At 42.6% G+C, this 57,671-nt stretch carries 51 protein-coding genes and 1 pseudogene (2 of these 52 only partly in view); 11 read left to right on the top strand and 41 right to left on the bottom strand.

The genetic code is table 11. The features are described from left to right. The 4 genes from MKY66_RS16170 to MKY66_RS16155 all read right to left on the bottom strand — a co-directional run. Positions 1–20, bottom strand: partial view of a cation transporter gene (locus MKY66_RS16170; RefSeq protein ID WP_047843207.1) — the 5' portion only. 181 nt of this gene lie to the left of the window's left edge; 20 of the gene's 201 nt are visible here — the first part of the coding sequence; it begins with the start codon at positions 18–20; the stop codon falls past the left edge of the window. Between the two features lie 523 nt (positions 21–543). Beyond that, on the bottom strand, positions 544–2,475 hold the full coding sequence (locus MKY66_RS16165) for a fructose-1,6-bisphosphatase (RefSeq protein ID WP_076210404.1): 1,932 nt from the start codon (positions 2,473–2,475) through the stop codon (positions 544–546). A gap of 274 nt (positions 2,476–2,749) precedes the next feature. Beyond that, a complete protein-coding gene (locus MKY66_RS16160; protein WP_076210406.1) occupies positions 2,750–3,466 on the bottom strand; it encodes a class I SAM-dependent methyltransferase in 717 nt (238 codons plus the stop codon). 64 nt (positions 3,467–3,530) lie between these two features. Beyond that, positions 3,531–4,439, bottom strand: a complete 909-nt coding sequence (locus MKY66_RS16155) for a LysR family transcriptional regulator (RefSeq protein WP_076210408.1) — start codon at positions 4,437–4,439, stop codon at positions 3,531–3,533. 145 nt (positions 4,440–4,584) lie between these two features. Here MKY66_RS16155 and MKY66_RS16150 point away from each other — a divergent pair, with 145 nt between their 5' ends. Next, the gene (locus tag MKY66_RS16150; RefSeq protein ID WP_076210410.1) at positions 4,585–5,604 is read left to right on the top strand and encodes an alpha/beta fold hydrolase; all 1,020 of its coding nucleotides are present in this window, start codon (positions 4,585–4,587) and stop codon (positions 5,602–5,604) included. Positions 5,605–5,896: 292 nt separating this feature from the next. On the opposite strand, the gene MKY66_RS16145 is transcribed toward MKY66_RS16150, so the two are convergent. The 4 genes from MKY66_RS16145 to MKY66_RS16130 all read right to left on the bottom strand — a co-directional run bounded on the left by MKY66_RS16145 (position 5,897) and on the right by MKY66_RS16130 (position 9,093). Then, complete coding sequence (locus MKY66_RS16145) at positions 5,897–6,937, bottom strand: NADH:flavin oxidoreductase (protein ID WP_179088509.1); 1,041 nt, start codon at positions 6,935–6,937, stop codon at positions 5,897–5,899. Between the two features lie 209 nt (positions 6,938–7,146). Continuing rightward, positions 7,147–7,722 carry a TetR/AcrR family transcriptional regulator gene (locus MKY66_RS16140; RefSeq protein WP_076210866.1) on the bottom strand — a complete coding sequence of 192 codons (576 nt, stop codon included), beginning with the start codon at positions 7,720–7,722 and terminating at the stop codon, positions 7,147–7,149. Positions 7,723–7,905: 183 nt separating this feature from the next. After that, positions 7,906–8,469, bottom strand: a complete 564-nt coding sequence (locus tag MKY66_RS16135) for a GNAT family N-acetyltransferase (protein ID WP_076210412.1) — start codon at positions 8,467–8,469, stop codon at positions 7,906–7,908. Positions 8,470–8,847: 378 nt separating this feature from the next. Continuing rightward, positions 8,848–9,093, bottom strand: a complete 246-nt coding sequence (locus MKY66_RS16130) for a hypothetical protein (protein ID WP_076210414.1) — start codon at positions 9,091–9,093, stop codon at positions 8,848–8,850. 489 nt (positions 9,094–9,582) lie between these two features. Here MKY66_RS16130 and MKY66_RS16125 point away from each other — a divergent pair, with 489 nt between their 5' ends. Then, positions 9,583–10,668 (top strand): DUF5808 domain-containing protein, encoded by a 1,086-nt coding sequence (locus tag MKY66_RS16125; protein WP_076210416.1) that lies wholly within the window; start codon positions 9,583–9,585, stop codon positions 10,666–10,668. 275 nt (positions 10,669–10,943) lie between these two features. Here the strand turns inward: MKY66_RS16125 and MKY66_RS16120 are convergent, their stop codons facing one another. Together MKY66_RS16120 and MKY66_RS16115 are read right to left on the bottom strand one after the other, a co-directional pair. Further along, entirely contained in the window at positions 10,944–12,107 is a 1,164-nt protein-coding gene (locus tag MKY66_RS16120) for an MFS transporter (protein ID WP_076210868.1), read from the bottom strand. A gap of 457 nt (positions 12,108–12,564) precedes the next feature. Further along, positions 12,565–14,427 (bottom strand): beta-glucoside-specific PTS transporter subunit IIABC, encoded by a 1,863-nt coding sequence (locus MKY66_RS16115; RefSeq protein ID WP_076210418.1) that lies wholly within the window; start codon positions 14,425–14,427, stop codon positions 12,565–12,567. A 418-nt stretch (positions 14,428–14,845) separates the two neighbouring features. On the opposite strand from MKY66_RS16115, the gene MKY66_RS16110 reads away from it, so the two are divergent. Then, complete coding sequence (locus MKY66_RS16110; RefSeq protein ID WP_076210419.1) at positions 14,846–15,589, top strand: MurR/RpiR family transcriptional regulator; 744 nt, start codon at positions 14,846–14,848, stop codon at positions 15,587–15,589. Positions 15,590–15,690: 101 nt separating this feature from the next. On the opposite strand, the gene MKY66_RS16105 is transcribed toward MKY66_RS16110, so the two are convergent. From MKY66_RS16105 to MKY66_RS16090, 4 genes are all read right to left on the bottom strand, one after another. Beyond that, entirely contained in the window at positions 15,691–16,863 is a 1,173-nt protein-coding gene (locus MKY66_RS16105; protein WP_076210421.1) for an MFS transporter, read from the bottom strand. Positions 16,864–16,999: 136 nt separating this feature from the next. Then, positions 17,000–18,424 carry a 6-phospho-beta-glucosidase gene (gene ascB, locus MKY66_RS16100; RefSeq protein ID WP_076210423.1) on the bottom strand — a complete coding sequence of 475 codons (1,425 nt, stop codon included), beginning with the start codon at positions 18,422–18,424 and terminating at the stop codon, positions 17,000–17,002. 693 nt (positions 18,425–19,117) lie between these two features. Further along, positions 19,118–19,687, bottom strand: a complete 570-nt coding sequence (locus MKY66_RS16095; protein WP_218639186.1) for a flavin reductase family protein — start codon at positions 19,685–19,687, stop codon at positions 19,118–19,120. Positions 19,688–20,359: 672 nt separating this feature from the next. After that, entirely contained in the window at positions 20,360–20,623 is a 264-nt protein-coding gene (locus MKY66_RS16090) for a PTS glucose transporter subunit IIA (protein ID WP_076210427.1), read from the bottom strand. A gap of 206 nt (positions 20,624–20,829) precedes the next feature. On the opposite strand from MKY66_RS16090, the gene MKY66_RS16085 reads away from it, so the two are divergent. Then, positions 20,830–21,582: a MurR/RpiR family transcriptional regulator gene (locus tag MKY66_RS16085; RefSeq protein ID WP_076210429.1), complete on the top strand. Its 753-nt coding sequence runs from the start codon at positions 20,830–20,832 to the stop codon at positions 21,580–21,582. 278 nt (positions 21,583–21,860) lie between these two features. Here MKY66_RS16085 and MKY66_RS16080 read toward each other — a convergent pair whose 3' ends face one another. Next, entirely contained in the window at positions 21,861–22,403 is a 543-nt protein-coding gene (locus tag MKY66_RS16080; protein WP_076210431.1) for an MBL fold metallo-hydrolase, read from the bottom strand. Between the two features lie 303 nt (positions 22,404–22,706). After that, a complete protein-coding gene (locus MKY66_RS16075; protein WP_076210433.1) occupies positions 22,707–23,051 on the bottom strand; it encodes a helix-turn-helix domain-containing protein in 345 nt (114 codons plus the stop codon). Positions 23,052–23,156: 105 nt separating this feature from the next. On the opposite strand from MKY66_RS16075, the gene MKY66_RS16070 reads away from it, so the two are divergent. Together MKY66_RS16070 and MKY66_RS16065 are read left to right on the top strand one after the other, a co-directional pair. Next, on the top strand, positions 23,157–23,738 hold the full coding sequence (locus tag MKY66_RS16070; RefSeq protein WP_076210435.1) for a flavin reductase family protein: 582 nt from the start codon (positions 23,157–23,159) through the stop codon (positions 23,736–23,738). A gap of 63 nt (positions 23,739–23,801) precedes the next feature. Further along, on the top strand, positions 23,802–24,374 hold the full coding sequence (locus MKY66_RS16065; RefSeq protein ID WP_076210437.1) for a flavin reductase family protein: 573 nt from the start codon (positions 23,802–23,804) through the stop codon (positions 24,372–24,374). A gap of 198 nt (positions 24,375–24,572) precedes the next feature. On the opposite strand, the gene MKY66_RS16060 is transcribed toward MKY66_RS16065, so the two are convergent. From MKY66_RS16060 to MKY66_RS16050, 3 genes and pseudogenes are all read right to left on the bottom strand, one after another. Next, the gene (locus MKY66_RS16060) at positions 24,573–24,707 is read right to left on the bottom strand and encodes a hypothetical protein (RefSeq protein WP_305956054.1); all 135 of its coding nucleotides are present in this window, start codon (positions 24,705–24,707) and stop codon (positions 24,573–24,575) included. Between the two features lie 6 nt (positions 24,708–24,713). Continuing rightward, a pseudogene (locus MKY66_RS16055) lies at positions 24,714–24,928 on the bottom strand (PTS glucose transporter subunit IIA); the annotation flags it as partial. 250 nt (positions 24,929–25,178) lie between these two features. Beyond that, entirely contained in the window at positions 25,179–26,684 is a 1,506-nt protein-coding gene (locus MKY66_RS16050; RefSeq protein WP_076210870.1) for an FAD-dependent monooxygenase, read from the bottom strand. A gap of 165 nt (positions 26,685–26,849) precedes the next feature. Between MKY66_RS16050 and MKY66_RS16045 the strand changes: the two genes are divergently transcribed. Beyond that, on the top strand, positions 26,850–27,419 hold the full coding sequence (locus MKY66_RS16045; protein WP_076210441.1) for a TetR/AcrR family transcriptional regulator: 570 nt from the start codon (positions 26,850–26,852) through the stop codon (positions 27,417–27,419). Positions 27,420–27,525: 106 nt separating this feature from the next. Here MKY66_RS16045 and MKY66_RS16040 read toward each other — a convergent pair whose 3' ends face one another. The 4 genes from MKY66_RS16040 to MKY66_RS16025 form a co-directional block, all read right to left on the bottom strand. Next, positions 27,526–28,230, bottom strand: a complete 705-nt coding sequence (locus tag MKY66_RS16040; RefSeq protein WP_256704204.1) for a hypothetical protein — start codon at positions 28,228–28,230, stop codon at positions 27,526–27,528. Positions 28,231–28,355: 125 nt separating this feature from the next. After that, positions 28,356–29,708, bottom strand: coding sequence for a HAMP domain-containing sensor histidine kinase (locus tag MKY66_RS16035; RefSeq protein WP_256704205.1), 1,353 nt, complete (start codon positions 29,706–29,708; stop codon positions 28,356–28,358). 71 nt (positions 29,709–29,779) lie between these two features. Then, complete coding sequence (locus MKY66_RS16030) at positions 29,780–30,487, bottom strand: response regulator transcription factor (protein ID WP_076210447.1); 708 nt, start codon at positions 30,485–30,487, stop codon at positions 29,780–29,782. A 199-nt stretch (positions 30,488–30,686) separates the two neighbouring features. Beyond that, a complete protein-coding gene (locus MKY66_RS16025; protein WP_076210449.1) occupies positions 30,687–31,322 on the bottom strand; it encodes a TetR/AcrR family transcriptional regulator in 636 nt (211 codons plus the stop codon). A 130-nt stretch (positions 31,323–31,452) separates the two neighbouring features. Here MKY66_RS16025 and MKY66_RS16020 point away from each other — a divergent pair, with 130 nt between their 5' ends. Beyond that, positions 31,453–33,045: an FAD-dependent monooxygenase gene (locus tag MKY66_RS16020; protein WP_076210451.1), complete on the top strand. Its 1,593-nt coding sequence runs from the start codon at positions 31,453–31,455 to the stop codon at positions 33,043–33,045. A 129-nt stretch (positions 33,046–33,174) separates the two neighbouring features. Here MKY66_RS16020 and MKY66_RS16015 read toward each other — a convergent pair whose 3' ends face one another. Continuing rightward, positions 33,175–33,798 carry a histidine phosphatase family protein gene (locus MKY66_RS16015; protein WP_218639187.1) on the bottom strand — a complete coding sequence of 208 codons (624 nt, stop codon included), beginning with the start codon at positions 33,796–33,798 and terminating at the stop codon, positions 33,175–33,177. Positions 33,799–33,955: 157 nt separating this feature from the next. After that, positions 33,956–34,303: a hypothetical protein gene (locus MKY66_RS16010; protein ID WP_256704206.1), complete on the bottom strand. Its 348-nt coding sequence runs from the start codon at positions 34,301–34,303 to the stop codon at positions 33,956–33,958. 399 nt (positions 34,304–34,702) lie between these two features. Here MKY66_RS16010 and MKY66_RS16005 point away from each other — a divergent pair, with 399 nt between their 5' ends. Further along, a complete protein-coding gene (locus tag MKY66_RS16005) occupies positions 34,703–36,259 on the top strand; it encodes a BCCT family transporter (RefSeq protein ID WP_076210453.1) in 1,557 nt (518 codons plus the stop codon). Between the two features lie 289 nt (positions 36,260–36,548). On the opposite strand, the gene MKY66_RS16000 is transcribed toward MKY66_RS16005, so the two are convergent. Together MKY66_RS16000 and MKY66_RS15995 are read right to left on the bottom strand one after the other, a co-directional pair. Continuing rightward, positions 36,549–37,781 carry an MFS transporter gene (locus tag MKY66_RS16000; RefSeq protein ID WP_076210455.1) on the bottom strand — a complete coding sequence of 411 codons (1,233 nt, stop codon included), beginning with the start codon at positions 37,779–37,781 and terminating at the stop codon, positions 36,549–36,551. A 216-nt stretch (positions 37,782–37,997) separates the two neighbouring features. Continuing rightward, the gene (locus tag MKY66_RS15995) at positions 37,998–38,558 is read right to left on the bottom strand and encodes an XRE family transcriptional regulator (RefSeq protein WP_076210457.1); all 561 of its coding nucleotides are present in this window, start codon (positions 38,556–38,558) and stop codon (positions 37,998–38,000) included. A gap of 319 nt (positions 38,559–38,877) precedes the next feature. On the opposite strand from MKY66_RS15995, the gene MKY66_RS15990 reads away from it, so the two are divergent. After that, positions 38,878–39,513 (top strand): NAD(P)-dependent oxidoreductase, encoded by a 636-nt coding sequence (locus MKY66_RS15990; protein WP_339805212.1) that lies wholly within the window; start codon positions 38,878–38,880, stop codon positions 39,511–39,513. 31 nt (positions 39,514–39,544) lie between these two features. Here MKY66_RS15990 and MKY66_RS15985 read toward each other — a convergent pair whose 3' ends face one another. The 9 genes from MKY66_RS15985 to MKY66_RS15945 all read right to left on the bottom strand — a co-directional run bounded on the left by MKY66_RS15985 (position 39,545) and on the right by MKY66_RS15945 (position 48,586). Further along, the gene (locus MKY66_RS15985; protein WP_076210459.1) at positions 39,545–40,030 is read right to left on the bottom strand and encodes a nitroreductase family protein; all 486 of its coding nucleotides are present in this window, start codon (positions 40,028–40,030) and stop codon (positions 39,545–39,547) included. 16 nt (positions 40,031–40,046) lie between these two features. Next, positions 40,047–40,631, bottom strand: coding sequence for a nitroreductase (locus tag MKY66_RS15980; protein WP_076210461.1), 585 nt, complete (start codon positions 40,629–40,631; stop codon positions 40,047–40,049). A gap of 11 nt (positions 40,632–40,642) precedes the next feature. Beyond that, entirely contained in the window at positions 40,643–41,125 is a 483-nt protein-coding gene (locus MKY66_RS15975; protein WP_076210463.1) for a MarR family transcriptional regulator, read from the bottom strand. A gap of 263 nt (positions 41,126–41,388) precedes the next feature. Continuing rightward, entirely contained in the window at positions 41,389–42,351 is a 963-nt protein-coding gene (locus MKY66_RS15970; protein WP_076210465.1) for an amidohydrolase family protein, read from the bottom strand. Between the two features lie 16 nt (positions 42,352–42,367). Next, complete coding sequence (locus MKY66_RS15965) at positions 42,368–43,861, bottom strand: ABC transporter substrate-binding protein (RefSeq protein WP_179088510.1); 1,494 nt, start codon at positions 43,859–43,861, stop codon at positions 42,368–42,370. Positions 43,862–43,917: 56 nt separating this feature from the next. After that, a complete protein-coding gene (locus MKY66_RS15960; RefSeq protein WP_076210469.1) occupies positions 43,918–44,799 on the bottom strand; it encodes a carbohydrate ABC transporter permease in 882 nt (293 codons plus the stop codon). A gap of 17 nt (positions 44,800–44,816) precedes the next feature. After that, positions 44,817–45,749: an ABC transporter permease subunit gene (locus MKY66_RS15955; protein ID WP_076210471.1), complete on the bottom strand. Its 933-nt coding sequence runs from the start codon at positions 45,747–45,749 to the stop codon at positions 44,817–44,819. Between the two features lie 333 nt (positions 45,750–46,082). Continuing rightward, positions 46,083–47,303 carry an amidohydrolase family protein gene (locus tag MKY66_RS15950; protein WP_076210473.1) on the bottom strand — a complete coding sequence of 407 codons (1,221 nt, stop codon included), beginning with the start codon at positions 47,301–47,303 and terminating at the stop codon, positions 46,083–46,085. Between the two features lie 23 nt (positions 47,304–47,326). Continuing rightward, on the bottom strand, positions 47,327–48,586 hold the full coding sequence (locus MKY66_RS15945) for an amidohydrolase family protein (protein WP_083657017.1): 1,260 nt from the start codon (positions 48,584–48,586) through the stop codon (positions 47,327–47,329). A gap of 112 nt (positions 48,587–48,698) precedes the next feature. Here MKY66_RS15945 and MKY66_RS15940 point away from each other — a divergent pair, with 112 nt between their 5' ends. After that, complete coding sequence (locus MKY66_RS15940; RefSeq protein WP_083657018.1) at positions 48,699–50,447, top strand: PucR family transcriptional regulator ligand-binding domain-containing protein; 1,749 nt, start codon at positions 48,699–48,701, stop codon at positions 50,445–50,447. A 228-nt stretch (positions 50,448–50,675) separates the two neighbouring features. On the opposite strand, the gene MKY66_RS15935 is transcribed toward MKY66_RS15940, so the two are convergent. From MKY66_RS15935 to MKY66_RS15915, 5 genes are all read right to left on the bottom strand, one after another. Further along, positions 50,676–51,641 (bottom strand): glycosyl hydrolase, encoded by a 966-nt coding sequence (locus MKY66_RS15935; protein ID WP_076210476.1) that lies wholly within the window; start codon positions 51,639–51,641, stop codon positions 50,676–50,678. Positions 51,642–51,674: 33 nt separating this feature from the next. Further along, complete coding sequence (locus MKY66_RS15930; protein WP_076210478.1) at positions 51,675–53,354, bottom strand: ABC transporter substrate-binding protein; 1,680 nt, start codon at positions 53,352–53,354, stop codon at positions 51,675–51,677. Between the two features lie 65 nt (positions 53,355–53,419). Next, positions 53,420–54,358, bottom strand: a complete 939-nt coding sequence (locus tag MKY66_RS15925; protein ID WP_076210480.1) for a carbohydrate ABC transporter permease — start codon at positions 54,356–54,358, stop codon at positions 53,420–53,422. A gap of 15 nt (positions 54,359–54,373) precedes the next feature. Then, on the bottom strand, positions 54,374–55,333 hold the full coding sequence (locus MKY66_RS15920) for a sugar ABC transporter permease (RefSeq protein ID WP_076210482.1): 960 nt from the start codon (positions 55,331–55,333) through the stop codon (positions 54,374–54,376). Positions 55,334–55,517: 184 nt separating this feature from the next. Next, on the bottom strand, positions 55,518–57,671 hold the 3' portion of the coding sequence (locus MKY66_RS15915) for an alpha-galactosidase (RefSeq protein ID WP_076210484.1). The gene runs 9 nt beyond the window's last position; only the last 2,154 of its 2,163 coding nucleotides appear in the window; its start codon lies beyond the right edge, outside the window; its stop codon occupies positions 55,518–55,520.

The following is a 57,671-nucleotide window of genomic DNA, read 5'->3' as shown; positions in this document are numbered from 1 at the left end:
TTCAATACAATGTTTTTCATCTTATTTCGTCCCTTCTTGTGGGTATTTTTTTGGTTTAGTTTGACCTAAACGATGGGCTGTACTCTCGAGGGCAGTTCCTCAGGTCTCGTCGACCTCCTGTTAAATACTATACCCCCCTACCCTATATTAGTCAATATCTTTTTATACCCCTCCGCCCTATATGAACTATCATCTCGTTAGCTCAATGAATTTATGGAGAGAAGAACCGATTATCTGTATGCTGATCGGTAATCGGACCATGTTCTTGTCCAGAACTTGGGAAAAACTTGTACCGATAAAATAAAAAAGCCGCTAAAATAGCGACTTCAATGGGATCATGATCTCCTTCCGTGAAATGTAGTCCATATCTTCCTCCTCTTCACAAATTGAAGGCAAATTTACATTTCCTCTACGTTGTTAGATCGCACTGCTACAAAAGAAAGGCTCGTACAGGCAGGGTATTATTACTTCCCTGCCCAATACGAGCGTCTACGTCCAATTGCACTCAAACGGTTGCTCCGAATGTGTACTTTAGCAATCGTTTCATTTCATGTGGCGATAGTCTAATAGATCCTTCAAATTTGAGATTTTCTGCAACAGCTGTTCCCCGACATTGGTTTCCCTCACCAGTTTCCGTTCCAGTTCTTTGTCCACCAATCTTTTTAGAGATAACACGTCCGTTCCGTTACATAAGACATCTTCTTTTGAGTTAAATTTCTTATGGGCGACAAGTTGCATGCCAAAGGAATTGTACAACAAGGTATATCCGGCAATTCCCGTTGTGGATTGATAGGCTTTGGAAAAACCGCCGTCAATCACGATCATTTTTCCGTTTGCTTTAACAGGGCTCTCTCCACTAATTTCTTTGACTGGCGTGTGCCCGTTAATGACATGTCCATGATCTGGATTCAACTCAAACTCCTGCAAGATTTTTCGACAGATCTCTTCATTTTCACGTAAATGGTAGTACGGATTCTTTCTCTCCTTATGTGCTTCTTTATCTTGGATGAAATACCGTTCAAAAGTGGTCATTTCTCTCTTTCCAAAGAGCGAGGAGCATTCCCCTGTCCAGATGTACCATACCATATCCGTCGCCAGATCTTCTGTCTCTTCCGGATGCGCAAAGGCGTAACGTAAATAATCTTCAAAAACATCAAGCAATTGACGGCCCGCATATGTCTTGTCTTCAATCTGCAGTTCTTCCATATTTCCTTCTTCATTCAAAGGAATACAGCCGTGGATTAACAAATTCCCGTTGTATTTTAAATAAAGGCTACCCTTTTTCATGAGAAAATTCATATGTCTGGCCATCTTTTCGGAATGCTGAACGGAAAACAACAGCTTTTCCATCACTTGGCGTTCTTCCTCCAGCAATTGTTCAGGTTTCTGCGGATTTACGGTTGCGAAACAGGTGTTTTCCAAGTGGTATGTTTTACCGCAGATGTTGATTTCATTGTTGTCGTAATCAATCTGCTCCAGCAAAAGTCTTTCAGACATATTAAAGTATGGGCGTCTCTTGATAATCGGGATTTCAAGTTTAAACTGAATCATGGCAATGGCTTGGTGAATTTTGGTGATCTGCAGAATCTCCTGCTCCGATACATTATGGCCAGCCTGTAACTTAGGTCTGAAGGATGGATTGTCTTCGTAATATTTCTCCGCCAGGTTTAGCAGTGGGCGCAGGTTGATCCCGTATACATCTTCAATGATGTCCAGATTATCGTATCTGGCGCAGATCCGAATAATATTCGCAAGGCAGACCAGAGAGCCTGCGTAGGCTCCGATCCAGAGGACATCATGGTTCCCCCACTGTATGTCTACAGAATGGTAGTTGATCAGCGTATCCATAATTTTATCGGGGTATGGCCCCCGGTCATAGATATCTCCAACCACATGAAGATGGTCAACGACCAGGCGCTGTGTCGTATAAGCAAGTCCGATAATGAGATTGTCCGCCTGGCCCAAGGATATAATTTGCCGATATATTTCCTCGTAATAAGGATTCTTATTGTTGGTCGAATCCGTCTTGTATAAAAGCTCTTCTACAATATATACATATTGCTCCGGCAGAGCTTTACGCAATTTTGAGCGTGTATACTTGGAAGAGGCATAAGAAATAAGCTTAAGCATGTGTTCAATTGTTAGTCTGTACCACTGGTTCAAAGCCTGTTTATTGCTCAGTTCCCCTATAACCAGCTGTATTTTTTCTTCCGGGTAATAAACTAACGCCGCAAAATCATTGATTTCTTGTTCCGTCCAAACCTCCCGGAATAATTCTTTGATTTTCTCTTTGACGGTACCCGAACCGTTTCTTAGTACATGCTGAAAAGCGTGGAACTCCCCATGCAAATCACTGACAAAATGCTCGGTTCCCTTTGGGAGATTGGAGATCGCTTCAAGGTTGATGATCTCTGTTATGATTTTTTCTTCCGTATCATATTTCTCGGCCAATAAATCTAGAAACTGCTCATCCAAAACAGATGTCCCCCTTCAAGGAAGTATGGTGTTGTATAGCCGGGTCCAAAAGCTTTAGACCTATATAAAATTACACTCTATACTTGGCATTGATTATATGGTGATTATCAGCATTGCCTTCCCCCATCATACTCCAGTTCATCATATATGAACAAATTTCATTGAATGGATTTGAATGAACAATGTCTGTAGTTATTTTAGGAATAAAAAAGCCGCTAATATAGCGACTTTCAATGGGACCAGGTCTCTGTTCATCGACATTTTTTCCTAACTGCTATTTTACACAATGAAAAATAAACGATCTATTTTCCGAATTTGCTTGTTTAAATTCCCAATCACCATATGTTTTTATTTTTGAAAAACCAATTTGTTTCAGCGACTCATCAAGTTCTTCTTGATTTCGAAACCTCAGCTGCATTTTTTCATGAACTAACACTTTTTCTGTTTTGGTATTTTTTACTATTTCATAGAAAGTGTAGATATCTCCCTCAAACCCTTCATATTCTGTATAAATTTCTAAAGGATCTCCGCTTAGTCTATCTTTAGCGAAGTCAGGAGTTTTGTCCTTCTCCCATTCTTCCCATACTTTTACCAAAGGGTTTCTTGTATCAAAAATAAAGTGACCCCCGATTTTTAGGGATCGGAATACGTCTGAGATTACTCGCTTCCAACTGTCATCTGTAAGAAATACCTGTGCAACATTGGCTGTCATAATTACCGCGTCATAGGTATTGGTTTGCAAATCCGCACTATCACCTATAATCCAATTCACATTTCCAGAATTATCTTTACCTCGCGCCATTTCAATCGCTTCTTCATTGGGATCTATCGCGGTAATTTTATAACCGCACTGAACAAGATGAGTAGTCCATCTTCCTGTTCCACAGCCCAGGTCAGCTATAGATTCTACTTGTAATCTCTTTAACAATGCAAGGAAAAATTCATCATCTTTTCCCCAATGGTTAATCTGGTCGTATACTAATGGAATCATATAATGTCTACCCACTTTCAACAGCGTTTTACTGTGCTCAACAGTTTGATGTCTCATACATAAGCTATACGGTTTTAGTCTCATTCTGTGAACCAAAAACTTCCCTGGTTGCTTCTATAAAAGATAACATGATTGGTGAAAGCCACTTGTCTTTATGCCACAACATCTGTGTATATACCTGCAAGTCCGGAATTTGCCATGGGAGGACAACAAGTTCTCCGCGTTCAACTTCAGATTCCACGACGATCTCAGGAAGAAAGGCAATACCGATGCCTGAAATTGCACATTGTTTAATGGCTTCCGCACTTTGAAACTCTAAATATGTAATGCTATCAATTCCCTCTTTCTCAAATGACCGATCAAACATCGTTCGATATGGACAACCCTTCTCATTTGTCAGGAACACTTCATCATGAAAATCTTCCAATTGCAGCACAGTTCGTTTGGCGAGTGGGTGATCTGGAGCAGCTAACAATCGGAAATGTTCTTCCAGTAAAGGTTCCACGGAAAGTCCACTCGAGCGAATGGGTTCATCCAACATATAAACAATATCCGTAGTTCCCTCAAAGAGCGTTTGCTTGAGCTCTTGATTCGGAACTGAGCGGAAGATTAGACGAACTCCCGGATGCTGCGAACGAAACCGTTGGAAGACAGGTGGAAGCCGATAGGAGCAAATAACCTCATTTGCACTTATCGTTAAGGTACCACTTAGTTTTTCATTATCATGGACAGCACTACGAGCTTCGTCCATTTTTTCAAGAACGCCTTGGGCGTGTGTTAAAAAGCGTTTACCCGCAGTTGTGAGCGCGAGTTGCTTGCCCAAACGATCAAAGAGGCGAACACCTAGCTCATCTTCCAATGCTTTAATTTGCATCGTGACGTTGGAAGGAACGTAGCTCAGCGCTTCTGCTGCCCGCGTGAAATTCAATGTTGTTGCAACCGTACAAAACGTATTCAGTTGACGCAATTCCATCCGATGATCCCTCCTTCATCTTTCAATTTTATTGAATACTATTATGAATTCTATTCACTTTTATTGAGAGTATCACAGCTCTATACTGAGTACAAGAGATCACAGTGAACATGTGGTTTTTCATTTTGAAGGGAGCAATTATACGATGGATTATGAAATTTTTAACTTGGGTGATGTCATCTTACAATCAGGAATGACGTTACCAAACGCTTATCTCGCTTATCAAACTTACGGAAAATTAAATGAACAGAAAGATAATGTTGTTGTGTATCCAACGGCTTTTGGAGATCAGCATGTTCAAAATGAATGGCTCATTGGCAGTGGGATGGCACTGGATCCAGAGAAATATTTTATTATCGTTCCCAATTTGCTGGGCAATGGACTCTCTTCCTCTCCCAGTAACACGCCTCCTCCATTCGATCGGGCTAACTTTCCACAGGTAACCATCTATGACAACGTTCGATTCCAGCACCAACTGCTGACCGAAAAATTCGGTATTGAAAAGATTGCTCTCGTCGTCGGGTGGTCGATGGGCGGCATTCAGGCATTTCAATGGGGGGCAAGTTACCCGGAGATGGTCGAACGAATCGCGCCTTTCGGAGGCATCGCCAAACCTTGGCCACACACATTTGTGGTCCTGGAAGGCGTGAAAGCTTCACTGCTATCTGCAGTCGGTTTTGACTCAAGTAAATTAAACCAACTAAGTCCTACAGACATGCGTGCCGTTGGTCGGGTCTATGCGGGATGGGGACTATCACATGCATTTTATAGAGAAGAGCTTTACCGTGAGATGGGATTTGACACATTGGAGGATTTTGTAGCTGGTGTCTGGGAAAATAGCTTTATGAATATGGATCCGCATAATGTTCTGGCCATGTTATGGACAGGTCAACATGCTGATATCAGTGCAAACCCCTCCTATAACGGAGACTTTGATAAAGCACTTCAGAGCATAAAAGCTTATGCCTGTATCATGCCGGGAAGCACGGATCTCTTCTGCACAGCGGCCGATAATGAATACGAAGCCAAGCGTATACCTAATGCTGTCTTGAAACCAATCCAATCGATCTGGGGCCATTTTGCCGGTCGTGGAATCAACAGTGCCGATAATCAATTTATTGATGACAATCTAAAACACTTGTTGTCACTTAGCACTAATGAATAGATCGTCACTTGCATTGGGAATTCAGTGAAGAGAAGCGTTGATCTTTCGGAGGGAGAGCTCCCCCCAAGCAGTGTTGTTGTTGATTGATGATGTAGAAATTAAGGAACCAGCAATAATGAAGTTGAGGACCTTATTCCGATGTTTCTTTTGCATCCTCTGCCAGTCTCATCTCTATGTCTTTCATCTTTAATTCCACCGGATAACTCAATCTGGTTGGCATTACAAACACACCTCCAAGATGATCTTGAAGGTGTGTTTGATTAATACATATTCCTAATGATTATAACTACAATTAAGTAAGTACAGTCATCGCCTCTCTTGTGAATGGAACCAGATCATCAATACGTCCTTCTTGAATTTTCTTAACCCATTCAGGGTCGACTAGAAGAGCACGGCCTACAGCAACCAGATCAAACTCATCATTCTGAAGTCGTTGTACCAATCCCTCGATACCGACGTTACTTGCGCCTTTACCTTCTGTGAACAGACTTGTAAAGTCACCATCAAGACCAATCGATCCAACAGTGATTGTCGGTTTACCAGTCAGTTTTTTGGTCCATCCAGCAAAATTCAGATCAGAACCTTCGAATTCCGGCTCCCAGAAACGACGTGTGGAACAGTGGAAGATATCGACTCCAGCTTGAACCAACGGTGCGAGAAGCTGCTCCAGTAATTCCGGTGTTTCAGCCAATTTAGCCTGATAATCATCTGTCTTCCACTGAGATAAACGCAGTACAATAGGGAATTCCGGTCCCACTACTTTACGGCAAGCCTCAATCACTTCAACTGCAAAACGTGTGCGAGCCAACATATCTCCACCGTAACGATCCGTACGAGAGTTGGTTTTCTCATACAGGAATTGGTCGATCAGATAGCCGTGTGCTCCATGGATTTCAACACCATCGAACCCAACGCGTTTCGCTTCTGAGGCTGCTTGTGCGAATTCCTGAACGATTGTAGCAATCTCAGCTTCCGAATAATCATTAACATGACCTTTGGCTCCCATATGCCAGATCTGTGGAATAATTCGACCGCCAGCTTCATGTACTTCAGATACAACATGTGCCCAACCATTCATTGCAGCTTCGCCATAAAAGTGCGGCACATTGGCTTGATTGGATGCATCCGGATGATTAATTATTGTCCCTTCTGTCACAATAAGTCCCACTGCGTTCTCTGCTCTGCGGCGGTAATAGCCCGCAACATTCGAACCCGGGATACCGTCCGGAGAAAATTGACGCGTCATCGGCGCCATTACGATCCGATTGGATAACTTCAAGTGACCTAACTCTATAGGTTGGAACAATGCTTCTACGGATTGAGAATAATTCATAATAACCTCCACATATTTCGTTTTTTTTATATAAATTGACCTAGGAGATGTTAAACAGCAATCAGCCTGGTTAACAGCTAGACGTTATTTCCAAATGAATCAATACACGATTTTTCTCGAAAAGCCCCACCTCCTTCAAGCTTTCGTGGTGTATTAATCCGCCTTCAATTATTTTTGACTTCATAGTCAAGAATTTCACAAAAAAAAGATCAAGACATGATCATGCCAAATGAAGTACGCAGAACCGTCTCGATCTGTTCACGGGATGAACCTGATTTCTCCATAACTCTCACACCAAGAATGGTGTTATTTAGATAAGATGCAAGCTCTATACTCGTGTACCGGTTGGAAATTAACTGTTGTTTCTGGCCACTACTTATGATCTTCTCTAATACCAGTTGAATCTCTTCTGCCATGAGCTCAGCTTCGCGTGTGACCTGCTCGTCATCTGTTCCGAATTCGAGTGATGCATTCACAACTAGACACCCTTGGCAGCCAGTTTCATCGTCTAAAAGGGAATATCGTAAGGTATCCAGTTTATCAACGGGAGACGAATCCAGGGCTTCAATCTGTTTCAGTTTCGCTATAACCTGTTCACGGTAAAGTGCCAGCGCCTTCAGGAACAACGATCGCTTGTCTTTAAAAACACAGTACAAACTTTGCTTTTTGACTCCTGTAGTACGCGTAAGGTCCTCATAAGAAGTTGCTTTGAAGCCTTGATTCCAGAACACTTCCATAGACTGGTGTAATACACGATCGACATCAAATTCTCTTGGTCTGCTCATGGGATTAAATGTATCAGTTATTGACCATACAGTCAAGAACTGATCATTTTACATCAGCACCGATCCTCCCTAAAGTGTGAAGACTGGTTCTTCATATGTCCGTTTTTAATGGTCCTTACATTAAACGAAACACAAAAGAGAATGTTTATCCTCATTCATTTCCACAACCCCCTTGAATGCGGTCTAACTCTTTCGGTAAGCAACCTTGTGAAAAGCATTGATATAACGAAACAGTGCTTCACCATCATCAGGCACATGCGTACTTGTATCCAGTGGCAGCATCATTGCCTGATACGGCTCTGGCACCATTCTATATTGATGGACATAGGAGGTTAGGATGAACCCGTTGCGTTGCCAGAACTGTATGCGTTCCTGATGAGCCTCTGTTGTCCCGAACTCCGCCTCGATAATCATACCTTTGATCCGGTGCTCCCTTAACGCCCAGGCTCTGAGCTGCTCTAACATCCAGGTCCCTATGCCCCACCCACGCAACTTCTGTTCAACCGCGAGGTAATCGATGATCAGGATGCGGTCCGCAACCTTCCCCTCCAGTCCAGTAACAGCCATCGCAACCACTTCTCCATGATGCACGCCCGTGTGTAAATAACCAATCCTCCGGTCCAGCATACTGCGGAGAATCGCTTTTGTCTTAGCGCCGCTTTGAAAAGCCTCATGATAGATTCGCTCCATCCGCGCCCACAATGCTTCATCCCACTCCTCTATAGTCGTAAACTCTAATTCCAACATCTCATTCGCCTCCAGCTTTAATTCAGATTTATCGTGATTCAAGACATGTAAGAGATATTCCTTCCGGTTTAATGGATTATGATCGTATCTTGTGCATGAAGGCACTTCACCATCGAAGGCCTGATAGCCATAAAATTGGGACGGGTTCGACCTCTTTTTTCTGCGATCGTACTTCCTTTGACGAATTCTGCGATTCTGAAGACTGTAGCATGTCTTTAATCTTAAAAGTTTATGTTTTTATCGTTCGCATACCTGGCGTACATTCGCAAAATTCATCTATCCTGCTCGTTAACGTAATAAAGGCTGCACCGGCTAACACAGGCAGCTTCATTTTCGTCGTATATTCAATTATAATTTTTACGTTAGCGTAATAAAGCATTAACTTTTAATATCTTCTTTAGCCTTTTGTTTATATCGAATTATGGAAAGAGGTAAATTAACTACTCCAAGAATAAAAGAAGAGCTAATAGATATCCATTGAGATATTGAAGGATAATTCGGTTTTCCGTCTCCTACAGGACCTATTTTGGGTTGGTGGCTATCCCACAAAACATATAAGAGACCAACAGCAGGTAACAATATGCAAACTACACTTGCAACTATATGTAACACATACTTGTTCAATCCTACCCCTCCATTTATTGTATTCATGTCTTGAACTCTGTTTATATTATAAAGTTATCTAAAACGGGAAATTACACTAACCTACTCCTTAGTTTAACAAAAAATTTTCTCCTATTCAGAAAGCATAGTATCCACTCCAGTTAATGTGATTTTCACTTCACAATTTTACCAAGTGATCTTTATTTTATGGTGATAAAAGTTGATTATAACTAAACCTTACTGCCCTTTACCTACATAGAATTTTAAACAGATGTACTTACCATAATTTAGTTGTCAGATGAGTATCGCTGCGTAGCAAAAAGGTCTGACAAATGTTAATTTCACCCATATATCCACTAAAATCGATTATAATTAACTTATATTCAAGTCGATTACCTACCCTAAGTTAAAAGGATATCATACGCAAAAAGACATAGTGATGCATCGCATATGCTCTAAAGGTTATAGAGTTTTCAAATACACACTTATGTATAAGAGGAGGCGAAAGATATGACGATAATGCCTGTTATAGTAATGATCTTTGTATTTGTACCTACCATTGTACTCATGGTAAGCATGCCTTATTTAACAAGAGAGACGATTAGTTTTGGGGTTACCGTCAGCGCTGTACAATTTCACAGCGAACCTCTGCGCCAAATGCGGAAGTCATATGCTAAGATTAGTGCTACCTTGCATACCATCCTATTCATTGTTTGTATCATCTGCCTAATATACGGTGATGAACATTCCAAGCAACAAAGTTGGATCATTGTCACTTATTCACTCGCCATGGTCGTAATCTCCCTAGTCATAAACATTAGCTACCATTTCAAAATGAGAAGTTTACTACCTATGCTGCCTATTGCTCTTGAACCATCGATCATGGCAGTGGACACTGGTTTTCGGAAAAGAAACATTAGCTTGTCTAGTAAGTGGTTCCTCATCCATGTTTTCATTATTGTTGTTGGTATTGTAACTGTGCTACTCAACTACGAACTAATTCCTGACCAGATTCCGATCCATTACAACAGCAGTTGGAACGTAGACGGCTATGCAGCTAAATCTTATAGTTCTGTGTTTATGCCTACGATAATGCAAGTGTTCTTAATACTTGTGTTCATATTTGAGAATTGGAGTATTCGCAGAGTGAAGCAGCAGGTTCAACCCACTGATCCGAACCGTTCCATCAGACAAGACGTAACTTTCCGCCGCACTTGGTCAGGTTTTATGATTACAGCAAGCTTCTTAGTAGTTATCCTGTTGTCCGTCGTGCAACTAAATATGATATCTCTGCTTAACATCAATTTCGCTATTCCCATTGTCCTAATCATAATAGCCTTTATCATCCTATACGCCTTAGCCTTATCGTTCTGGGCTGGTCAGGGCGGAAGCCGATTGGAGCAATCGGCAGATCACTCCAATTTCAGACCTGTCCATGATGATGATAAATGGCTATTAGGTATGATTTATTTCAATTGGAAGGATCCAAACCTAATCGTTGAGAAAAGATTCGGAGTCGGCTGGGGATTAAATTTCGGTCACCCAGTATGCTGGCTGATTTTTCTCGGAATTATCGTACTGTTAGTTGTGGTGTAACAAGGCTTGGAGGTTAGTACTCGCCTCAATCGGTACATAAATGTATGCGGAACTTGTCGATAAGCTTGACGAGATCGTGTCCACGGCTTCATTCGCTGCGACTTAATCCCATCAGACTTTGGTGCAGTTGGGCCTACTATCATTGGGTTAATGAGTTCTGAATTATAAAACAAAGAAAGCAGCTGATCACTTGGGTCAGCCGCTTTCTTATTGTTATAGAGGTTTCGTACATCGTTAACGAGCATGTAACAAACGAAGATGATACAAGTGTTTATTTATTGCAAAGATTGTTTCGTTTGTTTTCTTTTAGATAGGGAGTTATCAAGCAACGTTGTTACGATGCCAATCACAAGGGCAAGCGCACCGATCCATGGAATGTAGTTCAACAAGTTGTGGTTGACAGCAATACCCCCGATACCAGCTCCGGCAGCCATTCCAACTTGTCCAATCGCGCTATGCAAACTAAGTACAATGCCTGAAGCAGCGGGAGCGAGACTTATAAGCTGAAATTGGATTGGCGTACCTGAGGACCAGGCTGCTATTGCCCAGAAAATAAGTAATATATATAGAAGAAATATGGATTGGCCTATAAACGGGAACAACAATAATGCAGTGGCATGGAGTATCATTCCACCAGCTAGTGTACGGAATGTGCCCCATTTATCTGTACTGAGTCCTCCTATTTTGGAACCAATGGCACTAGCGATACCAAATATAAACAGGGCGACCGTTACACCTTGATCACTCATGCTAAATATATCAAGGAGATACGGTGAAATGTACGTAAATAAAATGGAATATGAGCCTAACCACACAAACGTAATCAGTAACGCTGCTGTTATACGCGGTTGCATGATGAATTTAAACTGAACACGCAAAGGAACAACTTCTTCAGCAACTACTTTGGGGATGATCAGCAGCGCTAGGAATAAGAGAATAAGTCCTATTACTCCAAGACCAATAAATATGATGTTCCAATCATAATGTGAAGCTACAACCCTGCCTATGGGTACACCGATAACTAATGCCGTACTATTCCCCATAATAACCGTAGCAATTGAACTCCCTTGTTTTCCTGGAGCAGCCAAAACCGCAGCAAGAGTGAGAAGCGTAACCTGAATAACACCGGCACTAAGTGCTGAAATAATTCTAGCTACGATAAGCATCTCATATCCTGTTATCGTTGCAATTAAAATGTTAATAACAGAGAATACAGTTAATGCATAAACTAAGAGTTTTTTTCGGTCTAATTTAGATGTAAAAGCAATTAAAAAAGGAGTACCTACACCAAAAGCTATAGAGAACACTGTAATTAGCTGTCCAGCAGAAGAAACTGAAATGTTGCTAGATTCAGCAATTTTGTCTAGGATCCCGGCAATAACATATTCTGATGCGCCATTAAGAAAACTAATTACAGCTAATAAATATATTTTCCACATATTTTTCAACAATTGCACCTTCTTATTTCTGTATTTCTAGAAAAATAGATTAATTAACTATTCACTAAAATAAATATTCTACATTCACTCATATGGGACAAAACCATTTTCTATATAAGCCCCTTCTATTGAATTAGTAGCTAAAGACCTTCCCACATTAAAACAACCGCTAATCGAATGGTTTGACTCATTTGTGTGTTCCACCTTTCAATGTTGAATCCATAAGAGATTTCTCCATATTCAGAGTAATCTTACTTATCCGTCTGTAATAAATTTTATTTTGCAAAACTTATGTTACTTTTATTATTCAAATAAATATATACATTTTGGCGCTTTAGTTTGAATTAACATGAGATCACATTTGTTACTTAAAAGTAACGCAGTGTTTTAATATTATTAAAAACGACAGCGTTTCCAAAGATGCTTTGGAATCACTGCCGCTATTAATAACATCAAATTAGGCTTTGACTGTGTACATCAATTCTTTTTCATTAATTGTGATACGCCCAGCCGATTGGACATCGGTATATTGATACATGTTCGTAATAATGACCGGAGTAATCATATTGTAACCCGCTTTTTCGATCTCTTCACGGTCAAATTCCATCAATAGATAACCTACGGATACTTTAGCTCCTGCCTGTACCTTTGGTGAGAAATATTGTCCTTTCAGCTTTACAGTATCAATTCCGATGTGAATCAGCATCTCTGCGCCAAGATCACTTACGAGACCAATAGCATGTCCACTCTTGGATACAGAGATTACTGTGCCGTTAACCGGAGATACTGCACGTCCTTCAGCAGGTTGAATGGCAAATCCTTTACCCATCATTTCTTCGGAAAAAGCAGGATCTGGAACCAGGCTAAGTGGCTTAACTTCCCCATTCATGGGGCTGAATATTTGTTCATCCTGTAATTTAGTGTCTTCAGCTACTACAGGTGTAGTTGTGGATATTGCTGATGGTGCGGCAGCCTCTTCTTGGAAGCCCAGAATATAAGTAATTACACTAGCTACAACAAATGCAATTAAAGCAGCAATCAGTGCATAGAGCAGGTTGCTAATGTCTGGACCGACAAATGAGGTAGCCCCCGGAAGACCTGCACTACCAATGAAATAGGCTTTAACAGAAAAGGTTCCCAGAAACGCCCCGGCGACTGCTCCCCCAATAAGCGCTGCAAAAAATGGCTTTTTGAATTTCATGTTAATTCCGTACATTGCGGGCTCCGTAATTCCCATAAGAGCAGTAAGTCCTGTAGAATAAGAGAATGATTTGGTTTGGCTATTTTTGGATTTGAAGCCCACACCGAAAGCAGCACCGCCCTGTGCCATATTAGCTGCGAACATTAACGGAACAATAAAATCGTAACCAAATGTTGCAATCGAACCCACTGCAATCGGCAACAGCGCATAATGCATGCCTGTAATAATTAGTACAGACATCGTGCCCCCAATCAAAATACTTGCCAAAATGGATGCGTTATCAAATAACCAACTGATACCTCCAGATAAACCGTTTCCAATAATGCCACCCAGTGGTCCGATCGCTATCAAGGTTAGTGGCACCATGATAAGCAACGTTACGGTTGGTACAACAATCAGTTTCAGTGAAGAATGAGTGATACGTTCAATAGCTCTCTCCACGTAAGCAGCAATCCAGATTGCAATGACGATGGGAATAACTGATGAAGCATAGGATGTAGCAATAACAGTAATGCCTGCAAACGACGTATTCCCCTCTTGAAACAAAGCTCCAATGGTTGGATGCATGAGGCCGGCCGCTAGTGCAGCTCCCACATAAACATTGCTCCCCATTTTCTTCGCAGCACTAACGGCCAGAATAATAGGCAGGAAGTAGAATGCACCATCACCAACAGCGGACAAAATGATATAGGTCGAACTTGTATTTGTCATCCAACCAAGAGCCACCATAATGGAAACGATTCCTTTGATCATCCCTGCTCCGGCAATAGCCGGCAGGATTGGCGTGAACATGCCCGCAATGAAATCAAATAATGCGCTGATTGGATTCCTTTGTTTCTTTCCACCTTTTGGAGCACTCCCTGCGTTAGAGTTCTTGCTCATGTTGTTCACTAGTGCTTTGTACACTTCGGAAACTTCACTGCCAATGATCAGCTGAAACTGTCCACCGTTTTCCGTAACTCCCATAACGCCAGGTGTGTTCTTTAATGTTGCTCTGTCTGCTTGATTAATATCGTTTAGATTGAATCTGAGTCGAGTCATACAGTGAGTAACTTGATCAATATTCTCTTCGCCACCAACCAGCTTAAGAATATCTTTGGACAATTGTTGTTTATCCATGATGTAGGGCTCCTTCGAAGTATAATAAAGTAATAAAGATAAATTTTTGAGGATGGCAAAATAAACGCATTATGTTTTTCATTTGATACCTATTGTGATATTCTCAATCAGACTAAGGAAGCTCAACAAGCTTGAAACTTGAACTAGTTAAGGGTAGTTTGGGGTTTATTCGTTGCCACCTTTGTCTCTGACCAGGGACGCGTCTAGCCAGTTTTAATGGAAGTGCGAAACATATGTTATAACGTCATGTTACTCAGATCTGAGAAGAAAATATATATTATTTTTGTGTTTAGTTTGCTTTGACAAGAAATGATTTTTGTAACAAAAAAGTAACACGTTGTTTTTCAGAAACGGATAATGTATACTGCCTAAGAAGGTTACCTATTCTTTTTATTATGGCCTAAGGGAGTGCATATCCGTGTTTACCAGTCAGCAAATTTCATCTTATAACGAATTGGAACTATCTTTATATCACTATATTACTCAGAACATGGAGACAGTTGCGTACATGCGTATCAGGGAATTGGCCGATGAAACTCATGTATCTACAGCCACCATTCTCCGATTTTGTAGAAAAAATCAATGTGAGGGATTTTCGGAATTTAAAGTAAAACTGAAGATACTTCTTTCCCAAAAAGGTAAACTAACGAAACAAGAGTTAAAAAGTCCTCATCAGGCTGTGTATGAGTTTTTCGAACGTTCTCAATCTCCTGAATTGGAGGAAAAAATACGAAAAGCAGCAAAGTTAATTGCTGATGCCAGTAACGTCATTTTTATTGGTATTGGGAGCTCAGGAATCATGGGCGAGTATGGAGCCCGATTTTTTTCGAATCTAGGGGTATGCTCTATGTACATAAAAGATCCTCATTATCCCATTCATACCAGAATTCAAAAAGACAGTGTTACGATTGCATTATCTACGCGAGGTGAAAACCCGTATGTTCTTCCTTATCTCCAACGGATCAAACAGGAGAAACATAAAATTATTGCGATAACGAACAATCGTCAGTCCACGATGGCTAAAATTTCAGATATAAGTATCCCATATTATGTAAAAGAAGTGTATCACGAAATCACTGATCTTACGACTCACACTCCTGTTATTTTCCTGTTAGAATGGCTGGGTCAAGAGGTTTACAATCTAATTTCAGATATAGAATAAGAGCTATAAGAGAGAACTAGTTCTTTCTAAAAATACGCACTAGAAAGAGAGTCATCTGGACTCTCTTTTAGGTAGCTATAGCTATTAACTGCATGACTGCGTTAGACTCTTTCCGTTACTTGTTTACCTCGTGTTGCTGCAATTTGTATCATAATCATTAGGATGATGATCACAATCATTCCAATTATAGCTGGTTTAAAACTATGGGAAGCATCATGAATCCAACCTAGCAATATTGGTCCCAATGCTCCAATGACATACCCGGCAGATTGTTGCATCGCTGACCAGGAAGTTGCATCGTTTACATTGGTTGTAGAATCAATCGGTAACATCAGGTTTAAAGTGAACAAGCCCCCTGCTCCAACTCCAAAGAGAACAACGGAAACCATCGGTATGAAATTCACCATCAATAAAATCAACCCAACAATCATGAACAGAGATTCACCAACCATCCATACTCTTCTTGAAGGAAAGTTCTTCAATAATACAGGAAGTACAAAGCTAATCGGGATTTGGATGACAACAAATATGGTCAGACAAAGCGTTGCATAGGATTTGCTATACCCCATTTCCTGAATCATTAACGGGAGCCACGCTGTAAAAGAATAAAACAACATAGCCATTAATCCAAATGAAAGCGTAAGCGTCCATGCGCTTCTATTTCCCCAGGGAAGTTTAATTTGCGGACGTTCTTTGATTTCACTCACATGAGCAGATTCAGATCGCGGCTTCACCATGATCCACCAAATGATCGCTGCTACAAAAGCAATTACTGCCCACCCTCCTACTGCTATCTGCCAAGAATTGAAGTATGCCTCTAAGGGAATGGATACCATTGAACTGACGGCAGCCCCTACAGTGATGGCAATACTATAGAGTGCAATCATAGATGGGACATGAGCGGGAAAATACTTTTTAATAAAACCTGAAGTTAACGGGCCAATCGAAGCGATCCCGATACCTACGATCAATGCAGATAAAAGTAAAACGAACGTAGACTGTGTAAATAGCCGAGTGGCTATTCCGATTCCCACCACAATCAGGGAATAGCCAATGATTCGTTCTATTCCCCATTTCCCACTTGCTTTGACGGCAAAAGGTGAAAATACGCCCATACATAGTACAGGTATTGAAGTTAGCAAACTAGCTAGTGCAGCGCTCATACCCAGATCTTCCCGAATCGTATCTAACAGCGGAGATATGGAATTAATAGCCGGGCGCAAATTCAATGTAGCAACAAATAATGCAATAATTAAAAACATTTTTTTTCTCATCTTCTGCTCCCTAATCGTTCAAATATTAATTATTAGAATAAGAAAGAGCCGCAACTGGCGGCCCTTTCTTAGTTTTATTCTGTAGGCCTGTACGCTGAGATGTAATAAAGCGTTTTTTCAACATTAGTGCCTGTCACTATTCACGAAACAAGCTACTCCCGTTGCTCTGAATGACATCTTTATACCAATGGAATGACTTCTTACGATAACGTTCCAATGTTCCTGAACCATCATCATGACGATCCACATAGATGAATCCATACCGTTTTTTCATTTCTGCGGTTGTTGCACTCACCAAGTCAATACAACCCCATGAAGCATATCCCATTAATTCAACACCATCTTGAATGGCTTCAGCCACTTGAAGCAAGTGCTCCTTCAAATAGTTAATGCGATAATCATCAATAACTGTTTTGTTGCCATGTTCGTCCGTGATGAGTTCATCTACGGCTCCTAAACCATTTTCAACAATGAACATTGGTTTCTGATAACGATCATACATTGCATTCATGATGTACCGTAAACCTTGAGGGTCGATCTGCCAACCCCAATCACTCGCGGTCAAGAGCGGATTTGGAACACCACCAATCAGATTTCCTTCACCTTTAATTTGCTTTGTAGGATCAGCTGTTTCACAACAACTTTGATAATAGCTAAAGGAAATAAAATCAACGGTGTTTTTCAAAATTTCTTCGTCGCCTGGTTCAAAATGAATGGTAATCCCGTTATCTTTCAAATAACGTTTCATGTAACCTGGGTAATAACCACGCACGTGAACATCTGTAAAACCTGTGTTCTTATGATCAGCTTCCATTACTCTGATCATATCATTAGGATCAGGAGTCAATGGATAAATTGGCATAGCGATGACCATACAACCAATCTTGAACTCCGGGTTAATCTCATGCCCTATTTTCACCGCCAGTGCACTAGCAACAAACTCGTGGTGAACCGCTTGGTACAAAGCCTGTTTGCTAAGTTGATCCTTATGTGTGTTAATCCCACCACCTACAAACGGGTGATCCAGAATCGAATTAATCTCGTTAAATGTAAGCCAATACTTTACTTTGTCTTTATATCTTTCAAAAATGGTTCGCACATATCGTTCATAGAAATCGACCATTTTTCGATTCGCCCAGCCATCGTATTCTCTAACGAGATGTAATGGAGTCTCATAATGAGAAATCGTAACTAGTGGTTCGATACCGTATTTCCTGCACTCGTCAAAAAGGTCGTCGTAAAATTGGAGACCTTTTTCGTTTGGCTCAAGATCATCCCCTTTGGGGAAGATTCTGGACCAAGCTATAGACGTGCGAAAAACTTTGAAACCCATCTCGGCAAGGAGTTTAATATCTTCTTTGTATCGATGGTAGAAGTCAATCGCGATTAACTTCATATTATCCTCTGTTGGTTCTGGCATTGGAGGTGTTTGAATGCCGTTTGGCAGTATATCCTGAATGGATAGTCCTTTCCCGTCCTCTAGATATGCACCCTCAATTTGGTTTGCAGCGACGGAGCCCCCCCACAAAAAACCTTTAGGAAATTGAAATGTTTGACTCATTTGGTAAGCCCACCTTTCTTTTAAACCTTCAGCTGATCTGAATATAAAACAAATCTCGCTTTATCGGTTTTTTTATCATGAATTTGTTTTCACAACTTATGTTACATAGATTCATTCATAAAATACATGTTATTTCGTATTTAGTACTAGGTATCACAGATTCACATTTGTAACAAAAAAGTAACACATCGTTTCAAAAGATTTGCTTTATGTTCATAAGAAATAACAAAACAAAAAAAGCCGCCAAAATGACGACTTCATTAAACAAAAGGGCTCCATTAGCTCATCGCAGACTGAAGTGATTTAAACAGTTTTTTAATCTTCTCATCATACTCCAATTCAAATGCTGGAAGAATCTCATCCAATCTTTGCTAGAACAAATCAGGATCTTGTACATCAAGCTCAGCCCTTAATTCCATCTCTTCTTCTGAACCATTGTCGTTCGTGTTCCTGACACCAGAGTTTTACCGCCTACTTCCTTCAGACTTGACCTCGCGGTGGACACCCTTGCCTTAAGCTTATGGCTACTACTACCTTCACCACTCGGGACTTTAACCCTATAGATAGTGCCCATGTTGGGCACACTAAAAAAGCCGCTAGAATAGCGACTTTCAATGTGTAGAAGGATAAGCCTTCGTTCTCTCATATACCAGTTCTATAACATTTAAATTTTTTTTCCATTCAAACTGATCTTTACCCGTTCTTAAGAATCAGTCCATCCTCAAAAGCATTTCCTACTTTTTCTCCGATCTTATGGTAATTCCTACTCCCCCGATCAAATACAAGCGGACTGAATTTATCCAGATTGACTTTACCGTTCTCATTCAGAATATTCTCTTCAACACTGATGTTCACGATTTCAGCAATCATGCGCCATTCTTTTTCATCATAACTTTTCACTTTACACTCTAACGCAAATGGAAGTTCCTCAATCAGTGGGGCATTGACAAAATCCGCCTTAACTGCATGAAATCCAGCTCTTGCAAATTTATCTGGAACCTCATTTCCAGTTTCATTTCCAAGATAATCACATGCCTCAAGAAAAGATGCATCTGACATGCTTACGGTAAATGCACCATGCAGCATGATATTCTTTAACGTCTTTCGTTCTGAACTAATGCAGATTGAAATTTCATTCTCATTACTAATGCCACCCCATGTAGAAGCCATAGCATTCGGAATTCCATTTTCGTCATACGCTGCAATAATAAAAACCGGTTGTGGTAACACATAAGATTTTGCTCCAATATTTTTTCTCATCATCTTGCTCCTTACTTATATTTTAATGGCTTTTCTAAATGCATGATCATATAATTCCAGAATATATAGAAGTTCCTCTTGATTTCAATTTGTCCTATTTTCTACATATTTTTCAACAATTTCACCTTCTCATTTCTGTATTTCTAGAAAAATAGATAAATTAAATATTCATCAGATCTATTCTACATTTAGTCATCTGGGACAAAACCAATTCCTATATAAACCTTACTATTAAATTAGTAGCTAGAGACTTTCCCACAGAAAAATAGCCCCTAATCGAATGGTTAGACTCATTCGTGTTCCACCCTTCAGTGTTAAATCCATAAGAGGTTCTCAAAAGAGTACTCCTGCTTATTCGTCTGTAAAACATTTTATTTTGCACAACTTATGTTACTTTTATTATTCAAATAAATATATACCTTTCGGTATTTTAGTTTGAAATAACATGAGATCACATTTGTTTCTCGAATGTAACGCAGTGTTTTAGTATTTTGAAAAAACATATTTTTTGTTTTACTCTGCAGCACCAAGAAAAACGGCAGCGTTTCCAAAGATGCTTTGGAATCACTGCCGCTATGGGTACGACCAGCCGATTACACGTACGTATATTGATCCATGTTCGTAATAATGACCGGTATAATCATGTTGTAACCTGCCCTTTCAATCTATTCACGGTCAAATTCCATCAATAGCTCGCCCACGGATACCTTTTGCTCCTGCCTGTACCTTTGACGAGAAAAATTGGCCTTTCAGCTTTACTGTATCAATTCCGATGTGAATCAGCATCTCTTCGTCAAGATCACTTACGAGGCCAATAGCATGTCCGCTCTTGGAAACAGAAATCACTGTGCTGGTAACTGGAGAAACCGCACGTCTTTCATCAGGTTGAATGGCAAATCCTTTACCCATCATTTCTTCTGAAAAAGCAGGATCTGGCACCAGGCTAAGTAATGGAAGTATCAGACATATGTTATAACGTCATGTTACTCAGATCGGAGAAGAATATATATTATTTATGTGTTTAGTTCCCTTTGACACAAATATGATTTTTGTGACAAAAATGTAACGCGTTGTTTTTTAGGAGGGGATAATGTATACTGCCTAAGCAGGTTATTTATTATTATGGTCTAAGGGAGTGCATATCCATGTTCACCAATGAGCAAATCTCATCTTATAACGAATTGGAACTATCTTTATATAACTATATTTCTCAAAATATGGAAAAAGTGGCATACATGCGTATCAGAGAACTGGCGGATGAAACTCATGTATCTACAGCCACCATTATGCGATTTTGCAGAAAGAATCAATGTGAGGGATTTTCGGAATTTAAAGTAAAACTCAAGATGCTCCTTTCCCAAAAAGATAAACTAACGAAGCAGGAGTTGAAAAGTCCACATCATGCTGTGTATGAGTTTGTTGAGCGTTCTCAAGCTCCTGAACTGGAGGAGAAAATTCCAATGGCAGCAAAGTTAATTGCTAAATCCAGTAGCGTTATTTTTATTGGTATCGGGAGCTCCGGAATCATGGGCGAATATGGAGCCAGATTTTTCTCAAATCTAGGGATCTGCTCCGTGTACATAAAAGATCCTCATTATCCTGTTCATATCAAAATGCAAAAAGACAGCGTGACGATTGCATTATCTGCGCGAGGCGAAAACCCGTATGTTCTATCTTATCTCCAACGGATCAAACAGGAGAAAAATAAAATTGTAGCGATAACGAACAATCGCCAATCCACCATCGCTAAAATTTCTGATGTAAGTATCCCTTATTATGTAAAAGAAGAGTATTACGAATCCACTAACATCACCACTCAGGTTCCTGTTACTTTCCTGTTAGAATGGCTGGGACGAGAAGTTTTCAAACAAATGACGAATATAGAACGAGAGCTATAAGAGTGAACTCGTTCTTTCTGGTCGTTATGGCTCTTAACGGGATGACTACGTTAAACTCTTTCCATTACTTTTTTCCCTCGTGTTGCTGCAATTTGCGTCATAATCATTAAGATGATGATCACAATCATTCCAATCATAGCAGTAGTGTTTTAAGGGATTGCTGCATGCTAGCTCAAGGGTAACTTTACTTTTACTACCCCTCATAAATAGTCAACAAAATAAACAAAGCCGCCCAAAATGACGACTTCATCATGATAAGTTATTCCATTAAAAAAGATTTAGATTGCTTCGTCATCAAAGGACAAGAGACGACCATCTTTCGAATTTAAAGCGTCACCAGCAATTAACGTTTGGGTTGGGATATGATATAGCGACATGTGATCTGGTGTGTGTCCTGGTGTAAAGACGACTTGAATACCACCTGCCAAGGGCAGAATGTCTCTATCCTTTAATGCTGTATGAACGTGCACGGACGGTGCGAAACTTTTACTTTTGATAAGCGGAATGGCTCCGGTCAAATAGGGTACAGCCTCCTCATGTGCGAGTACCTTCACCTCGTTTCTTCTTGCCTGAAGTAGTTCCGGCAGACTGCCAATGTGATCCCCATCTTGATGTGTAATGATGACATGCGTCAGCTTCTCTAAACCGAAATTTTCTATTTCGAGTAACGTTCGGATTTGTTCCAATTGCCCAGGAATCCCCGTATCAACAAGTACTACATTCTGTTCATCCCATAACAATGTTGGATATACTATAAATGGTTCCCCATAATATTCCATTTCAAGCTTTATCGTTTTGATTCCGGTATTCGGTTGAGACATAGACATTCACTCCTTCAATTGGTAAACATATTATATTCCTTAAAGTAAGTCAGGAGTCACCCCTTTTTACACTCACTCTCTTATTGTTTTGTACTTTATGCTACAAGTGCACCTGAAAAGAGATGCCTTCTCGTCCTCTTTTTTTGTACGTTTTCATTTGAAAAGAAAAGAAACCCAGGGTTATAATTCACCCGGGTTTCTCACTATTTAATGCGGTGGTCATACTCACTCTCATATAAAAGGTTTTTAATTTGGCTGTTTCATCAATATAAAAGATAACACTTTAAGTGAATGACTCGTGACTTATTGTTCATCATCTATATGATCTACTCCCCATTTGCAAAGCTCTTGCAGAGCAGGGATGAGGGACTTGCCACGTTCTGAAAGGTAGTACTCAACTTTAGGTGGTACTTGTGAGTATTCATGGCGTGTAATGAGCGAATCTGCCTCTAGCTCTTTTAATTGATTACTAAGCATTTTGTGAGTAATTCCTTGAAGCGCTTTTTTCAACTCACCGTAACGCATAATATCTTCCTTCAACAGTAAGAATAAGATATGTAATTTCCATTTACCACTTATAAGCGATAAAGTATACACAAATGACTCATTACTGTCTTCTTTTTCATTTTTTGTTTTAATTGGAATCATTTAATACTCTCCTTTATGATAGTATCTCACTAAAAAGTGCATACTATTCTTTTTTCATGTTTCAATTATACTATACCTCATAGATGAACGGAGGTATTTTAAGCTATGAAAGATTTCAGTCCACGTGCTTTTGGTTATGGCTATCCCATGCCACTTTTGATGATATCTACTTACGATGAGAATGGAACTGTCAATGTGATGAATTTGCACTGGTGCACGATGAATCACGGAGGATATATCAATTTGGGTGTTGGTACAAATAAAAAGACGCACGAAAATATCGAAAAAATGGGTGCCTTTACGGTTGGACTGGCCACTCAAGATCTCATGAAGGAAGCTGACTTTTTTGGCTCAGTGTCAGGGTATAGAGATCCAGATAAATTCGCAAAAACAGGTTTGAAAGCTACCAAGAGCAAATACGTTAATGCACCTATTCTTGAAAAGAGTACTGTGGTAATCGAATGTGAACTTACAGAGATTGTAAGAGGTACTCATATCCATGCAATTGTCGGCAGAATGGTCAATATAGCAGTGGATGAATCGGTCTTAAATGAAAAGGGTAAAATTGATGCCAAGAAGACAGGCATGTTGTTTTTTGATTCATTCAGCAATGGCTATTTCACTTTAGGAGATAAAGTTGGAAATGCCTGGAATGAAGGAAGAGCATTTTTGTCTCTTAATCGTTAATTCATATTTATCAATAAAGTGTCCAACAAGAAAATAAACTAACAATGAAAAGGTGAACAAATAATGGCAATTAAGCCTGTTGATTTAAAGAAAGCATACCGTTTATTGCAAGTAGGTCCAACAACCATGATTTCTGCTAAACACGATGGGATAGAAAATGTAATGGCAGCTGCTTGGGTCGGTCTGGTGGGAAATAATAAAGTGATGGCCTACATCGGCAAACAAGCTCTCACACGTGAACTCGTTGAAAAGAGTGGTTACTATGTAGTACATGTACCAACTGTTCAACAAATGGAAACGGTCTTGTATGTTGGTGGGCACAGCGCTAAAGAAATGGACAACAAACTTGATAATATCCCAATCTTTTACCAAGAAGAATTTGATTTACCACTAGTTGAAGGTTCCGCTGGCTGGTTAGTATGCAAGGTTATCCCAAATGCTGAAAATGAACAAGAACATGATCTTTTCATGGGTGAAATTGTCGGTGCTTGGAGTGATGATCGAGTATTCAACAACGGACATTGGATTTTTGATGATGCTCCTGATGAATTGCGTACAATACACTATGTGGCTGGCGGTCAATTCTATGCTATTGGAAAAGGTACTAAATTTAATCACGGACCTGGTAAAGACTAAATACCCTTACAGTCCCATTTTGGTTAGATGAAATGGTCAAAAAGAATAGTATAAATTTTCTCAAGTACTACAAGTAGCTCTGAAAAACCAGTTAGGTGTCCGTGATTTGTCTCAATACGAACAAGGGATTCCTTGCTCAATAAATCAATAAATAAGCTAGAGGTTCACCTCTAGCTTATGAGGCACTAAAAATTACGCTTACGCTGTCACCAATAAAACTATCTGCTCTGAAGCAGTCACATTTCCAGATGAAATCGGATTTTCTACATGTTCTATTACATCGGCATTTGTGATAACAAGTGGGGTTATGATATCTTTTGCTTTTTCTTTCACCAAATTTAGATCAACGGTTACAAGCAAATCCCCCGCTTTGACTTTTTTCCTTCGGTAACATGTGTGGTAAATCCTTCACCCTTCATGGATACAGTCTCAAGGCCAATATGAATTAGAATTTCTGTACCATTGTGAGCTCTTATCACAACTGCATGTTTTCTCGGGAATACACGGACCACTTCGCTGTTAATATAATTATTCTTATAAGGAATAAGCAACATAAAAATATTTCTAAAGAGAAGCTGCCCAGAAGAATCACCATCCTGTACCATACCCAAAACATAAAAAAAGTCGCTATTATAGCAACTTTTTTTATTTTGTGCTTAGAGCTGAGTTCATCTTTTGATCCCTTTCTCATAAAGTCCAGATATAGCATCATCGGCCATGAGACTATTAATGATAAGTCAAATTCCTCTTGAGGGCCTGTTCCATGGGTTAAGTAAGCTGGTAATACCTGTATAAATCCATGGGTTAGCTCATCGCAGGCTGAAGTGACTCCAGCAGTTTTTTAATCTGCTCATCATACTCCAGTTCAAATGATGGAAGAATCTCATTCAATCTTTGCTGGAACAAATCAGGATCTTGTACACCAATCTCAGCCCTTAATTCCATTTCTTCTTCTAAACCATTGTCGTTCAGGATCATGTTCAGCACGTCACTATTAAAATATTCACTTGGAGGAAGGATCAGCGCATTCATCAGGAATTGCATAAAAAAGAGATGGTTATCTTTTTCCTGATCCGCTTTTTTCATCGCTTGCTTCGTAAATAAGTTGATATATTTCTGAGCAAAATCCACTCCTTTCAGTTCATAAGGCCCACCATGTTCTACCCCTCTCCAACGCAGGTCAGCCACGGAACTAAGCCACCAAGCCGGATCGATGGCCTGCTGCATACGAAGCAATACGTTCCGTTCAAACTGCGGATCGGGATGCAAGCGCTGTGCTTCCAAAGACTTTCCTATAGTCTCAGCTTCGATCGCAGCAACGGTGATACCTTGTCCATGAATAGGATCAAAGCTGCAAAATGCATCACCAAGGACGAGTAAACCAGAGGGCCAATCTTCCATGAGTTCAAAATGCTGACGAACAGACTTGGAAATACGGTACCCCCTAGGCCCTTGCAATGGCTCTAACTGCTCCATTAACTTCACAATTTTATCTGAAGCAAATAGATGCTTGATTTGATCTTGAAACTCTTCGGGCTGAGTGGACGGATACTGCTCTCCTCCAGCATTGAAAAGAATGAGTCCAACGATACCATCCTCAATGCGGGTAAATATGCCTGCACGAATACCTTGCTCAGGATCTGAATCAGACATCACGAATTCATTTGGAATAGAGGATTTTATTTTGTAATAACGAGTGCTGTAACCAAGAGATACCTTCAGTACCTCCGGCTCCGGCACAGACAATCCAATCTTATCAAGCCATCTGATCAATTTGGAGGAACGACCAGAGGCATCAATAACCATATCTGCTAGAAGTTGTTCTTCTCGCTTCTCTCCTTTTCTTTCTTTTGTGTAAATTCCTGTAATGGAGTGCTGATCTTCAGAGACCATTAGCCCGGTAACTTCCAAGCTGGTTAAGATGCTTACATGAGAAATGTCCTGGAGTCGTTTGCGCAGCACCCATTCCAGCAAAGCTCTGCTGCACGATGCAATTTTAAATGAAGAAGGATCCTCCTTGTTAACTAATGTACCGTATCGATTAGTAACTATAAGCTTCTCATCATGTGAAGAGATTGCCCCCAATGCTATCAATTCGTCATTGTAACCTGGGAAATAATGTTCCATAATCAGCGCGCCGCGTGGTTGTACACGGTGTGGATGAAAAGATTGAGGTACACCCTGCCGGTTATTTGGCTCCGAAGGGAATTCATCCCTCTCAATCACACATACTTCCTCATAATAATCAGCTAACATTCTTGCAGTAATTAATCCAGCAATCCCTGCTCCGATCACCACAGCTTTTTTCATGTCAGACACCGGAGATTCATCCTTTCTAGAAACTAGATTTTAATCTACACTTGTAGATCAATCAAAATATTACTTATAATACCAATATATAATCAAAATTTCTTTTATAGTAAGAATCAATATAGCGTTGGTATATAGTTAAACTACGATATGGAAGTGGTGTAGATGAAAATCAATGAAAAAAAGCTTGATTTAAGAGTTGCCCGGACTCATAAATTATTAATTATGGCCTTTAAAGATCTGTTATCTGAGCAAGGCAGACTATTCAGCAATATCACGATTAATGAGATATGTGACAAAGCGATGGTTCACCGTACAACGTTTTACAAACATTTTGATGATAAATTTGCGCTGTTATCCGCTACCCTTACGTGGGTTCTTCAGGATTATTTGCAAATGAGTATAGAAGATCGGCTTCGGCAGCCCTTGCAAAGCCTATCTAGATTCATGTTGGAGAATTTACTGGAGCCGATTGTTCAGAACCAGAAGAATGACAAGGGATTTACTGACTTTTTCAAAAACTATATCGGAGATATATCCAGAAGAGATTTTCTGGAACTAAAAAGAAGAGGTAAACCATTTTCACCTCCCATAGAACTCTTAGCCGAATATCATTCAGGGGTCATTAGTTTACTTGTGACGTGGTGGATATATCATCTTGAAGAAGATGTTACGGCGGAACAGATGGATGAGTATTACTATCAAATGGTAAACGAGAAAATCATGTTAGACTAGCATGAAGCTCATTCATAGATCACGTCCCATAAAGATGCGATTACAGCAAAAAAGCCGCTAAATTAGCGACTTCAATAGGACTATGTTCTTGTCCTTCGACTTAATATTAGTCCAAAAGGCTGTAGATCTGAATGCTCTCCACCTTGGCATCCTTGATATGAAACGACATTACATCCACATAATTGGATGGCTCGTAACGGAAGTCATCCTCCTCATTAGGGGCTCCATCACCAAGCAGTTTCCCCTCGGGGTAGGCGTCTTTGAGTGTATCCAGACTATCTCCTGTTTTAATGTTTCGCACTGTCGTGTACTTAGGATCTGTGATTTCGATATGAAAGATGGAGTCTTGTTTTCCTTCCGGTATACTGATTGTTTTAATCTCCAGACCAGGATACGTATAGACCTTTTCTGTAAAACCGATTAACGTATCCATGTTGGTTCCATCGTCGGCACTGTACGTATGAGATTTCAGGTTATCCGGTTTGCCCAGCATCTGTTCCATCTGATCTTCGTTCGCTGTATCCGAAATCGCGATGGTGTGCTCATTATAGACAAAAGCAAGCTCCTTCAGCACCACATTGCCTTCCTTCTCCATCGAACCTTCTTTAATAGCTTCAGTACCCTTTTCTTCCGAACTTTCGGAAGCAGGCGCAGGAGAATTGGTTGCTCCTTCGCCTTTGCTTTGTTCATTCGCTGTGTTCTGTCCGGTTGCTGGAGATGTAGCATCACTGGACTGACAGCCCGCTAATGCCACCGTTAGTAGAGCACCTAGTACGATAACACCTGTTGCTTTGTTTATCAATTTCATCATGATCCCTCCATAAATGTGTGATTTGTTCTTATGAAGTGATTATAAATAAAACATTTGTTAGTCTCATAACAGAAATGTACCAATCTTGTAACGTTAATTATTTAGGCTTGGGTTTAGATGCAGGTCTACGCACGAGGCAAAACAATCGTAACGGTCGTTCCTTCCCCGATTTGACTTTCCATGTCGATATATCCATTAAACCGCTCTACAATCTCTTTGCAAATGGAAAGTCCAAGACCTGAACCGTTCGCTGTACTTGCATTTTTCGCCCGGTAAAAACGTTCCTGCACTCTCTCCAGCTCATCGCCCGCGATACCGATCCCTTGATCACGTATCCGTATAACTACCTCACTTGGTGTATGTTCCAACTTCAATTCGATTAGCGATGGACTGCCTGAATATTTGATGGCATTGTCCACAAGGTTCGCGATCGCATGGGAAATCAACATTGGATTGACATCGGCGTAGACTCTTGTCAGACCTCCATCTGTTGATCCTCCCTCCACTTTACTAACCATGATCTCGATTCCTTTATCTCTGGCCTTGGCACCCATACTCGTTGCGACTTGCTGAATCAGTTCATTCATTTCCGTTGTCTCGACTTCTAGTTCGTTAGAACCAGCCTTGTCGAATCGGGATAACAATAAAAGTTCATTAATCAAGCGCGTCAGCCGATCCGATTCCTGCAGCAGATGGGCATAGATTTTTTGCAGCTCCTTGTTCTCGTTCTCCCCTTCAACCAAGTATTGAGAGAAACCACGAATGGCTGCCAAGGGTGTTTTTAACTCGTGAGATACGTTGGAGACAAATTGTTTCTGGTACTGAATGTAATCATGAAGCTGCCGCCCCATGGAATCCAATCCATCTGCCAGCATGCCCAGCTCATCCTTCCGGTTAAGTTGGACTCTCCGAAACTCCTGTCTGGAGAAACTTTGCGCAGCGCCAAGCAACAGTTTAATCGGCTTGGTTGTGTTGCGGGCGATCCACAGACTGGATAACGTAATCAGTATAATAAATCCGCCTGCGCCGACAAACAGGATATAACGGATTTGATCCATAATCGCATAAAAGTAGGAAATGTCCTCCACGAACTCATACACATAAGCGTTTTCGTAGAATTGATCCTGAATGGGAGTCGCAAAATAAAGCAGATGATCTTCCGTGACGGTGTAGGCATAACTGCCGCTCAGGGCTTTCTCAATATTTGTTTCAAAAATAAGAGGTTTGCCATCATTAATGATGATGCCATCCACAGCCAAGCCCAGCAACTGCTTGGAGCTGTCATAGATACGTACTTCCTTGCCTGAAGCTTTCAGCTTCTCCAGAGCAAGTCTGACAATTTCCTTGGTCTGGGGCTCTCCTGAAGATGACCTATGCTGTGATAACACCTCACGGAAGGACAACTCGGACAGATCCGCTTTCTCCATCATCTGTTTCTCAATGGTAATGAAGCTGTAGTAATCGATGGCTTTATTCACCGCAAAAATGATAATGCCAAAGGACAGCACGGAGAAAAATAAATAATTCAGCAGTAACCGGGTTGCATACTTCAGGCCTCGCCACCTCCAAGTTGATAGCCAAATCCATAAATCGTCCTGACATACTTCGGTTCGTCCGCGTTATCCTCCAACTTCTTCCGTAATCGCATGATGGTCATATCCACACTGCGGCTGTCTCCCATAAAGTCATATCCCCATCCGATCTGCAGCAGCTCATCCCGGGTAAAGATTTTGTCTGGCCTCTTGAGTAACGTTTCCAGAATTTTGAACTCTTTGGCCGTTAAAGACACGGGTTCACCGTTTTTCAACACCCTGCGGCTTTCCAGATCAAATGTCAGCTCTTCATGTATGATGCGTGTAGATTTCACTTCTGTTCCTTCACTTGATTCTTCCTTGCTCTCGTTTCTTCTCAGAATCACCTTGATCCGAGCGAGCAATTCACGGTTGTCAAAAGGTTTGGTCATGTAATCTTCTGCCCCTATCTCTAGTCCCAACACCTTGTCGATTACCTCGTTTTTGGCTGAGAGCATGATCACAGGAACGGCACGTTTCCCGGTAATTTCCTTGCACAGGTCATATCCGGAGCAGTCAGGCAGCATCAGATCAAGTACCACTATATCGGGTTGAAAAGAGTCGAGCAGCTGCAAACCCGTTTTGCCGTCCTCTGCGGTCTGCACATCGTAGTTTTCTCGCCTTAGCACCAGCTCAATTAAATCTCGAATTGCGATTTCATCATCAATGACTAGGATTTTCTTCAACTGTACACCCCTATCTAGCCTTGTTTTCGCCACACCCATCTTAGCACAAGCGATTTAGATTCCTCCACCAGCAGGAAGATGAGACTTGATTGGGCGGGACGTACCGGGCGGTGTACTTGGGAACATTATTGCGGGTTTTATCGGTTCCTGTTTTATTTTTTGAACAAAATCGCAATCAGTATGATGGTTGATTTTCGTTTTAAACGGTACGAGGTCCATAAGCACAAAGAAAAACGCGTACACCTTCAGTGATGATACGTTTGGTTTGTTCCTCTTCGAATGCCTCTGTTTTTCCAGGTTGATTAAATACCAATAAAAACGTTAATGCAGCAAAGTGCTTTGTAGCCATTTCAGGATCGGGCACATGGAGCAATCCGGTTTGTCCAAACTCTGTAAACCTCCTGATAATCCCCTTTTCAGTTGCGTTATCCAGCCTTTCAAAAAAAGAGTCTGGCAGGTTAGCGGCTTCCACCGTAACCAGACGGATCAAAGCCATGTAATCGGACGAACCGTTCGCAGAAGCTACAATTTGTTCGCAAAATAAGATGAGCGCCTGCTTCATATCCTCGAATTCCAAGAGGTGATCTGAAATTCCTTGCTCAATCATGTCCAGAACCGCCAAACTGGATTCTTCAACAACGGCAAGCAGTAGATTCTGTTTGTCGCCATAATAATCATAAACTGTCCGTTTGGAAACTCCCGCTTTAGCTGCGACCGCATCGACGCTGGATCGATCAAACCCATCGGAAAGAAACAGGTCTCGTGCTGCCGCCATAATTTTAGCTCTTTTGTCTGAAGAGCCTTTGCGTATTTTCTTGTTTTCCGTATGATCCATTCTTACGTTGCCCCCTTATAGGTATACCATCAGAAATTGATTGGAGTTCTGTTCTGTTTACAAACTACACTGCACGGTGTAGTATAACAAATGTAGCATATCAAATCAATGAACAAGGAGGATTCTATTCATGAATAGCAAGCCGTCTTTTGTTGATGTTCTTATTGTCGGGGCCGGACCAACAGGGCTTACACTTGCCTGTGACCTTGCCCGTCGAAACGTGGACCATCGTATTATTGAACGAAGCTCCTTATTTAACGTTGCTTCTCGCGCCAAAGCAATCCAGCCCCGCTCGCTTGAGGTTGTTGATGATTTGGAGGCCGTTCGTTACATTATGGACACAGGTGTTGTGGATTTGCCTGTTCGTTATTATACCGCAGATGGCAGGAGTGTGGACAAGCCGGCTATTACCGTTGCAGCCAGCCCCGAACTTGAAACACCCTATAGTGATCCGGTCTGGATTGCTCAATATGATGTGGAAAAAGCATTGCGCGACCGATATGCAGTGCTTGATGGTCAAGTTGAGTTGGGCATGGAAGCGATAAGTCTTGTTCAGGATGAGGATGGTGTAACGATAACCGTGAATTCACCACAAGGAGAAGAGCAAATTCGCGCTCGTTATGTAGTCGGCGCTGACGGAGGCAAAAGCAATATCCGCAAATTTATTCACTTACCGCTGGTTGGGGAAACACACGATCATGAGCGATGGTATCTTGGCGATGTACGATTGGAAGGGTTAGATCGTGACCATATCCATATCTGGACTTCTTCGGAGGGGATGGTCGGGGTGACGCCGCTGCCAAAATCCGATATTTGGCAACTGCAGGCTACAATTCCGGAAGACATCGAAGAACCAGAGCAGCCGTCGCTAGAGGCGTATCAAGCCATGTTTGACCGTCGCGCCGGGGCTGGACGTGTTCGACTCACGGATGCTTCCTGGCTGTCCATCTATCGGGTCAACGTTCGTATGGTCGAATGTTACCGTAACGGCCGGGTCTTCCTTGCCGGCGATGCTGCTCATGTTCATTCGCCGGCCGGTGGTCAAGGCATGAATACGGGGATGCAGGACGCGTACAATCTCGGCTGGAAGCTGGCGGCTGTGATGCGGGGAGCGGACACTGCCTTACTCGACACGTACGATGAGGAGCGCCGCCCAGTGGCTCAATCTGTTCTTGAGGACAGCACGAAGAAGATGGGCGTGGTCATAGGAACGGCGACTGAAGGCGGAGGGTTGTCCCAAACTTTGAGCAGCATATCCGACGATCTGACGAGTGGGCTACTCATTTCCTATCGCTCAAGTTCGCTTACCCGTCATCCTGCTCGAACAAATGCTACCCGTTCATTTCCTGGGGATCGTGCTCCTAATGCTAGGGGCCTGCAAGGCACCGGATTTGCAGGAAGTCTCTTTGACCTATTGCGAGGCCCACACTGGACGCTTTTGGCTTTTGCAAACAGCATCGATCCTTCGCTAATGAACTTCACCAACAACGAACTCCATATACATTATATCCTGCCATCCAGCATGGAGGGGGCGGCGGAAGGTTTAATAGACACAGCAGGTAATGCCTATCGAATTTACGATGTAACAAATAAAGAACTCATATTGATTCGTCCCGACGGTTACATTGCAATGCGTACCTCCATTGATGATACTTCATCGATTTCGAATTACTTGAATTCCATATATCGAGCAACTGATTTGGATAAGGCCAGCGGGAAATAAGATTAATTCAAGAGGAAATTAAAGAGGGCAACTTTTGTCACCAAAAGCGGCCCCCTTCCTTTCACTTCAATCCATTTTTTTAAATTTTGCCTCATGAATTACAATCTTCAATTTAGTTTGACATTCCGGCTATCCGGCTAGTTGTAAAAGATCTTCTAATGTCAATTTCCCAATAACCTCATACCCTTTTTGATCTCCCAGTGGTTTTAGAATTACGGTCTCCATACTCGCGAGTTCTCCTAATCCTATCCCGGGAGGAAAAGAGTGAGCTATAATTACTCTGTTAACATGAGTTGGAGGTATTTGTTCAATTTCATTTGTAAATGCTTGCAATGTACTATTTATTTTTTCAGTGCTCGGGTTTTGACCGAGATTATATATGTTTAACCAGAATTCATTTACTTTTATATGTTGTGTACCAAAAGCAATCTGAGCCGTTTGGAGGGTTCTACATAATGGACTTGCTTCTAAAGGTATTTGGACGGGAATGTTTAATTTACGGATAGCATCGCCATACTTTTCAGCTTGTTCCTTTCCCAAAACACTTAAATTCCTCTGCGTAGTGCAATCTGTTAAACTAAAGTTTTGTTGATCTTCCCCTACAGTTGCATCTCCATGTCGGATATAAAGGATGTATCCGCCTTTTTGAAGATCTTTTATGAGAGAAGAACGGTTAATCTCTGCTCCCCAGGCACTAAAAGTTGTTCCAAGCAACAGAAAAAAACAGGGTATCAAAATGAATAATCGGTACATTTATCTTCCACCTTTTTTTGTTCTACGCTCCCCTTATTGCGATAATTTATACAACACTTCATCTACTCTACGTCAAGTTTCTAGATTCAAGGAAAAGGCTACTCTATACATATATACTGTTCCCGTTGTTATCCTATATAATTTCTGTTGTTTAGGTTTACGCAATGTTACAATCCAGACTACTGAAAAATCGTTCAACAAAAACATCACCATATAATTTCTTCATATGCGCTGTGTTAAAAATATATTGTTCCATAGGCCCAAGCCTGCGCAGACTCCGTACCAGTACTTTCCGATCATCTTCAGATAGATTAGGGTCATCGTCTATCTTCGTCAGAGCATTTTTCACACGTGCGGATACCTGTTCAACATACACATGGTTTTTGGATTTTGGCGGAATACATTGCGTCAGATCACAACTGACAAAACGAACACCGTCAAGGTTGCAGTTTTCAAAATTGGCGATTAGCTTTTGGTTGCCAATTCCCTCAAACGTAATATCCACTAGCTTGCCGGTAAAGGAACAATTGACGATATTCGCCGCTTGTAAAATCCGGTCATTGAATCTACATTACAATATCAGAAAATAATTCGTTGTTTACTGACATACCAGACTCAAGTCTTCTCATCCCTATCACCCTATCATATCTTCGGAATCTTTTTCATTATAATAACCTTATTTTGGAGTTGAATTCTCTTTGGAATCGCCTTCTCATTTTACTCTAAAATGAGCATAACTAAACTTCATAAGGGCAACGGAAAAGGGAACGAATAAACCGACGGGTGTTTCATTACACGGCGGTTTGTTTTAATTTATCAACAGCTAGCTTTCCGAAATATTACAAGTCGGACTAGCACATACTAAGGAACAGTTGGCTAAGCTTACATAACGGAGGGTCTCATCATGGTATTTACAATCACAATTATTATCGTTGTACTGTTTGCAATATGGGGAGCCGTCGCTCCTGCTCAGCTGGCGGATGTGGCTAATGTTGCCTACAACTTCTCTATTCAGAATTTTGGCTGGTTTTATTTGCTAGCGACACTGTTCTTCCTGATCTTTGCTTTCTATCTGGCGTTCAGCCGATTTGGCGGTATTAGGCTGGGGGATGACGATGATGAGCCGGAATATTCTACGGTTTCCTGGCTGTCCATGCTGTTTAGCGCTGGTATGGGTATTGGGCTGGTTTTCTGGGGAGTTGCTGAACCGCTGTCCCACTATTTATCTGCACCGGAGGGCGCGGTACCCGAAACAACGCAAGCAGCAAGACTTTCAATGCGTTATTCCTTTTTCCACTGGGGGCTTCATCCTTGGGCTATCTATACCGTCATCGGCTTGGCGCTCGCTTACTTCCAGTTCCGGAAAGGCTACAAAGGACTGATCAGTTCCACCTTTATTCCGCTGATCGGTGAACGTCTTGCTGCAGGCTGGCTTGGTAAGATCATTGATATTCTTGCAGTCATTGCAACGATCTTCGGTGTTGCAACCTCTCTTGGATTGGGTGCGCTTCAGATCGGTGGGGGTCTGAATTACTTATTCGGTATCCCAAACTCGACGCTGTCCCAGATTGTCATTATCTCAATTGTTACCGTACTGTTTTTGATCTCGGCAACCTCCGGTCTGGATAAAGGTATTAAGATTTTGAGCAACACCAACCTAGTTATAGCTGTGCTATTGATGGTGTTTGTATTGGTGACTGGACCGACTTCTTTTATATTTGACACATTCACGACAACATTGGGCAGTTACATGCAGAATATTATTAACATGAGTTTGAGACTGACACCGTTCTCAAGAGAAACCTGGATTGGAGCATGGACGTTATTTTACTGGGCATGGTGGATCGCATGGGCTCCCTTTGTTGGCACGTTTATCGCAAGGGTATCCCGAGGAAGAACCATAAAGGAGTTTGTAATTTACGTCATGGTTTTTCCAAGCCTGTTCGGATTTATCTGGTTCTCCGTTTTCGGTGGAACAGGACTTCACCTCGAATTGTTTAATGCCGCCCATTTGGCGGAGGCCGTCAAACAAGATACGACAACCGCTTTATTCCTTACACTGGAGCAGCTTCCTTTGGGTACGATCATAGCATTCATTGCTACACTCCTGATCATGACCTTCTTTATTACGTCGGCTGATTCGGCTACCTTTGTGCTAGGTATGCTGTCCTCAGATGGCAAGCTGGACCCGAGTACGAGAGTGAAATTAACCTGGGGAATCATGCAGTCCGCCATCGCGATAGTCCTACTGATCAGCGGGGGGTTGAACGGTCTCCAGACGGCCTCCATTGTTGCCGCACTGCCGTTCGCTGTTGTTCTTATTGGTATGTGTTTCTCCCTGCTCAAGGCTCTGCAAGCTGAGGACAGAGAGCGCCGTCAGAAAGAAAAACGGCAGCGCCAAAAACTGAAACGACTGCTGGAGGAACAAGAACACTCGCTGAATGAAATTCCCGGCAGGTAATGTATACTTGATGTTAAAACAAACAAAAGCCCGCGTCGTTGCGGGCTTTTGTTTGTTTCATGTATTGAGTTTTTGAGATCTGTCATGAATTCTGTTTGAATCCCAGGCAGAATGATTTCTAACACTTATTTATACTATGAACGTTCCCCAGTTCCCGAAGGAGTTAATGTACAATGAGGACTGGACAACTTGAGTTTGTTTATTTTGGGCTATTTCAACGGTTGCATCAAGGAGTTTGTTCGTTATTTCAGATTTATCAATGGCCACCATAATTTTGTCAAACATAGTATCATCCTTTCCGTGGCAATTCGTAACCATTTCGACTACCTACAACACGATTACTTGCTGCTCCTATACCAACTATAAATAGTAACACGGAAGCCCCAAGAAGAATGAAAAGTGGCAGGTGCCAACTATTTGTTGCATCGTGCAGATATCCTATAAGGGCTGGACCGATTGCGGCAAGAAGATATCCGATCGATTGGGCCATGCCGGATAGTTCTGCTGCTTGATGCGCATTTTCAGTGCGTAACCCGAAAAACATCATGGCCAAACTAAAAGCGAAGCCTCCACCAATTCCGAGTATGACGATCCACAACAGAATGACATTAGAACTTCCGTAAAGAAGTCCAAGCGTCCCCGTCAAAAGCAAAATGGATGTGATGACCACTAACAAACGTTGATTAGACATACGCCCTGCAATAACAGGGACAATAAAGGTAAATGGAAGCATCGCTAACTGCATGATCGAGAGGTACCATCCAGATTGGTTGGAATCAATTCCTTGCTGCTTTAAAATTTCAGGCAACCATGCGATCAATACATAGAAAACCATAGACTGTATACCCATGAACAAGGTTACTTGCCAAGCAAGCGGGGATCGCCAAACATTCACATCGTTGCTTGCCATGTGTTGACTCGTCGTTGCAGTTTGTTTCGTTTGATTTCTTAATTGGGGTAACCAACAGAGGATCGATACAAAGCTTAGAATCCCCCATATTCCCAATGCTCCCTGCCATTTTAGCCCTGCGTTCATGGCTAGCGGTACACTGATTCCCGATGCGATTGCTCCACATAAATTCATTGAAATGGAGTAAACTCCTGTCATGGAGCCAATTTTATTTGGAAAATCCCTTTTGATTATACTTGGCAATAATACATTACATATGGCAATGGCGAATCCAAGAACCGCTGTTCCAATAAACAGATGAACTGCGCCAGATAAAGATCGTATTACAATACCAACAGTCAGAAAGATTAGGGCAATCAAAATGATACGCTCAACCCCATACCTCCGTCCTAATTTTGGTACGAGAGGCGATAATAAAGCAAAGGCAAGCAAGGGTACCGTTGTGATCAGGCCTGCTAATGTATTTGAAATATGAACGTCATCCCTTATAAAACCCACTAAAGGACCAACTGAGGTTAAGGGAGTACGTAAATTAGCTGCAATAACAATAATGCCGAGAATGATCAACGCTACAGAGGATTGCACGAATTTTTTATTTTGTTTATTCGGCATTTTTCATTTCTCCTTCCTGAATTCTTACGTATAATATTAGCTTCCTAATTCGTTAAAAACTTTGCTATAACATCCGCGCGAATAATAAAAGTATAGTATAATATACTTTTATAAACAATAATTATTTTATAATATACTAAAATTGAATAAAAAAATACAACTCTGAATTCCCGTCATGGAATTCGGAGTTGCATTTAATAAGTGGATTTTCGGCGACTAGAAACCATATTTTAAGGATATATGGAGCACTGTTTCGTTATTCGTATGATTGGTATAAGCATGGGGATCATCTGCACGAAAACTGATCGTATCATATTGATTCAATGTGTACATCTCTCCATTAACTTGTAACTCGATGGAACCCGTCATTACTGTCGCAATTTCAGTTGTATTCACATGATGACCTTCAGGGTAATACGAGCTATTAGGCTGTAAGTATGCCCGACACATTTCAATATCGTTGCTTTTAAAGACGGGTTCAATGACCCAATTTTTTTCATCATTAGAAAACCGCAGTCCCTCCCCTGCTCGATACAAACTAACGGGTTTCTCTGATGTGAACAAAGCCAATAGCGGTAAAGATATTCCTTTTGAAATTTTCCATATGATGGCCAAAGTTGGATTTGTCTCACCACGTTCGATATTCCCCAGAGTAAGTTTGCTTACACCCGTTAATTCTGATAAGTCGTCTAAGGTCATGTTTTTTTCTTTTCTATACTTTTTTAATGCACCGCCGATTTGTAATACAATTTGTTTTGACTCATCGATTTCATCCATTTGATATTCACCTCAACAAAAAACTATATAGCTAGTATATTGTTTATCGAGATTCTTTTCCATTCCGGTTCAATAGAACGTAATGAAATCTTCTTGATAAAATTGTATTAAAGGATAAAATGACGAGCATCAACGGTTTTATTTGAAGAATGGTAGCTTATGAAAGGTGGTTTAGCAATGAAAATTCTCATGGTTGGCAATTTTAGCGAGACCTCAAAATCCAATATTGCAGGGAGTTTTCCGCAAGACTGGAACGTTGTAATTGTTCCGCCCGGCCAATGCTGCAGGAGTGAATGCACAGGCAGTGGCCGAGCATGTCATGGCACTGATATTGTCTTATTATAAAAACATACCGTTTCTTGATACTTTCATGAAAAATAAGATGGATGAAAATCAATTGGACTATACAGGGAGTGAGTTAAAGGGAAAAACGATTGGGATTATCGGTTTGGGTGCAATTGGAAAAAAAGTAGCTGCGTTTTGCAGGGTTTTTGATATGAATGTGCTGGCGTATGCAAGAAATGCCACTGTACAATCGGACGATTTTGTGAAAAAGACGGATTTTGATACTCTTGTAAGTACATCGGACATAGTTAGTGTACATGTACCCTTGAATGAACAAACTAAACAGCTAATTAACAAAGCGACATTCAAAAAAATGAAAAATACCGCTCTTTTTATCAATACAGCCCGCGGCGGCATTGTCAACGAAAGAGATTTGATTGATGCATTAAAAAACGGGGATATTTCAGGCGCATGCCTGGATGTGTTTGAATCTGAACCGCTTCCTATTGATAGTGAACTCCGGAATCTGGGTAATGTGATACTTACTCCCCATACAGCGGGAATGCCTGATGGTCGGAAATTTCATAAAACAAGATATGATTTCTTTATAAAGAATATAAAACGTGTAGAAAATGGTGAGGAGCCTGAAAACAAGCTCAATCAGTTATGATGTTTTGGTGCAATAAAAATTGATCGCCACCCTACAGCAGTTCAAAATGAAGTTGAGTCTCAGGTAACTCCGTATTCCCTTTCCACTGATTTGCACCGTATCCCAATTCCAGAACCGCAGCAATGCGCTCGTTACTCAGTACACCAAACATTTCAGTACGGCTCGAATCGTACATCCAGTCATGCAAGGTACAGCGCACACCCAGACTTTGCTCATGAGCCAGCAAGCGGAAATTCTGAATTAGGCAGCAGACAGCTGCAAAGTCCTCTTCTCGCTTATATTGATCCGCCTCTTCCTTCACCAAGACCAGAAGATATGCAGGGGCAGGCTCCTGTAATCCCTGCATGATGTCCCCATACCGGTTATCGGCAAAGATAAATCGCCACGGCTCTCGGAGTCCATCATTTGGCGCCCATACGGCATGATTAAGCAATTCAAGGATGAGGTCGTGCGATACCGGTTGTTCCAAAAACTCACTCGGACCGCCCATGACTCCTTCCAGATCTGACAATTTCATTTTATATCCTCCTCTTCTATGTAGACTGTCCTCGCAATACGGTCCATTTCTGCTCGGCTGGTGTTCTTTTCCGACTTCTTGGCGCTTTGTCGTAATATCCTATATGAAGAATACCAACAAATCTTTCATCCTCACGTAAGCCAATTCCATTGAAGAATGCTTCATGCTGAATCATGGACTCTGTATCCCATAACATTCCTAACCCTCGTTCCCAGCCCAACAGTTGGAAGCTCTGCATCACCCCGCAGGCAGCCGCATAATTGCGATCATTGGTCAGACGATTCGGTCCTACAGTGGACATAACAATGACGTGGGCAGGAATATCGGTAAATCTCTTTTTAAAAACATCCAGAAGTTTCCCTGGAATCAACTTGCCGAGCTTGCTTTGTGACATCTGTTCCAGCATGCAGTCCACCAACCGTTTGCGAGCTTCTGGAGTTCCGGCATATACTACACGCCACGAGCCAGACTCAACCAATGGTTGAAGCCTCATAGCCTTACGCAGTAATGCTACAATTAACTCCTGGTCCACCGGCGTAGAGTTACATTTACGAATACTCCTGCGCTCCCTGATCAATTCCGCCAGACTCAAATGCTTCACTCTCCTTTGTTCTATCTGGATTCAATATTTATACTGCTGTCTTGAAGAAATTGATGGATTACTTTTAGCTCCGCTTCCGAATATTTGTCGAGAGTACGATAGAAGCGCTCAGCCTCATGTATATGCAGACGTTCATGCAGTTCAAAGATTTTTTTACCTTGCGGTGACAACCGGAAATAGCTTTCCTTTTTGTTGTCGTTCATTTTTGTACGTTTGACGAATCCTTCCTCGAGCAGTTTGTTGCCAATTTTGGTGATACTTGCTTTGGACAAATTCATCGCCTCAGCAATACCCGTGTTGTTAATAGGCTCATGCTTGCCTATGCAATCTATCATATGAACCGCGGTCAAATGCTGAGGGATTTTCTCGATGCTTTCACGCTGGGCGATACTTAGGAAATGCTCGATTTCTTTATCCTTGTGGTTCTCATACACATGTAAAAAACGTATAAATTGGTCATAAAGCAACTGTTTTGTTCGATCTTTTGAGATCATTCTTTGATCGCTCCTTATTTACTTGTAAACAAAAATATCATTTAAATAGTAGGGTTTTCTAAATGAATTATTATATTTAGTTTACTGGTGAACAATATATCATGAATGATAATGCTTATCAACTATATTCTCTGAAATTGTAACATCACCCTACAATCCAAGACAGAGACCTGCCTTGAACGGATTATCTTTTAACCTGCTCGTTAGTTAAACAAAAGCAGCCGATCACGCTGATCGGCTGCTTTTTATCGTTTGCTGTCACTTTAAATTAACTTTTTCTCTATATCAAAAAGCTTGGAAATGCGGGGAAATAGACGAAAGGCATTGCCATAAGCGATCGCCTTCGCGTTTTCTTCGCTGATCTGCTGTGCTTCATGGAATACCGACTCCCGCTGTATACGAAGGACGCTGTCCGCTGGCCAAGGTATGTCCGCTCCGAACAGAATCCGATCAGGCGCAATCAACTTTTGGATTGTGCCGAGGTTCAACGTGGAATCATAATAAAGGTGGTCCAATTTGGCTATTTCAGCTTGAAATTGTTCCGGTGTTGTTTCAACCTGAATCGAATCTTGCCCGATGGCGGCAAGTGCAATTCTCCATTTGATATACGGCACCATGCCCCCTGTATGGGGGAGAATGAACGTAATGGATGGGTATTGGTCGAAAATGCGATGAACAGCCATGGTAGTAACGGCCCGCGTCGTATCGAATGTGCCCTCAAGTAGTGCAGGACTAAGCCCAGCGATTTTTTGCGGTATGAGGATGGGATGTAGAAACACAACAGCACTGCGTCGATCCAATTCGGTTAACAATTCGGTGTAATCTGGATGGCTTAAATATTTCCCCTGATAACTTGTTAGTATTGCAACACCATCCATCCCGAGAACATCAAGAGCATACAAGGTTTCTTCCATGGCTGCTGCGGGATCCGGGAGTGGAAGCGTTGCAAACGCACCATACCGCTCAGGATGAAGTTGAGCATACGATGCAAGCTCTTCATTCATTTTACGTGCCAATGCGTTGGCAGACGATTGGTCAATGAACGTCAGATCTGACGGGGCTGAAAGAAATGAAAATGAGATGTCACATACATCCATTTTTTGCATCCCGATCTCGGGCGTCCACTTTGGCATAAAACTTGGAATCTCCATTCCCAGCTCCCGCTGCTTTCGTTGCATTTCTTTAGAGATGATATGGTGGTGAACATCAATGACAGGATTAAACATACGTGATCAGCTCCTTCTATTTATTTTCAAGCCATTGGTTTAACTGGTTTTGCTTTTCCTTCAATATTTTCTCTACGCCTGCATTCTTTAGTTTGTCGAGATAAGCACCCAGTTCTGACGGGTCAAAAGTTCCTGTCTGAAAGCCTGCATCATACTGGTTTTGGACGTTGGCCACCGAGGTAATTTGTGTTTTGACCGGATTGATGTCGAAGCTGAAACCCATCGCCCTTGATTTTACGGCACTCTCGTTTTCGCCCCTCAACTGCTCCCACATGTCAGGATCGTTCCCTTCCCATATATAGGACAGGAAATTGTTCCCCACGGCATATTGGTTTGAATCGTATCCTGTTGCAGTAACACCTTCTGGCTTGCCAATCAGGTCATTATCCCGCTTTACATAATGCTTGCCCTCAATTCCATTGGTAAACAGATTAATGACTGCTTCGTCCGAGTAAAACAGTTCCAATACTTGAATCGCCTTATCCGGCTGCTCACTGTTCCTTGCCAAAGACATCATGTTGGAAGCTACGCTATTACGCGTCATGTACGAGTCCTCAAGAGGTACGCATACAAGTTCAGTCCCAGCCGCAAGTGATTCCGAGTAACACTCATTGATATTCCGGATATACGAGAAGGCTTTGCCTGCCTTGATCAGATTGGACCCCGTTTCCTGTGACGTTGCGACGTCTTTGCTGAAATAACCTTTTTGGTACCAATCACGCATCAGGTCAGCCATTGTGGAGAACCGCGAAGTCGCAAAAAGATTCTGCACGGTGAAGTCCTCCCCGCTAAAATCCAGCACGCCAGGTGCTGTTCCCAATGGATCAAAATTCAGCATGGCTTGTCCAGGTGTTTCCTGCGAGGTATAGCTGACAATCGGCGTGACACCCGGCTCATTGTCCTTGATGCGCTGTAATACAGCAGAGATATCATTCCAGGTTTTTATGGCGCTAAGGTCAATATCATGCTTATCGGCAAGCTCTTTGTCCATCACAAAACTGGGAGAAAGTGCCCAAGCTTTAATGCTGGGAACGCCATATGTTTCGCCATTCATCTTCCCGGCTTCTGCGGCTTCCTCCGGAACAGCCTCCCGTATCTTTTTACCGAATTCATTCAACGATTCGTCCATGGGCAGTAACTGCCCCCTGCCGATTTGGGATTCAAGGCCGAACCAAACGCTGGTATACACCAGATCCAGTTTCTCGCTGCCCGCCAGCATCAAGTTCATTTGATTGGCATAGTTCGATCCATTAACAGGCAAGAGCTTCACGGTGGCGCCTACCTTTTCTGCTGTAATATCACTGATGGCTTCCTGAATTTCCTTAACATCTGTTACATCCCCAAAAGCCGGATACGTCATGACCACTTCATACATGTCTGTAGCTGAAGCTTGCCCAAGTTCTGCTCCCTCCTTACTGTCTGGACTTCCGCATGCCGTCAACAATAGAGGGGCCGCGCAAATTAAGGACATTACCTTTATGAAACCCGCAGGCAATCTTTTTCTGAACATCTTCATTCACTCCCCATGTTTGCTTTTGGATGTGACATCTTGGATACGAAGCATGACTAACCTTTTACGGCACCAATGGTCAATCCCTTGACGAAGAACTTCTGGAAAAACGGATACGCTGCGATCAGTGGCAACACGCCGATTACGGCAATAGCCATTCTCACACTGCCAAGAGGTACGGATGAGACAACAGCCGTCTGGCCAGACAAACTGTTTTGCTGCAAGTACTGGACATCAGACAACATTCGATTAAGCAGGTTTTGAATGCTGTAGAGGCTTCCGTCATTGATGAAAATCAGACCGTTAAACCAATCGTTCCAATACGAGATCATGAGCATTAGACCAATGGTTGCCAGGCTTGGGAGAGCAAGCGGGAGAACGATTTTGCAATAAATAACCCATTCGTTGGCTCCATCCACATAGGCTGACTCCACGACTTCGCCGGGAATTGATGTGGAAAAGAAACTGCGCATCAACAAAATGTAGAACCCGTTGGTCAGTAAATTCGGGATGATTAGCGACCAGATGGTATCTTTCAAATGGAAGAGGTCCGTATAAACCAAGTACATGGGCACCAGCCCCCCATTGAAAAGCAGGGTGAAAAATACGAAGAATGACAGGAACGAACGAAATGGAAGCACATTTCTGGATAGCGGATAAGCGACCAGGGTTGTGATCAACAATCCAACGATCGTGCCCACGACCGTGATGAACGTCGTAATTCCATACGACCGCAGAATCAACGAATACTGATTAAACAGATACACATAAGCATCGAAGCTGAATTGAGCCGGAAACAAACGATAACCATCCCTGATAATGGCTTGTTCCTCGGTTAGGGAAGCGGAGATCAGAAGTATAAACGGAAACACTGCAGCGATTCCCATCATGATGAGCACGAGGTGAACAGCCATTTGATATATCCTATTTGAATACATGTTGTCCTCCCCCTTAGCTAAAACAGCGCCAAATCCCGGTTTTTGCGACGAACGATCGCATTCGTCGTTAATACTAACAGAAAACCGACAATGGACTGGTACAGTCCGGCAGCGGATGACATTCCGAAATCCCCGAAAGTCATCAAACCACGATAAACGTATGTGTCAATGACATCGGTAGTCGTTTGCAGTGCACCCGAATTCAGCGGAACCTGATAGAACAATCCGAAATCGGAATTGAAGATGCGTCCCACTGCAAGAAGTACCATAATGACCATCGTGGGTTTAAGCAGAGGAAGGGTAATGCTCCAGACTTGCCTCCACTTGGATGCTCCGTCCAGCGTAGCGGATTCATAATATTCTTGGCTGATGCCTACGATTGAGGCCAGATAAACAATGCAGGTATAACCGACGTTTTTCCACAGATATACGACACTTAATATAAAGGGCCATTTACCGGAATCCGCATACCACGACACGGGGTCAATCCCCAGCAAAGGAAGCACGTAATGGTTGACGAATCCGTTTTCCTCGTTGAGCAATGCCAGAACCAAGTAAGCGACAATGACCATCGAGATCAGATAGGGCAGCAAAATGATGCTTTGGTACAGTCGGGAGGCAAATCGCTTTTTTACCTCGTTCAACAATACGGCCACAGCTATGGAGAGCACTGTTCCAAGCACGATAAATGCGCCGTTGTAGAGTAACGTGTTTCGGGTAATCACCCAAGCATCCTGTGTTTGGAACAGATAGGCGAAATTATCGAAGCCTACCCAGTCACTTCCCCAGATTCCTTTTGCAAAATTGATATCTTTGAACGCGATCACAATGCCGAACATGGGCAAGTAATTGTTGATGAACAGATAGACGATGCCTGGCAAAATCATGATCAATAACAGCCCATGCTTTCTGATGTTTTGGATGCGGTTTGCATGGAAACCTCGACGCATGTCTCTCTCCCCCTGTTCGTAACAATGATGTTTGGTTTGTGTAACTCCTCCAATATCCCTCCTATTCTATTAATGTCAGTTTATGTGACTTAAAATTGTTCTTATATGAATAATACGATGTAAGTAAGCCTCAGTCATTGGTGTGATTCACTAAAAAAAATGATTTCATTTGGATTATTACACCAAAAGAAAAGCCTGTCTAAATTTAAATGTTATGTATTGTAACATTCACTGCATTGAGCAACGTATTATAAGCCCTGTGATCAGCCTTTTCATGCCAAAAAGCAACGCATCTGCAAAAGGATGCGCTGCTTCATGTTTAATTAAAGATTGTTACGAATGGATGGCTGCCATCTGTCTGCTGTTCGGAAACATTCGACCACCAACAAGCACACCACCCGAAAATACAGCTTCGCGTGGAGGTGCCGCCGCCAACGCATGCATCGCATTTATGGCATTTACCAACGAGAAAGCACCTCGTTCACCCACTTTTGGAGTTAATGGCGCATTGGATATAAGCTTGTACGTTTCTAACAGCCAGAAGTCTTCCACCCAACCGGATGCTTCAGCGAGACGTGACCCACGGGAGAGCATATCGCCATTTCCGAATGGGCTCCACGAATCCAAAATGTTATCGGAACCGATATGCACGGACACTCCCGTTTCCATCAACAGTTTGATGGGGGGCATAGGCCTGTCAATGGGCACGCTTGTCATGATGGCTGCGCCGGCCGCACACAACCTTTCCGCGAGTGAGCGCACCTCTGTTTCCCCAACCTGGCCCAAACAGTAGGCATGGCTTACCGCGGTACGGCCGGACATACCGGCTTGTTCTGTCAGTTCGGCGAAGCGGCTGATCGTGTATATTCCGAGATGACTCGGGTCATGAAGATGCAAGTCGATGCCCGCAGAGAATTCTGTCGCAAGTTCGAACATGGCTTCCAGACTGGCATCCACCCGGCGGTCCAGTCCGGCCGGATCCACACCACCAACATAGTTAGCTCCAGCACGAAGCGCTTGCCGCATGACGGTAACGGAGTCAGATCGAAGCAGGCCTTGCTGGGGAAACGCCACAATTTCCATATCGATGCGTCCCTGGTACATCTCACGCACTTCCAAGACCTCCTCAAGATGAGAGAGGCCAATTTGCGGATCCACGTCAACGTGTGTGCGGATTGCCGTTGTACCTTGGGCTAGCATTAAATCCAACATTCGTTTCGCACGTTCTCCCGCCCCGGTCGGTAGTTCTCCCAACATGTTTTTCTCAAATTCCAACTGGCCGGGCAGCGTGACAAACGGCTGCAAAGACTTCCAAGGCTCCCCAATAAAATGCTTGTCAAGATGGGTATGCATATCTGCCATTGGCGGTACATAGTGGAGCCCGTCCGCGTCAATGACGGTTGTCGCCCTACCGGCAATATTTACAGATGTGAGATCCGCATCCGTTCCGGCAGTCTCAATGCTGACAATAAGTCCTGTTGTTTGATCAATCGTTAGATCAAACAGGTTTTCCGACCATTTGACATTTTTTACGAGTGTTAACCCTTTCTCCATAACGCCATCCCCTTACTTCATAATTAGATTGTTTCGATCTCATCCGACAACCACGGTAATTCCAAAAGTTTTGAGTCGGTACAAGCTACCTGTAATCCCGATTTCCAGACCGTGCGGGCCTCCGGTTTATTAAGCAGAACTTCCCTTTCCGACCGCTCTCGGAACAATACCATATCAGCCGGAGCGTCAACCTTAATGCCATAGTTTTCAATGCCTAACGCCTGTGCCGCGTTATGCGTCAGCATGTTGGTCAAGATGAGCGCATCCCGTTTGCTGCCCATGTACGAAGTAATTGCCAATAACCAGGCAGCCTCAATCGGGTCTGTTTTGCCAAACGGCGTGAATGGGTTGCGCACATTATTGACGCCAATTGCCACATTCACTCCACAATCCTGCAGCAGTTTCACAGGAGTCAGACCTCTATGATGTCCTTCGGAGCCTTCCCTTCCATTCAAAAAGAGGTCCGTCATCGGCAGCGTAATGACGCTGATTCCGGCAAGACAGAGAAGCTCTCCGATAGCCAAAGCTTCGTGTTCAGGGAGGGAACCGAGCGAGGTTACATGTCCGGCGGCTACATGCCCCTGCATTCCTGCAGCAATGGTCCTTCTTGCAATTTCCACAACGGCACGGTCGTTGGAATCGACCGAGAAATCCGCGTGAAAATCCAGTGGTTTTCCGTACTTCCCTGCCAGAGCAAATGCAAAATCCAAGTGTGCCCCTAGGTCTGCATCCTGATACGTGATTCCTCCGATCACATCGGCTCCCATACGAACGGCCTCTTCCATCAACTCAGCAGTCCCCGGACTCTTGAACACCCCTTCTTGAGGAAAGGCAACAACCTGTAAATCCAGTTGGTGTTTTAAGGATTGTTTGAGACGTAGAGCAGATTCGACAGCTCTGAGTCCAAGAACCGGATCAACCTCTGCATGGCAACGCATATGGGTTACACCATTCCTGACGGCTTCCCGAATGACAACCAGCGAGCGATGATACATGTCCTCCCTTGTGAACGAACTTTTCAGTTTGGATGTTATCTGAATCGCGTCCTGGAGAGACTCCGCCTCCCGATCCATGGAATCCAGCAAATATGCTTTTTCCAAATGAATATGCGGCTCGACGAATCCGGGCAGCAATAAGCCCCCTTTGCCCTGCACTACACGAGACGCTTCGGTTTTCCTTTCCCCGCATGGCGTGACAAATGAAATCTTGCCTGAGGATATCCCGACATCCATTCGCCTTTCATCCCCGGAAATCACCGTATCTGTGATAAGTAGATCAATCATTACATCCTCCGTTCATGTACGCTTTTATTACACGCAGGAAACACTTTAAGCATAATTCACTCCTTATGAGAAATCATTGGATGAAAAGGATAAAAATAATTAGCAATCTTGGATGATCAAACCAAAGATATTTACTCCACATGATCGTAGTGTTATATTACTTAACAATAAAATAACTTGTTCCAGAAAGGGATGGGTCGATGTGCTGCTGACAGATTTGCTGAAAAACGGCATTTACGATGATGCCAGAGTGATTACGGGGCATAAGGGTCTAGTACGTGAGGTTCAAACGGTCAACATTATGGACTGTCCGGATATCATTCGGTTTCTAAGGCCAAACGAGCTCTTGCTGACCAACGGCTTTTTTATGAAGCAGCAGCCAGAGATGTTTATTCAACTAATCAGGGACATGCAGCGGCTTCATTGCTCGGGGTTGGCCATCAAAACCAAGCGCTTTGAACTGCCAATCCCTGATGAAATACTTTGGGAAGCGGACCAGAACGAATTTCCCATCATCGAAATTTCCGATGTTCGTCTATCCCTCGGCGAAATTTTGCAGCGATCGACCAGTGTGATTCTGAATAACAAGAGCGACGAACTGCAATATGCACTCAGCATCCACAAAAAATTCTCCGAGATGATCATGCGCGGCAAAGGAATTTCCAGCATTATCGATTCCCTGTCCAAACTGTTCTCCTCCCCAGTCATCCTGTTAAACTACAAATGGCAAACTATCTCTGCTTCCAACCAGAATACAAGTGTTGCTGAACTCACTGCAGCCGCTGTAAATACACTTCAAGACTTGTCCGATATTTCGAGTCCCACTTCGTTGTGCTTCATCAACCCATCAGTCCGAGAGCGTTCCTGCATGCTGGTATATCCAGTAAAAACTTACCGCCACGAAGGCTATTTGTTATCCTTTCATTCGCCCGATCAATGGACTGGCCTTTTTGGTCTGACGCTTGAGCAGGCCTCCAACGTCATTGGAATGGAGCTGACCAAATCACAGGCTGTCAAAGAGCGCTCCCGCAGGCACAAAAACGAATTCTTTTCCGATCTGATTGAGGGATATATCACTTCTGAGCAGGAGGCGCTGAACCGCGGCAAGAGATGTGGGCTTATTAAGGGGCGTGCAAGCGTTGTGCTGACCATGCGTAATGACGAGGCACATCACATGCATCAAAGATTTCCTAATTACAAAGGTTCGGCGCCTTCAAAAGGAGATAATATCACGGAGCAAGAGGAGCAATACGAGCACATCAAACGTCTTTTTGGTGGGTTGGATCATTCCTTCGTCATGTTTACCAAACATGATACCTACTGCCTTCTGCTATCTATCCCTGAGTCGGGGTGGGATGAGGCAAAAATCACCGAGCAGCTGTCAGGAATGCTTAAAGAGCTGCATCATGAGACTGGACTGAGTCTGTCGATCGGCATTGGCAAACCTGCAACAAATGTACTCGGCGTTCGTCATTCTTATACAGAAGCGGTTAATGCATTGCAATTCGGCTACTGGCTAAAACGCAAGCAATTTGTCCAATCTTACCAAGCCAAGGACATCGGATATTTATTCCACATGCTTCCCCATAACGAACTGAAACAATTTTATGACGCGACCTTAAACGGATTGCTGCACATTACAGACGAACATGAAAAAAAAGAGTTGCTGCGCACCCTGAACGCTTTTTACGATACACAATGCCAGCTTGTCGAAACATCCAAGCAACTTTTCGTTCATCGAAATACGGTGGTGTATCGACTGGAAAAGTGTGAAAAACTCCTGGGGGTGAAACTCAAAGATCCAACTGAAAGCTTACGAATCCGCATAGCGATAGCCATCGAACCTCTGCTACTTCAATAAGACGAAGTGAGAAATCGTCAAATCGGACATCATTCAGATACGTTGTCGGCAAGACTACATCTTCTGCTATTCAAAGGCTTGATCAACTTCGTTTCTAAATTTGGATAATAAAATAAGGACGGATATACTCCGCCCTTATTTTTCGTTTTATCACGACACACACTCAAACATGCGTTCCTTTTCCTTCGTTTCACGCCTGTTCGGCTGCCAAGAGGTGTTTTTGAATATTTAATATAGCTTTGGTAGTTTGTCCAATGTTATAGCATAGTCACAGTGATATGCACTGCGCAGCTCCTCTTTTGTCGTAAACTTCTCCGTCCTACCAAAATCCTGAGACCATGTCATAAACCACAGCCACGGGATGCGCGAGGTGGACAAGCTTCTAATACTCGGAATCGGGCCAATCTCCCCGATAGCAGCAAGTTTTGGAGTTCGTGTAACACCAATCAGTTCATCAAATTCCTTACGTAAATCCGTATGTTGGTGAGCTGGGGGATACATATCCCTGGAAATAATGTCAACCACGTCATCCCCAACGTAACCTTCGACCAACGGTGAGTTCCACACCCAAATTAAATTATTTAGATTATGATAATGCGTATACCTCTCATACATGATACGGTACAATTGTTTTGCGATTTCCGGGCCTTGACTACCCCACCAGAACCAAGTGCCTTCCGCTTCATGAAATGGTCTCCACAAGATCGGAATACGTTTGTCGCAAAATTCCCGGAGGATATTGGCCATATGGTCCATATCGGACAACAGGGCTTCATATTCTATGGTTCCTTCCGTAATCGCTTTACTTACGTTAAAATTTGTATGCTCCGAATAGAAGCTTTTATCCCGTCCACCAAGCGGTGAAAACCAATGCCATGTGAACGTAAGCAAGCCTCTGTTGTTCTCCGTCCACTCCCAAGCTTTTTGCAGCGTATCCTGGTTTTCAGCAACTTCCAGCAAACACTCTTCGCCGCTATTTTCATAATTAATGTTTGGAGAATACCCAAGAAGCTCGAATCCGCATAGTGCCGGCCACTTCCCTGTTACTTGATAGATGTAGTTTAATTCCTCTTGCGCCATGGTTTGGGTGTGCTGTCCCGTAATGATGCCAGTCCCTTGAATCTCGTGGAAATAGTTGAGCACAGAACGTACTTCTTCCGATGCATTAGGATTGCAAGGTATCGATCTCATCATATCCTGCCTTTCTGTCTATTCTCAATTGAATACTTATTGACCGCTCCACAGTTTAACACGGTCTTTCACATATTGACCAAAAGCCTCTTCCATCTCTTCCACTCCAGCCTTTTCCAATTCCGCCATGTACTCATCCCAGACTTTATCAAAATTTTCCGGTTTGGCCATTACTGCTTCGGGAATTCGTTTCCATGTGATATCCTTCATTTTGGCCATTAATATTGTCGCCTGGCTATCGCTTGGCAAAGCAATATTGTAAACCGCCCCGGCTTTTCTTTCAGGAAACTCTTCTTCTTTTGGGAAAAGATCTCTCCAATGCTCGACTTTGTAAGCGGCCAAAGCATCTTTTTCGTGTGCACTGTAGGTCGCCGTTAAAAGGTCACTGTTCGTTTTCGTATAATAATTGCCTGTAGAGTCCTTAATTCCGTCACCATAATGAACCGATAGGTTCCAATACAGGCCGAGACCCGATTCCTTCATGTAAGCACTACCTTCGTTGTCCATCTTTTCTTGAACATCATTCGGTACAGTTCTTTTTCCATTCTCTACAACGTAATCTTGTCCTTCGATCCCCCAGTTCATCAGAATTTGTCCTTCTTCCGAAGCCAGGTAATCCAAAAATTTGATTGCAGCCACAGGATCTTTGCACTCGCTGGAAATCGCGATCCCATATCCTCCGTCAAACCCAGCGGACCAGAAATTAGTATCCTTATACTCTTCAGACAACGTTACTGGATAATGACCGTAAGTCTGGTCAAATTTCCCTGCAGCCTTCAATGCCTGTTGAGCATCACCATAGTCCCATGCAGGGTCGATCAGGCCAAGCACACGCCCAGATGAAACCTTGGATTTGAATTGATCCGTCTTTTGGACAAAACTTTCCTTATCCAATAAACCTATGTCGTTCATATGGTTCAGCCAGCGGAAATATTCTCTTTCCTCTGGACGGCGGAAATGATAAGTTACATCAAAAGTTTCTTGGTCCACATAGTACTCTCCATCATCCGGTGCACCTGTCGTAAAAAATCCCATGTTCGTCACCTGATACATATGCCAATCATCGGCATTAATGGTTAGTCCGATATTTTTGTTACCGTTATCATCTGTTGGGTGTTTAGCTATATAGTCTGTAAGGACCTTCTCGTAGTCCTTTACCGTACGAATTTCAGGATAACCAGCTTCTTTTACAACACGATGTTGAAGTTGGAAGCCACCGTCGGCTTTGAATTTACGTTCATCGATAGCAGACCAAGTCGGAATGGCATAGATGGCTTGATCCTCCAAACTATATTTGGCACGAACAATCTTATCGCCAAGCATCTTTTTAATATTAGGCGCATGTTCTTCAATCAAGTCCGTCAGATCGAGAACTGCACTTACATCCACTAGCTTGCCAAGATCAGCCTTAGCAGCTATGAGATCGGGAACTTCACCAGTGGCAGCCATGATGGATACCTTTTGCACAGGGTCCCCCACTGCGAATTCAGCATCCAAAACGACACCTGTTTTCTCTGTGATGACTTTTCCTATACGGTCATTCATATTGTTCCAGTTAGGACTTCCATCCTCTGAAAAATAAGTAAGTGTGATAGGATTTGAGCCATCTTGACTTGCTGATTCCCCACCACCACTTCCACTGCAGGCTGCGAGCTGACTGAGCAACAGACCAGCTGAAAGTAGTGTTACTGCTGTTTTTCGGGTTCGCTTTCTCATAAAAACAACACTCCCCATGTTTCAGATAATTTAAGGATACAAAGTCATTTACGGTTAGAGTCTCATCAGCTTTTGACCGCACCTAGTGTCATGCCTTTTACAAAGTACTTTTGCAAGAATGGGTACACAATGAGAATAGGCACAGTTGCGATGATGGTAATCGCCATTTTGACAGCGTCAGGAGACACTTGCGACATCAATTGAGACATGTTTTCCCCACGTATATTGTTCGAGTTTGTGGTGGTACTCTGAAGCACTTTCATGAGCTCATACTGCAAGGTGGTCAGGGAGTCATTGGAACCATTATAAAGGTACGTATCAAACCAGGAATTCCATTGCCCGACAGCAAGGAACAAGGCTACGGTTGCAAGAGCAGGCTTGGTGAGCGGTAGTATGACACGCCAGTAAATGGTGAAATCGTTTGCCCCATCAAGCTTGGCCGATTCTTGCAGAGCATAAGGAATTCCATCAATGAACGAACGGATGATGAATATATTGAAGGCGCTTACGAGTCCTGGCAAAATATACACTGCGAACGTATTGATCAGATCCAGATTCTTAATCAAGATAAAACTAGGAATCAAACCGCCCGACACATACATTGTGATCGCCAGAAATACGGAAACAAATCGTCTTCCCTGAAACTCTCTACGAGCAAGTGTATAAGCAACCATCGAACCGCTAACCAGACCTGCCAGGGTTCCTATTAGAGTACGAAGCACCGATATTTTGAATCCCGTGATCAACCCCTCATAACTAAAGATGAGCTTATAATTTTCAAGAGTGAATTGTCTAGGGAAAATAGAAATACCGCCTCGAACAGTATCTACGGAATCGTTGAATGAAATGGCGAGTACATTCAAAAAGGGATATAGCGTCGCAATCGTAACGACTCCAATGAAAACATAAACAAAGGTGTCAAATATCAAGTCTTGGGGAGATTTTGCGCCTATCTTCGGTCGTTTGGGTGTGACGGAAGAAGTTGTCGGCTCGGATGCTTCCATGTCTGTTCCTCCTCCTTACATAATGCTTTCGTTAGCGAATTTTTTAAAGAGTCCATTCACGACGAACAGCAAAATCACGCTGATGACCGAGTTAAAGATACTAATAGCGGTACCGAAAGAATATCTCCCCATGGATAAACCGTAGTTCAACGCATACAGATCCAACACTTCGGAATAATCGCTAACCATGTGATTACCAAGCAAGAATTGCTTTTCAAATCCGATTCCTACGAGGTGGCCAATCGACATAATAAACAGTACGATGATTGTTGGCCTGATGCCAGGGAGTGTAATATGCCATATTTGTCTCAAACGACTGGCGCCGTCTACCCTTGCTGCCTCATACAGTTCAGGACCAATCCCCGAAATGGCAGCCAAATAGATAATGGCGTTCCAACCTGTCTCCTTCCAAACATCGGCTCCGGTCACTATTCCCCAGAACAGTTGACCCTTGGCCATAAATTGTATCGGTTGGTCAATCAAATTCAGCCCCAAGAGCAAGTCGTTTATCGCGCCTCCGTCGGTTGACAGCATTTTGATGACGATCCCGGCGGCCACGACCCAAGACACGAAGTGAGGCAGGTAAGAAACAGTCTGTACGAAACGCTTCATAAACTGAACTCGTACCTCGTTTAGAACCACTGCGAACAATACAGGAAACACGAACCCAGCCACAAGCCCCATAAGGCTCATTGCCAGTGTATTTCTTAGCACCAAATAGAAATGCTCATCCTGAAACAGTGCTTGGAAATGATCGAATCCAACCCATTTTTGATCGAAAAAACCTTTGCCTGGTCTGTAGTTTTGAAATGCCATCGTCCATCCCCACAGAGGCAAATACTGAAATACAAACACCCAAATCACAAACGGAAATGACATCATGTACAGATATTTTTGATTCTTAAAGACTTTCCACTTTTGCGAATTTTTTTGTTTGCGTGTGTGGAACCTTCTCTCTTCTGTTATCGCTTTCATTTCATTCCCCCCTTTCCTCTCTCATCATAAAACGATTATTATTTTGGCGACATATCGAAGATCTAGTAGGATTTCATTCAATAATCCATACTGTTTTCAGAAAAAACAATTTCGTTTTCATAAGCTGGTATAATAAAAATCCCCTGCATTAAACCAATGCAGAGAATTTTTATAATCGCCATATTTATTGAGTAGCGCTCAACTTGAACCATGCACTGGTATAATCTCCTGTAAGGGTAGGGATGATCAAGCCTGCTTGCATTAAACGATCCCCGCCGAAAGTTCCCATGTATCCACTCTCTCCAGTCACTTCATAAGTATACGAATGATCCAATCCTTTGAGCTGAAGTACATCAGCAGCAGGATTGGGCTTGGCTAAAACTCGAAAGTAGAATACGATAGCTTCCAATCGATTGTCCGAAACGAACATCCAAGAAGTTTCATTGCCTTGAAATGGGCTCCGTAGTCTAAACAAATCACCTTTTTGTATGAGAGAACGATGTTCTTTGTACATGGCAACCTGTTCTTTCAGCTGGATTTTTTCGGCATCCGTGAATTTGGTCAGATCAAGTTCATAGCCAAAGTTCCCCGACATCGCAACGTCCCCTCTGAATTTAAGCGAGGTATCGCGGTGGACTTGATGGTTCGGCACGGCGGAGACATGAGCTCCGATGGTACTGACCGGATATACCAAACTGGTCCCGTATTGTATTTTTAAGCGTTCCACGGCATCCGTGTTGTCACTTGTCCAAGTCTGCGGCATGTAGTACAGCATTCCGGGATCAAACCGACCTCCACCGCTGGAACAACTTTCGAATAAAATTTCCGGAAATGCAGTCGTCAGTTTATTTAAAAGTTCATAGAGCCCAAGCACGTACCGATGTGCAATCTCCTGTTGATTCTCGGGTAAAGCCGTTGCGGAACCAATTTCGGTCAACGCACGGTTCATGTCCCATTTTACGTAAGAAACAGGTACGTTGGTGAAGATTTCAGCCAGTGCATCATACAAATAATCACGGACTTCCGGCCGTGAAAGATCCAATACCAATTGCCAGCGGGCTTCCGTCCGGCGACGGCCTTCAACGTGTAGGCACCAGTCGGGGTGCTTCCGGTACAGATCACTTTCGGGTGAGATCATTTCAGGTTCAAACCATAATCCGAATTGCAAGCCTTGGCGTTCAATCCGCTCTGCCAAATCACGCAATCCGCTAGGAAGCTTTCTCCGATCTTCAACCCAGTCTCCAAGCGAACTATTGTCGCTGTCACGTTTGCCGAACCAGCCGTCATCAAGCACCAACAGTTCAATCCCCAGATGAGAGCCTGTCTCGGCAATCGCTTCAATCTTTTCTGCAGTGAAATTAAAATAAGTTGCCTCCCAATTGTTCACGAGAATCGGTCGCTCCTTGTCCCTATGCACGCCGCGGCATAAACGGTTCCGGTAGAGTCGATGATAGATTCGGGACATGCCTCCGATCCCTTCATTTGAATATACCAATACAGCCTCAGGAGTTTGGAAGGATTCGCCAGGAGGAAGCAGCCAACCAAAATCAAATGGATTCAGGCCAATGCCCAAACGAACGACACCAAAAGCATCCACTTCCGCTTCGGCATGGAAATTACCGCTATACACCAGATTTACAGCAAAAACCTCCCCATGATCCTCATCGGCTCCCGGGCTAACGACAGCTGCAAAAGGATTGTGCTGATGACTGCTCATTCCACGTTTGCTCCCAAGACTAGTACCTCCTGGGCCTAGAGGCCTGCGTTGAAGATGCGCCTCTCGAGCCCAATGACCCGCGAGGTATAACAATTCATAATGGCTCTTGCCATACAAATCAACATTGGCACTAAGCGCACGTAAAAGTTTGATCGTGCTGTGACCGTTGTTCTTAAAGTGAACTGACCTGGTAATAGCACCATCCCTGAAGATGCAATATTTCAGAAGAACGGTGATTCCTGCGTACGCATCCTCCAGTTCCAGCTCCAAGTTATCTGCTTCATGGTCTGTTTCCGTATACACATACGGCAGACCATCAAGTGCTGGTTTACCAGCGCCGGTTGAGTACCCTTTGAAGCGTAGCTCTGTAATGCGGCTCCCGTCTTCAAGTAGAACTTGATAGGCAGGCGATCTGAAGTCACCTGTTCCATATTGCGGATATTCATGAGGCATGGAGCCTAGCTCCGTTTTTTCCAGACCTGGTACAAGTTTTTCAAGGTTTCCTTTCTCGGACAATCTTTGTCCCCAATATACCAGTAAAGGATAGCCGTCTATGATTTGAATAACATAACTGGTTACGCGGGATTGCAGATGAAAAATATGCTGTGACTTGTTAATATA

Origin of the sequence: Paenibacillus sp. FSL R5-0766 (assembly GCF_037971845.1) — a bacterium.
Taxonomy (GTDB): domain Bacteria; phylum Bacillota; class Bacilli; order Paenibacillales; family Paenibacillaceae; genus Paenibacillus.
This window is presented reverse-complemented; position numbering and strand designations above follow the sequence as displayed.

Bases quoted from the DNA above. Each gene is read 5' to 3' on its own strand.
- MKY66_RS16160 (WP_076210406.1), bottom strand. From the start codon at position 3,466: ATGATTCCATTAGTATACGACCAGATTAACCATTGGGGAAAAGATGAT.
- MKY66_RS16155 (WP_076210408.1), bottom strand. From the start codon at position 4,439: ATGGAATTGCGTCAACTGAATACGTTTTGTACGGTTGCAACAACATTG.
- MKY66_RS16150 (WP_076210410.1), top strand. From the start codon at position 4,585: ATGGATTATGAAATTTTTAACTTGGGTGATGTCATCTTACAATCAGGA.
- MKY66_RS16145 (WP_179088509.1), bottom strand. From the start codon at position 6,937: ATGAATTATTCTCAATCCGTAGAAGCATTGTTCCAACCTATAGAGTTA.
- MKY66_RS16140 (WP_076210866.1), bottom strand. From the start codon at position 7,722: ATGAGCAGACCAAGAGAATTTGATGTCGATCGTGTATTACACCAGTCT.
- MKY66_RS16135 (WP_076210412.1), bottom strand. From the start codon at position 8,469: ATGTTGGAATTAGAGTTTACGACTATAGAGGAGTGGGATGAAGCATTG.
- MKY66_RS16125 (WP_076210416.1), top strand. From the start codon at position 9,583: ATGACGATAATGCCTGTTATAGTAATGATCTTTGTATTTGTACCTACC.
- MKY66_RS16120 (WP_076210868.1), bottom strand. From the start codon at position 12,107: ATGTGGAAAATATATTTATTAGCTGTAATTAGTTTTCTTAATGGCGCA.
- MKY66_RS16115 (WP_076210418.1), bottom strand. From the start codon at position 14,427: ATGGATAAACAACAATTGTCCAAAGATATTCTTAAGCTGGTTGGTGGC.
- MKY66_RS16105 (WP_076210421.1), bottom strand. From the start codon at position 16,863: ATGAGAAAAAAAATGTTTTTAATTATTGCATTATTTGTTGCTACATTG.
- ascB (WP_076210423.1), bottom strand. From the start codon at position 18,424: ATGAGTCAAACATTTCAATTTCCTAAAGGTTTTTTGTGGGGGGGCTCC.
- MKY66_RS16095 (WP_218639186.1), bottom strand. From the start codon at position 19,687: ATGATGAGAAAAAATATTGGAGCAAAATCTTATGTGTTACCACAACCG.
- MKY66_RS16085 (WP_076210429.1), top strand. From the start codon at position 20,830: ATGTTCACCAATGAGCAAATCTCATCTTATAACGAATTGGAACTATCT.
- MKY66_RS16080 (WP_076210431.1), bottom strand. From the start codon at position 22,403: ATGTCTCAACCGAATACCGGAATCAAAACGATAAAGCTTGAAATGGAA.
- MKY66_RS16075 (WP_076210433.1), bottom strand. From the start codon at position 23,051: ATGATTCCAATTAAAACAAAAAATGAAAAAGAAGACAGTAATGAGTCA.
- MKY66_RS16070 (WP_076210435.1), top strand. From the start codon at position 23,157: ATGAAAGATTTCAGTCCACGTGCTTTTGGTTATGGCTATCCCATGCCA.
- MKY66_RS16065 (WP_076210437.1), top strand. From the start codon at position 23,802: ATGGCAATTAAGCCTGTTGATTTAAAGAAAGCATACCGTTTATTGCAA.
- MKY66_RS16050 (WP_076210870.1), bottom strand. From the start codon at position 26,684: ATGAAAAAAGCTGTGGTGATCGGAGCAGGGATTGCTGGATTAATTACT.
- MKY66_RS16045 (WP_076210441.1), top strand. From the start codon at position 26,850: ATGAAAATCAATGAAAAAAAGCTTGATTTAAGAGTTGCCCGGACTCAT.
- MKY66_RS16040 (WP_256704204.1), bottom strand. From the start codon at position 28,230: ATGATGAAATTGATAAACAAAGCAACAGGTGTTATCGTACTAGGTGCT.
- MKY66_RS16025 (WP_076210449.1), bottom strand. From the start codon at position 31,322: ATGGATCATACGGAAAACAAGAAAATACGCAAAGGCTCTTCAGACAAA.
- MKY66_RS16020 (WP_076210451.1), top strand. From the start codon at position 31,453: ATGAATAGCAAGCCGTCTTTTGTTGATGTTCTTATTGTCGGGGCCGGA.
- MKY66_RS16015 (WP_218639187.1), bottom strand. From the start codon at position 33,798: ATGTACCGATTATTCATTTTGATACCCTGTTTTTTTCTGTTGCTTGGA.
- MKY66_RS16005 (WP_076210453.1), top strand. From the start codon at position 34,703: ATGGTATTTACAATCACAATTATTATCGTTGTACTGTTTGCAATATGG.
- MKY66_RS16000 (WP_076210455.1), bottom strand. From the start codon at position 37,781: ATGCCGAATAAACAAAATAAAAAATTCGTGCAATCCTCTGTAGCGTTG.
- MKY66_RS15995 (WP_076210457.1), bottom strand. From the start codon at position 38,558: ATGGATGAAATCGATGAGTCAAAACAAATTGTATTACAAATCGGCGGT.
- MKY66_RS15990 (WP_339805212.1), top strand. From the start codon at position 38,878: ATGGCACTGATATTGTCTTATTATAAAAACATACCGTTTCTTGATACT.
- MKY66_RS15985 (WP_076210459.1), bottom strand. From the start codon at position 40,030: ATGAAATTGTCAGATCTGGAAGGAGTCATGGGCGGTCCGAGTGAGTTT.
- MKY66_RS15975 (WP_076210463.1), bottom strand. From the start codon at position 41,125: ATGATCTCAAAAGATCGAACAAAACAGTTGCTTTATGACCAATTTATA.
- MKY66_RS15970 (WP_076210465.1), bottom strand. From the start codon at position 42,351: ATGTTTAATCCTGTCATTGATGTTCACCACCATATCATCTCTAAAGAA.
- MKY66_RS15965 (WP_179088510.1), bottom strand. From the start codon at position 43,861: ATGTTCAGAAAAAGATTGCCTGCGGGTTTCATAAAGGTAATGTCCTTA.
- MKY66_RS15960 (WP_076210469.1), bottom strand. From the start codon at position 44,799: ATGTATTCAAATAGGATATATCAAATGGCTGTTCACCTCGTGCTCATC.
- MKY66_RS15955 (WP_076210471.1), bottom strand. From the start codon at position 45,749: ATGCGTCGAGGTTTCCATGCAAACCGCATCCAAAACATCAGAAAGCAT.
- MKY66_RS15950 (WP_076210473.1), bottom strand. From the start codon at position 47,303: ATGGAGAAAGGGTTAACACTCGTAAAAAATGTCAAATGGTCGGAAAAC.
- MKY66_RS15945 (WP_083657017.1), bottom strand. From the start codon at position 48,586: ATGATTGATCTACTTATCACAGATACGGTGATTTCCGGGGATGAAAGG.
- MKY66_RS15940 (WP_083657018.1), top strand. From the start codon at position 48,699: ATGATCAAACCAAAGATATTTACTCCACATGATCGTAGTGTTATATTA.
- MKY66_RS15935 (WP_076210476.1), bottom strand. From the start codon at position 51,641: ATGATGAGATCGATACCTTGCAATCCTAATGCATCGGAAGAAGTACGT.
- MKY66_RS15930 (WP_076210478.1), bottom strand. From the start codon at position 53,354: ATGAGAAAGCGAACCCGAAAAACAGCAGTAACACTACTTTCAGCTGGT.
- MKY66_RS15925 (WP_076210480.1), bottom strand. From the start codon at position 54,358: ATGGAAGCATCCGAGCCGACAACTTCTTCCGTCACACCCAAACGACCG.
- MKY66_RS15920 (WP_076210482.1), bottom strand. From the start codon at position 55,333: ATGAAAGCGATAACAGAAGAGAGAAGGTTCCACACACGCAAACAAAAA.